Origin of the sequence: Rhodococcus sp. NPDC080181 (assembly GCF_040702225.1) — a bacterium.
Classification (GTDB): Bacteria; Actinomycetota; Actinomycetes; order Mycobacteriales; family Mycobacteriaceae; genus Rhodococcoides; species Rhodococcoides fascians.
This window is the reverse complement of the sequence record NZ_JBFBKN010000010.1, coordinates 115343-173013: the sequence shown is the minus strand read 5'-3', so window position 1 is coordinate 173013 and position 57671 is coordinate 115343. Positions and strand designations below refer to the sequence as shown.

Annotated in this window: 50 protein-coding genes, 1 pseudogene and 1 riboswitch (2 of these 52 running past the window's edge); of the genes and pseudogenes, 28 read left to right on the top strand and 23 right to left on the bottom strand. The window is 64.4% G+C overall.

The window, feature by feature from the left end; all coding sequences use genetic code 11:
* The 3 genes from pabB to AB0O58_RS14305 form a co-directional block, all read right to left on the bottom strand.
* Positions 1 to 240, bottom strand: partial view of an aminodeoxychorismate synthase component I gene (pabB, locus tag AB0O58_RS14315; protein WP_032400739.1) — the 5' portion only. The gene continues 1836 nt to the left of window position 1, outside the view; 240 of the gene's 2076 nt are visible here — the first part of the coding sequence; its start codon is at positions 238 to 240; its stop codon lies beyond the left edge, outside the window.
* A gap of 10 nt (positions 241 to 250) precedes the next feature.
* The gene (locus AB0O58_RS14310; protein WP_027497119.1) at positions 251 to 646 is read right to left on the bottom strand and encodes a chorismate mutase family protein; all 396 of its coding nucleotides are present in this window, start codon (positions 644 to 646) and stop codon (positions 251 to 253) included.
* A 275-nt stretch (positions 647 to 921) separates the two neighbouring features.
* On the bottom strand, positions 922 to 1260 hold the full coding sequence (locus AB0O58_RS14305) for an RNA polymerase-binding protein RbpA (protein ID WP_027497120.1): 339 nt from the start codon (positions 1258 to 1260) through the stop codon (positions 922 to 924).
* Between the two features lie 30 nt (positions 1261 to 1290).
* Here AB0O58_RS14305 and AB0O58_RS14300 point away from each other — a divergent pair, with 30 nt between their 5' ends.
* The 4 genes from AB0O58_RS14300 (at position 1291) to AB0O58_RS14285 (ending at position 4209) form a co-directional block, all read left to right on the top strand.
* Positions 1291 to 1431, top strand: coding sequence for a hypothetical protein (locus AB0O58_RS14300; RefSeq protein ID WP_155288453.1), 141 nt, complete (start codon positions 1291 to 1293; stop codon positions 1429 to 1431).
* 6 nt (positions 1432 to 1437) lie between these two features.
* Positions 1438 to 1770 carry a hypothetical protein gene (locus tag AB0O58_RS14295; protein WP_027497121.1) on the top strand — a complete coding sequence of 111 codons (333 nt, stop codon included), beginning with the start codon at positions 1438 to 1440 and terminating at the stop codon, positions 1768 to 1770.
* Positions 1771 to 1912: 142 nt separating this feature from the next.
* Complete coding sequence (locus AB0O58_RS14290) at positions 1913 to 2368, top strand: TerB family tellurite resistance protein (protein WP_027497122.1); 456 nt, start codon at positions 1913 to 1915, stop codon at positions 2366 to 2368.
* A gap of 203 nt (positions 2369 to 2571) precedes the next feature.
* Entirely contained in the window at positions 2572 to 4209 is a 1638-nt protein-coding gene (locus tag AB0O58_RS14285) for a cation:proton antiporter family protein (protein ID WP_032400738.1), read from the top strand.
* 51 nt (positions 4210 to 4260) lie between these two features.
* Here the strand turns inward: AB0O58_RS14285 and AB0O58_RS14280 are convergent, their stop codons facing one another.
* From AB0O58_RS14280 to AB0O58_RS14250, 7 genes and pseudogenes are all read right to left on the bottom strand, one after another.
* Positions 4261 to 5859, bottom strand: a complete 1599-nt coding sequence (locus AB0O58_RS14280; protein WP_032400737.1) for a TPM domain-containing protein — start codon at positions 5857 to 5859, stop codon at positions 4261 to 4263.
* A gap of 445 nt (positions 5860 to 6304) precedes the next feature.
* Positions 6305 to 6751, bottom strand: coding sequence for a VOC family protein (locus AB0O58_RS14275; protein WP_032370557.1), 447 nt, complete (start codon positions 6749 to 6751; stop codon positions 6305 to 6307).
* 139 nt (positions 6752 to 6890) lie between these two features.
* A complete protein-coding gene (locus tag AB0O58_RS14270; protein ID WP_206497554.1) occupies positions 6891 to 7730 on the bottom strand; it encodes an SDR family NAD(P)-dependent oxidoreductase in 840 nt (279 codons plus the stop codon).
* Positions 7727 to 8071, bottom strand: a complete 345-nt coding sequence (locus AB0O58_RS14265) for a nuclear transport factor 2 family protein (RefSeq protein ID WP_032370559.1) — start codon at positions 8069 to 8071, stop codon at positions 7727 to 7729. Before AB0O58_RS14265 ends, AB0O58_RS14270 begins: the two co-directional genes overlap by 4 nt.
* Positions 8072 to 8184: 113 nt before the next feature.
* Positions 8185 to 9402, bottom strand: a complete 1218-nt coding sequence (locus AB0O58_RS14260; protein ID WP_052061588.1) for a benzoate/H(+) symporter BenE family transporter — start codon at positions 9400 to 9402, stop codon at positions 8185 to 8187.
* Between the two features lie 15 nt (positions 9403 to 9417).
* Positions 9418 to 9505, bottom strand: a riboswitch (ZMP/ZTP riboswitch).
* A 223-nt stretch (positions 9506 to 9728) separates the two neighbouring features.
* Positions 9729 to 10826: pseudogene (locus AB0O58_RS14255) on the bottom strand (hypothetical protein).
* A gap of 145 nt (positions 10827 to 10971) precedes the next feature.
* Positions 10972 to 11916, bottom strand: coding sequence for a hypothetical protein (locus AB0O58_RS14250; protein ID WP_032400734.1), 945 nt, complete (start codon positions 11914 to 11916; stop codon positions 10972 to 10974).
* A gap of 373 nt (positions 11917 to 12289) precedes the next feature.
* Here AB0O58_RS14250 and AB0O58_RS14245 point away from each other — a divergent pair, with 373 nt between their 5' ends.
* Together AB0O58_RS14245 and AB0O58_RS14240 are read left to right on the top strand one after the other, a co-directional pair.
* Complete coding sequence (locus AB0O58_RS14245) at positions 12290 to 14485, top strand: EAL domain-containing protein (RefSeq protein WP_283550400.1); 2196 nt, start codon at positions 12290 to 12292, stop codon at positions 14483 to 14485.
* Positions 14486 to 14702: 217 nt separating this feature from the next.
* Entirely contained in the window at positions 14703 to 15110 is a 408-nt protein-coding gene (locus AB0O58_RS14240) for a hypothetical protein (protein WP_032400837.1), read from the top strand.
* Here AB0O58_RS14240 and AB0O58_RS14235 read toward each other — a convergent pair.
* Positions 15068 to 15592, bottom strand: coding sequence for a hypothetical protein (locus tag AB0O58_RS14235; RefSeq protein WP_155288724.1), 525 nt, complete (start codon positions 15590 to 15592; stop codon positions 15068 to 15070). The two genes, AB0O58_RS14240 and AB0O58_RS14235, sit on opposite strands and share 43 nt — an antisense overlap.
* A 94-nt stretch (positions 15593 to 15686) precedes the next feature.
* Here AB0O58_RS14235 and helR point away from each other — a divergent pair, with 94 nt between their 5' ends.
* Entirely contained in the window at positions 15687 to 17849 is a 2163-nt protein-coding gene (helR, locus tag AB0O58_RS14230) for an RNA polymerase recycling motor ATPase HelR (RefSeq protein ID WP_366238304.1), read from the top strand.
* Here the strand turns inward: helR and AB0O58_RS14225 are convergent.
* Positions 17805 to 18725: a LysR family transcriptional regulator gene (locus AB0O58_RS14225; protein WP_032400731.1), complete on the bottom strand. Its 921-nt coding sequence runs from the start codon at positions 18723 to 18725 to the stop codon at positions 17805 to 17807. The genes helR and AB0O58_RS14225 overlap by 45 nt on opposite strands.
* Before the next feature lie 73 nt (positions 18726 to 18798).
* Here AB0O58_RS14225 and dapA point away from each other — a divergent pair, with 73 nt between their 5' ends.
* The 5 genes from dapA to AB0O58_RS14200 all read left to right on the top strand — a co-directional run bounded on the left by dapA (position 18799) and on the right by AB0O58_RS14200 (position 25203).
* A complete protein-coding gene (gene dapA / locus AB0O58_RS14220; RefSeq protein WP_052061602.1) occupies positions 18799 to 19743 on the top strand; it encodes a 4-hydroxy-tetrahydrodipicolinate synthase in 945 nt (314 codons plus the stop codon).
* A gap of 71 nt (positions 19744 to 19814) precedes the next feature.
* Positions 19815 to 22196 carry an excinuclease ABC subunit UvrA gene (locus AB0O58_RS14215; RefSeq protein WP_032400730.1) on the top strand — a complete coding sequence of 794 codons (2382 nt, stop codon included), beginning with the start codon at positions 19815 to 19817 and terminating at the stop codon, positions 22194 to 22196.
* Between the two features lie 32 nt (positions 22197 to 22228).
* The gene (locus AB0O58_RS14210) at positions 22229 to 22789 is read left to right on the top strand and encodes an isochorismatase family protein (protein WP_027497135.1); all 561 of its coding nucleotides are present in this window, start codon (positions 22229 to 22231) and stop codon (positions 22787 to 22789) included.
* Positions 22790 to 22887: 98 nt separating this feature from the next.
* Complete coding sequence (locus AB0O58_RS14205; RefSeq protein ID WP_032366230.1) at positions 22888 to 23688, top strand: DUF2470 domain-containing protein; 801 nt, start codon at positions 22888 to 22890, stop codon at positions 23686 to 23688.
* Between the two features lie 111 nt (positions 23689 to 23799).
* Positions 23800 to 25203 (top strand): NAD(P)/FAD-dependent oxidoreductase, encoded by a 1404-nt coding sequence (locus AB0O58_RS14200; protein ID WP_032372402.1) that lies wholly within the window; start codon positions 23800 to 23802, stop codon positions 25201 to 25203.
* 91 nt (positions 25204 to 25294) lie between these two features.
* Here AB0O58_RS14200 and AB0O58_RS14195 read toward each other — a convergent pair whose 3' ends face one another.
* The 8 genes from AB0O58_RS14195 to AB0O58_RS14160 form a co-directional block, all read right to left on the bottom strand.
* The gene (locus tag AB0O58_RS14195) at positions 25295 to 25954 is read right to left on the bottom strand and encodes an urease accessory protein UreD (RefSeq protein WP_027497138.1); all 660 of its coding nucleotides are present in this window, start codon (positions 25952 to 25954) and stop codon (positions 25295 to 25297) included.
* 3 nt (positions 25955 to 25957) lie between these two features.
* Positions 25958 to 26662 (bottom strand): urease accessory protein UreG, encoded by a 705-nt coding sequence (gene ureG / locus AB0O58_RS14190; protein WP_032370566.1) that lies wholly within the window; start codon positions 26660 to 26662, stop codon positions 25958 to 25960.
* Positions 26663 to 26723: 61 nt separating this feature from the next.
* A complete protein-coding gene (locus AB0O58_RS14185; protein ID WP_048320346.1) occupies positions 26724 to 27413 on the bottom strand; it encodes an urease accessory UreF family protein in 690 nt (229 codons plus the stop codon).
* Positions 27413 to 29134 carry an urease subunit alpha gene (locus AB0O58_RS14180; RefSeq protein WP_027497140.1) on the bottom strand — a complete coding sequence of 574 codons (1722 nt, stop codon included), beginning with the start codon at positions 29132 to 29134 and terminating at the stop codon, positions 27413 to 27415. Before AB0O58_RS14180 ends, AB0O58_RS14185 begins: the two co-directional genes overlap by 1 nt.
* Positions 29134 to 29766: an urease subunit beta gene (locus AB0O58_RS14175; protein ID WP_045841750.1), complete on the bottom strand. Its 633-nt coding sequence runs from the start codon at positions 29764 to 29766 to the stop codon at positions 29134 to 29136. Before AB0O58_RS14175 ends, AB0O58_RS14180 begins: the two co-directional genes overlap by 1 nt.
* Before the next feature lie 50 nt (positions 29767 to 29816).
* Positions 29817 to 31088: an aldolase/citrate lyase family protein gene (locus AB0O58_RS14170; protein WP_283550398.1), complete on the bottom strand. Its 1272-nt coding sequence runs from the start codon at positions 31086 to 31088 to the stop codon at positions 29817 to 29819.
* Positions 31089 to 31093: 5 nt separating this feature from the next.
* Positions 31094 to 31555 carry a PaaI family thioesterase gene (locus AB0O58_RS14165; protein ID WP_027497142.1) on the bottom strand — a complete coding sequence of 154 codons (462 nt, stop codon included), beginning with the start codon at positions 31553 to 31555 and terminating at the stop codon, positions 31094 to 31096.
* Between the two features lie 222 nt (positions 31556 to 31777).
* Positions 31778 to 32500: a hypothetical protein gene (locus AB0O58_RS14160; protein ID WP_228139410.1), complete on the bottom strand. Its 723-nt coding sequence runs from the start codon at positions 32498 to 32500 to the stop codon at positions 31778 to 31780.
* Between the two features lie 222 nt (positions 32501 to 32722).
* Between AB0O58_RS14160 and AB0O58_RS14155 the strand changes: the two genes are divergently transcribed.
* From AB0O58_RS14155 to AB0O58_RS14145, 3 genes are read left to right on the top strand one after another with little or no spacing between them, the layout of a single operon-like run.
* Positions 32723 to 34198: an iron chelate uptake ABC transporter family permease subunit gene (locus AB0O58_RS14155; protein ID WP_366238303.1), complete on the top strand. Its 1476-nt coding sequence runs from the start codon at positions 32723 to 32725 to the stop codon at positions 34196 to 34198.
* Positions 34195 to 35298: an iron chelate uptake ABC transporter family permease subunit gene (locus AB0O58_RS14150; RefSeq protein WP_045841749.1), complete on the top strand. Its 1104-nt coding sequence runs from the start codon at positions 34195 to 34197 to the stop codon at positions 35296 to 35298. Before AB0O58_RS14155 ends, AB0O58_RS14150 begins: the two co-directional genes overlap by 4 nt.
* A complete protein-coding gene (locus AB0O58_RS14145) occupies positions 35295 to 36164 on the top strand; it encodes an ABC transporter ATP-binding protein (protein ID WP_032372399.1) in 870 nt (289 codons plus the stop codon). Before AB0O58_RS14150 ends, AB0O58_RS14145 begins: the two co-directional genes overlap by 4 nt.
* A 9-nt stretch (positions 36165 to 36173) precedes the next feature.
* Here the strand turns inward: AB0O58_RS14145 and AB0O58_RS14140 are convergent, their stop codons facing one another.
* A complete protein-coding gene (locus AB0O58_RS14140; RefSeq protein WP_032372757.1) occupies positions 36174 to 38696 on the bottom strand; it encodes a bifunctional lysylphosphatidylglycerol flippase/synthetase MprF in 2523 nt (840 codons plus the stop codon).
* A gap of 101 nt (positions 38697 to 38797) precedes the next feature.
* Complete coding sequence (locus AB0O58_RS14135) at positions 38798 to 40099, bottom strand: alpha/beta hydrolase-fold protein (protein ID WP_032370569.1); 1302 nt, start codon at positions 40097 to 40099, stop codon at positions 38798 to 38800.
* Between the two features lie 194 nt (positions 40100 to 40293).
* Between AB0O58_RS14135 and AB0O58_RS14130 the strand changes: the two genes are divergently transcribed.
* From AB0O58_RS14130 to gndA, 4 genes are all read left to right on the top strand, one after another.
* Complete coding sequence (locus AB0O58_RS14130; RefSeq protein ID WP_032366177.1) at positions 40294 to 40710, top strand: BlaI/MecI/CopY family transcriptional regulator; 417 nt, start codon at positions 40294 to 40296, stop codon at positions 40708 to 40710.
* A gap of 23 nt (positions 40711 to 40733) precedes the next feature.
* A complete protein-coding gene (locus AB0O58_RS14125; protein WP_032383817.1) occupies positions 40734 to 41690 on the top strand; it encodes a M56 family metallopeptidase in 957 nt (318 codons plus the stop codon).
* Positions 41691 to 42072: 382 nt separating this feature from the next.
* The gene (locus tag AB0O58_RS14120; protein ID WP_366238305.1) at positions 42073 to 43734 is read left to right on the top strand and encodes a DEAD/DEAH box helicase; all 1662 of its coding nucleotides are present in this window, start codon (positions 42073 to 42075) and stop codon (positions 43732 to 43734) included.
* Positions 43735 to 43898: 164 nt separating this feature from the next.
* On the top strand, positions 43899 to 45350 hold the full coding sequence (gndA, locus tag AB0O58_RS14115; RefSeq protein WP_032372397.1) for an NADP-dependent phosphogluconate dehydrogenase: 1452 nt from the start codon (positions 43899 to 43901) through the stop codon (positions 45348 to 45350).
* Between the two features lie 71 nt (positions 45351 to 45421).
* Here gndA and AB0O58_RS14110 read toward each other — a convergent pair whose 3' ends face one another.
* Positions 45422 to 45949, bottom strand: coding sequence for a DUF4262 domain-containing protein (locus AB0O58_RS14110; RefSeq protein WP_052061585.1), 528 nt, complete (start codon positions 45947 to 45949; stop codon positions 45422 to 45424).
* 87 nt (positions 45950 to 46036) lie between these two features.
* On the opposite strand from AB0O58_RS14110, the gene AB0O58_RS14105 reads away from it, so the two are divergent.
* From AB0O58_RS14105 to AB0O58_RS14065, 9 genes are all read left to right on the top strand, one after another.
* Positions 46037 to 47365: a DEAD/DEAH box helicase gene (locus AB0O58_RS14105; RefSeq protein WP_204856581.1), complete on the top strand. Its 1329-nt coding sequence runs from the start codon at positions 46037 to 46039 to the stop codon at positions 47363 to 47365.
* Entirely contained in the window at positions 47362 to 48261 is a 900-nt protein-coding gene (locus tag AB0O58_RS14100) for a DMT family transporter (protein WP_032384324.1), read from the top strand. The genes AB0O58_RS14105 and AB0O58_RS14100 overlap by 4 nt, the downstream gene beginning before the upstream one ends.
* An 11-nt stretch (positions 48262 to 48272) precedes the next feature.
* Positions 48273 to 49709: a GuaB1 family IMP dehydrogenase-related protein gene (locus tag AB0O58_RS14095; RefSeq protein ID WP_027497156.1), complete on the top strand. Its 1437-nt coding sequence runs from the start codon at positions 48273 to 48275 to the stop codon at positions 49707 to 49709.
* Between the two features lie 331 nt (positions 49710 to 50040).
* Positions 50041 to 51420, top strand: coding sequence for a hemolysin family protein (locus AB0O58_RS14090; protein WP_027497158.1), 1380 nt, complete (start codon positions 50041 to 50043; stop codon positions 51418 to 51420).
* Positions 51413 to 52534, top strand: a complete 1122-nt coding sequence (locus tag AB0O58_RS14085; protein WP_032370576.1) for a hemolysin family protein — start codon at positions 51413 to 51415, stop codon at positions 52532 to 52534. The genes AB0O58_RS14090 and AB0O58_RS14085 overlap by 8 nt, the downstream gene beginning before the upstream one ends.
* On the top strand, positions 52535 to 53449 hold the full coding sequence (locus tag AB0O58_RS14080) for a hypothetical protein (protein ID WP_032372393.1): 915 nt from the start codon (positions 52535 to 52537) through the stop codon (positions 53447 to 53449).
* A 64-nt stretch (positions 53450 to 53513) separates the two neighbouring features.
* Complete coding sequence (locus tag AB0O58_RS14075) at positions 53514 to 55688, top strand: malate synthase G (protein WP_032372755.1); 2175 nt, start codon at positions 53514 to 53516, stop codon at positions 55686 to 55688.
* Between the two features lie 67 nt (positions 55689 to 55755).
* Positions 55756 to 57420, top strand: coding sequence for a substrate-binding and VWA domain-containing protein (locus tag AB0O58_RS14070; RefSeq protein ID WP_366238302.1), 1665 nt, complete (start codon positions 55756 to 55758; stop codon positions 57418 to 57420).
* A 3-nt stretch (positions 57421 to 57423) separates the two neighbouring features.
* On the top strand, positions 57424 to 57671 hold the 5' end (the start) of the coding sequence (locus tag AB0O58_RS14065) for a metallophosphoesterase (protein ID WP_032408243.1). It continues 892 nt past the right edge of the window; only the first 248 of its 1140 coding nucleotides appear in the window; the start codon lies at positions 57424 to 57426; the stop codon falls past the right edge of the window.

The following is a 57671-nucleotide window of genomic DNA, read 5'->3' as shown; positions in this document are numbered from 1 at the left end:
CAGAATCGGGAGACCGGATTCGCTTATCACTCGACCACTGATACCGAAGTCCTGCTCGACGTCCGGGCGGCCGGGACCGGGCGAGATCACGACGTTGTCGAACGCGGCGAAGTCGAGGGAAGACCACGCGACGTCGTTCTTGACCACGGTCGGTGGTCGGCCGTTGACCTCGGCGAGGAGGCTGTACAGGTTGTAGGTGAACGAGTCGTAATTGTCCACCAGGAGGGTTCTGATCGTCATCGACGTACCTCTATCGTTCGCCCTCGAAGCCAGATTCTGGCCCCGGAGAATCGATGATGAGATCCTCGACGCGACACGCCTCGGCAATCATCGACTTGTACAACTCTTCGAGAAAGTCGGGCGACAATCCGTTCGCGGACGCGAACTCACGAGCCCGTTCGGTCACCACGCCCACCCGGCCCGGCTGCATCATGGGAATACCGAATTCGCGTTTGACGTGGGCCACCCGTACACACACATCGATTCGGTCGCGTACGGCTGCGCGCAAGACCTCGTCGATACCGTCCAATTCGCGGCGCAATTCCGCCAACTTCTGTTCGCCGACCGCAACGCGTCCGTCCGATTCCGAGTCGGACGCCGCCGTCCGCGGATCGTCGTGCAGACACTGATCGGAACCCTGGCTCACGAGTTGATGCCCCCTGTTTTCGACGACTACGGTGCTGATGATTATCGGTCGCAGCCGACATTTGTTACCGCGATCATCACAGACTCGGTAACCGACTACATGCGATGTTCGATGGTGTCATCCCGAGCCGTTTTCGCGCCACTCAAACTCGAAGAAAACGGACGCTGAACGACAATAATCACACAAGTCACCCGAAAAAAATCTCCGAGTTTCCAACCCATCGAAAAAATGCACCGCCGGATTGTTTCCAATCGGGCGGTGCATCGGTCAGGGGATCAGGCTCCGCGTCGCTTGACCTTCAGTAGATCGAGGCGCTCCTTCAGCAACTCTTCCAGTTCATCCACCGAACGGCGCTCGAGGAGCATGTCCCAGTGGGTACGGGGAGGCTTGACCTTCTTCGCCTCGGGCGCGGTGCCCTCGATCAGAGAACCCTCGAGTCCGTTACGGCACGCCCACGTACCGGGAATCTCGGCGTCGTCGGCGAACGGGACGTCGAATTCTTCACCGTTGTCGCAGCGATAGCGAGCCACGCGGCGGGGTGCCAAATCGTGATCACGATCGGTCTCGTAGCTGACGGCTCCCAGTCGACTACCTCGAAGTACACGATCTGCCATAGTGAAGTCCTCTCCATCGATAGTAGGTATGTGCGCCGATTCCACCGGCCGGTTTCGGCGCGGCCGAGCTTCGTCGTCCACCCACTGATCTACAACGTCGTCGAGCGTCCGTTCGTTCCCGGCTCGCCCGCGCAGATCAAGGCATCTTACCTCGCCGGCAAAGTAGGCTGAGCGACCATGTCCGTGAAAACCCGTCGCAACCAGACGTGCGAGTGGTGCGGACGTCCCATCGACGATGTCGGCACCGGCCGCAAACGACGGTACTGCCGACAATCGTGCAGACAACGCGCGTACGAGCAGCGCAGCGCCGTCAAGGGGACGTCCATTCCCGTCGACGCCGTCGTTCTGACCGCCGAAGAAGCATCGGCCGTTGCGGATCGCGCATTCGAACTGCGCTGCGCGGCCGAGGACGTCAGCACCGCAGTGGCAGAAGGTGCCGCCGCCGACGAACTGCAGCGCCTGTGCATCGAGCTCGTGGCGAAAGCACACGATGCCGAGCGGCTGCGCTGAGTATTTCCGAGGCTCCTCGCTGGTCGTCCTTCGTGCGGCGCGACGGTCGACGACATCGCTCCCGTCGTTGTTCACCGACTCCGTGGACAATGGGCGACGCACGCGCGTCTTGCGCGGACGCAAAGACACACAGAGGAGCTCCATGGCGTTCTGGGATCAACTCAAGTCCAAAGCACAGGAATTGAACGGGCAGCTGCAAACCAAGACCAGCCAGTTCAAGAACAAGGAGTTCGCCAACGGCAGCATGGCGATGTGCGCTCTCATCGCCGCCGCGGACGGCACGATCGATCCGGCCGAGCGGCAGAAGACGGCAGCGCTGATCGCCGGAAACGAAGCTCTCCGCGTCTTCGAGTCCGATGAGCTCCGCCAGAAGTTCGACTGGTACTGCGACAAGTTGCAGGGTGACTTCGACTTCGGAAAGGTCGAGGCCACCGCGACGATCGGCAAGTTGAAGTCCAAGCCGGACCAGGCCCGTGCCGTCATCCAGATCGGCATCATCATCGGCGGTGCCGACGGGCATTTCGACGACCACGAAAAGGCCGCCGTTCGCAACGCATGCTTCGCAGTGGGAATCGACCCGGCCGAGTTCGAGCTCTGACCCGCTCCGACGTGGGCATCGAGACCGGATAAGGTCTGCGGCGGCCGACGACGCTTCGACGTCGTCGGTCGCCGTTGTCGTCCCTGGATTCCATCTGTCCTGCAATTTCCTACTCCGCGGGTTACTTTGCTCGTTCCGGCTGGGTGCAAAGACGTCGTCGACGCGGCAGCGGACCGATCGATCCGTGACCGAGGAGACCGAGCATGACTGTTGCCGCGATTTATCTCGTCATCGCATTCGGGCTCGGCGGACTCGCGATGGCGGTGCGACTTCCTCCGTTGGTCGGCTTTCTGGCGGCTGGGTTCGTCATCAACGCTCTCGATGTCGGTGAGGTGCCGCAGCTGGACCTGCTCGCCGACTTGGGGGTGACGCTGCTGTTGTTCGCCATCGGCCTCAAGCTCGATCTCCGCATTCTGTTGCGCCGCGAGGTCTGGCTCACCACGTCGGTCCATCTCGCGATCAGCGTCGCGCTCGGAACCACGGTGTTGTGGTTGGCCGCCGTGGCCGGCCTGGCCATGCTGTCCGGGCAAAGCCTGACGACCATCGCACTCCTGGCCTTCGCCATGTCGTTCTCGAGCACCGTGTTCGTCGTCAAGGTACTCGAGGAGCGGGGGGAGTCGCATGCGCTCTACGGCCGCGTCGCCATCGGCGTCCTCGTCATGCAGGACATCGTTGCCGTCGTCTTCCTGACGGTTACGAGCGGCACTCTGCCCAGCCCATGGGCCTTCACCCTCGTCCTGCTGTGGCCGCTCACGCGAATTCTTCGGAGAATCTGGAGCGGGCTGGGGCACGGCGAGATGCAGTCGTTGTTCGGCATCGTGATGGCGCTGGTTCCGGGGTACGCACTGTTCTCCACGCTCGGCCTCAAGGGTGACCTCGGTGCCTTGATCATCGGTGTCCTGTTGGCTTCGCATTCCGCGTCGTCCGAACTCGCACGGTCTCTGTTCCACCTCAAGGAGCTTCTGTTGGTGGGCTTCTTCGTCTCGATAGGCCTGTCCGGACTACCCGATGTGCCCAGTCTCGTTGTCGCTCTGCTGATGATGCTCGTTCTGCCGCTCAAATCCGTGCTCTACGTAGCGCTGTTCGCCGCGATGAAACTTCGGTATCGAACGGCCCTGCTCGCAGGACTGAGTCTGATGAACTACTCGGAGTTCGGTCTGATCGTCGTCTCCGTCGGAGTGACGACCGGGCTGCTGGAACCCACGTGGCTGGTCGAGATGTCGATCGCGGTGGCTCTGAGTTTCGTGGTGTCCGCGCTGGTCAACGGCCGCGGCCACCTGATGGTCGAGAAGATGGCGAGCCGGCTGCCCGTCCAGGACGAGCGGAGCCTCCACCCCGAGGAACGCCCCGGTGATGCCGGCGACGCCGAGGTCGTCGTCATCGGCATGGGGCGTGTGGGGTTCGCGGCCTACCAGCGACTGAACGAGCACTACCGATTGGACGTCGTCGGAGTCGACTACGACGGCCCGCGCATCCGTCGACTGGCCGAGCAGGGACTGCGTGTCATCGAGGGCGATGCTACCGACCTCGACTTCTGGCACCGACTACGCAGATCGGATTCCGTCCGGATCGCGGTGCTCGCCATGCCGCGGCACGGTGCGAACGTCACTGCACTGGCGTGTCTGCGAGAGTCCGGCTTCGGCGGAACAGTGGCGGCGGTCGCACGGTACGACGACGAGGTGCAGTGGGCAAAAGACCAGGGCGTCGATATCGCCTTCAACGTCTACGCCGGCGCGGGATTGGAACTGGCCGACCAAGTGGGGCATTCGACCCCGGAATACATCGATGATCGCACCGACTCCGAGCCCGACGAGCCGCGTACACCGGACAACACCGGATAGGCCGGCGGTGCGAGTGATGGAGGCGCTCGCCGGAAACGAATGGGGGAGTCGTCAGGTACTGCCTGCCGCTCCGCCTCCTCCACCTGCACCTCCACCGGACGCAACGGATCCGCTACTGCTGGAGACGAACACACCGGAGAACGCAGACCAGGGGAGGACCACCGGGACACCCGCCGCATAGTCGGCATCCGCGGGTGATGTGAAGGCTCGTAGCGGCGTGTCACTCCCGGGGTCGGTTGCGGCCTCGAGTCGTTTCCGAAAGAACGGGGCCAAGCCGAACGCAACGATGTCCGGCAGAGCTAGGTTCAGATCGACCGACTCGTCGTTGTCCTTGGCGGCCTGCTTCAGTCCGTCGCGGTACGCCTCCCAGGGGCGAGAGGCGTCCAGGCCCGCGACCGAGAAGCGTGAGTAGGCGATCGCCGTCCACAGTCCTGCAACGAAGAGAAGTCCTGACAACACCACCGCGGGCCACATCGTCGGTGCACCCGACGTCGCCACGGCAATTCCTCCGATCGCGAGAGCGCCGCCGAGTAGGCCCAGACCGGCCAACGCTGTCCGGCGTCGACCTGAGCCGTCGGCGACGAATCCGCTGTCCCGCAGTGTTTTCTCCACGAGTTCTTTGGTTGTACCGGGGCCTCGAGCGATCTTCTTCAACTCGTCGCCGGGTACGACATCGTCCTCGGCTCGTTCGGCGAGCATCGACCAGACCGCCTGTTGAACCTCGCCGCGGGCACGGGTTCGGTCGACAAGCCTGATCTTGACTGTCCCTTTGTCGACCTTTCCCGGTTTCTTGTCCTGCTCGAAGGTGAGCGCATCGGCGGTGGCAAGCGCCAGTACGGTCCCCGGTACGCCGCTGGGCTGCGCGCTGCGGTGCACCAGGGCGGTCGCGTACGCTGCATCGGTGGCCTGGTCCGGTCGAACGGTCGTCGGATATTGTTGGGAGACAGTCGGTTTCGCTCGGGCCCGAAACACAGTTCCCACCAGAAGCAGCCCGAGAAGCGCGATCACCGAACCGGCCCACGGCAGCCAGGTCGAGCCCGGACCGTCGGCGAATCTGTCCAAGGCAGTCACCGGCGGACCGGTGCGAATGTCGGACGCCAGGCGATCTATGCCCGCGGTCAGGCTTCCTGCGACATCTCCATCTCGCAGCGGCGGAATCAGTGTGTCCTCGATGATGGCCTCTTGTTCGTCCCGCGGAACGTTACCGTCGTCGTACGTGGAGCCGACGAAGATGCCCGCGCGAGCCTCGTCGATCTTTCCAGGCTCCCGGTTGATCAGTATTGCGCCTGCAGTGTCCTGGTCGACGCCCGTCAGGGACACCCATCTCTGCTGCAGGTCTTCTACTTGATCCAACGTGTCGTCGGGGTCCGCGTCGAGCTCACGCACGTACGCGATCACGTCCGCACCGGTGTCGGACTTCAAGTTCTCCAACTGACGTTGGATGTCCGCGGTCTGCGCCGGATTCAGGGAAAAACCCGTTCGGTCGTAGACACGCTGACCCGAGGTCAAACCCTCGAAGCCGGCGTCTCCGCCGGACGGATCGTCGGAGCAGCCAACGAGGCCGAACGATGCAATGAGGGCCATCAGTACGGCTGCAGCAACTCGGCGGTGGAAGTTCCGGCGACGGGATGTCTCGAGAAAGGCGTCCATCGAACGAACTCTAACCAGAGTTCGTCTACGGTAGCCAGCACAATCGGCCGACGCGGCAGTGGATATCCAGAACGGGTTTCCTCCCCGTTGTTTCGTCACAGTGACGAAACAACGGGGAGGAAGGAGCAGAGAGGGAGAGGGTGCCGTCCGGTCCGCAGTGCGCCGATCCCATGACAGCGGGCAGTCAGCGGGCCGGCTGCGACAGCTGTTGACCGGAAAACCCGCCACATTTCCCCGCAGGCATTTCGATACCACCGGGACGCGTCGCGTCGACGCAGACTTCGGACAACGAAGAGCTTCAGCCGAATCGACTGCGTCGATGAAACTGGTTGGGATGCAGCGAACCACGAGTCCATCCCAGCGAACTGCAGGTCGACAGTTTGCCGATAATCAACATTATGTCAGGTACTGTCCTGAACGTTCGATCGACCTGGGTAATCGGTTGTCACTGCGGCGGCTCCATGAATTCGATCGTCTCTCCGTGTGGACCCACCGCGTACATCACGCGGGTGCCCACCTTTGCCCCGCCGGCAATAGGTTGAGGAGTTCCCTGCGCCGTCCACCCGAAGTTCGCGATTCGCGTCAGGACCGCGTCGATGTTGTCGACCTCGAAGGCAAGATGCGCGAAACCAGGATCGTGTGGTCGAGAGGATCCCTGCTCTCCCTGGACGTTGCGATATTCCAGCAGTTCGATCGTCTGACCCGCAACGGATACCACCGCCATCCGGACTGTAGCCCCGTGCGCTCCGGTGACCTCTCCCAGAAACTCTCCACCCATCTCACCGGTACGTTCGAGGACCGCGCCGAGACCATCGATCCAGAACCGAAGGGCGTCATCGAGGGAACCGACGGCGAAGCCGACGTGGTCGGAGCGAAGGATTCTGAACGACATGCCAGGAGCCTACGCCTGGCATGTTTCACGAATTGCGCTTCTGTTCGGCTCTCATCAGTCCGCCTCCGACGATCAACCGCTGGATCTCACCGGTCCCCTCGTGCAGCCGCGGCAGAATCAGCGAGCTCCACCAACTCGGTTACTCCGGAAAATCCGCGCTCCGAGACAGCCTTTCGTTCGACCGGATGTCGCCCAAGTTTTGTTCCAGCGCACCGATCACGGCGTCGTACCCGCTGTTGCCGAGGATCAGTCGGCGTGGCGGCGGGTCCTGAGCCATCGCTTGGATCACCGCACGGGCACCACGATACGGATCGCCCGGCTGCACCCCGTTCATGTCGACGAAATCGGCACGAACCTGTTCCAGCATGTCGTGGTAATCCGGAATCGCTTCCGCGACAGGCTCGTCGGCGAATCCAGCGTAGGCGTTGGTGCGGAAAGCCCCTGGTTCGACCGCCAACACGGAGATGCCGTGCTCGGCAACCTCCTGGCGCAGAGCGTCTGTGACGGCTTCGATCGCGTATTTCGTAGCGCTGTAGTAGCCGAATCCGACCGCCGCCAGAAGTCCGGCCACTGAGGATACGTTGACGATCCACCCACTTCTGCGGGTGCGCATTCCTGGTAGCACGGCTCGCGTAACGGACAGTACTGCAAAGAAATTCAGCTCGAACATTGCCCGGATCGAGGCTTCGTCCATTCCCTCGATCGATCCGTACCAGCCGCGACCGGCGTTGTTGACCAGCACGTCGATACCGCCGAAATGCTCTTCGGCCGTTCGTACCGCCTGCAGTACCTGTGCCGCGTCCGTGACATCCACAGGCACGACGAGAACGCGGTCACCGTACTGATCGGCCCACGACGCCAGTTCCCCTGGACGCCGCGCCGTGAGTACCACGCGCTCCCCCGCCTCCAGCGCCACCTCGGCGTACGCCATGCCGAAGCCGCCTGGGGTGCCACCGGTGATGAACCATCGCTTGCTCATGGCTCGATCACCAACCGGTTGATCAGCGCGCCGTCCAGAGTGAAACGGTAGTGCAGGTCGGCGACTCCCCCGGGAAAATTGCCTTCCAGGTGCTGCGTGACGTCGACGGTCGTGCCGGTCGCGGTCGCTCCCGTGAACTCCGATGTGTAGGTGTACTCACTCTCATTGACCGAGGCGGTCAGCCAGGCCTCGATCTCGTCTCGGCCCGAGTGGTCGTGGCCCTCGTCGGTCACGACGGCATCTGCGGTGAACACGGTGATCGCGCGAGCGCCCTGTCGGACATCGAGTGCGGTCATGAACTTCTTCACGTTGTCCGGGAGTCCATCCCATTCTGTGATCATGACACCACGGTGATGCCTCCCCTAGGGGGAAGGTCAATACCGAATCGGCACACCGGTATCTGTGCCCGGCACTCGCCCCGGCTCCCCGTCGACTCACGCTGTTACCGAGGACGTCAAGCGGCGGACCGTGGCTTGCCCAGCAGCAAGCGTGCAGCCAGCCCGGCCAGGAGCGCCCAGAAGGCAGCGCTGACACCGACGATGACTGTGCCGGACGCGGCGGTCACAAAAGTGATGACGACGGGGATTCGCTCTACCGGATCAGCGAACGCGGCGGTCAACGACGCGGCGAGTGTCCCGAGTAGGGCTAGTCCGGCGACCGCGGCAATGACACCGACGGGGGCAAGTGCAACGAGTGTGCCGAACGACGCCGACGCCACGCCGAGCAACATCAGGACGATTCCCGCAGTCAGACTTGCAATCCATCGGCGAGTGCGGTCCACACCCGCGTCCGGCCCGGCAGCCAGGGCGGCGCTGATTGCAGCCAGGTTGATCGCATGCCCGCCGGCGGTCGCGCCGAGCAGGGTGCCTGCGCCGGTCACGAGCATCGATCGCCGCCACGGAACCTGGTAGCCGAGACCGGCCATGACCGCTACACCCGGGACGTTCTGTGAAGCCATGGTCACGAGGTACAGCGGAAGTGCGATCCCGACGACACCCGCGACAGTGAACGTCGGCGAAGTCAAATGGACCCGAGGTACGAGGTCCGCCGGGCCCACCGTGGTTTCGCCGGCCGCCACCGTGATCCCGATGACGACTGCGGCGGCAAGCAAGGCGAGGGGCGCGGCCCAACGGGGCGAGAACCGAAGTGCAACAAGCCAAGTCAGGACAACCGGGGCGACAGCGATCGGGTTCACAGCCAACCCGGTGACCGGGCCGAGACAGAGCTGCAGGAGGACCCCGGCGAGCATGGCTTGGGCAAGCGAGGTGGGGATGCGGGTGACCAGCGCCGCGAGCTGGGGTACCAAACCGGTGAGGACGATCAGCACCCCCGTGACAAGGAACGCCCCCACCGCGGCGGGCCAACCGCCATCGACGGTGCCGGTGGTCGCGAGCAGGGCCGCGCCGGGGGTGGACCAGGCGGCGGTGATCGGCAGCCGAGTCTGCCAGGAAAGGACGATGCAGGCCAGACCCATGACGACGCTGACAGCGAGCAGGCCGCTGGCGGCCTGCTCGTGGTTCGCTCCTACCGCTGTCAGGCCGCTCAGGACTATCACGAACGAACTGGTGAACCCGACCAAGGCCGAGACCACGCCTGCCGTGATCGGTGGCGCCAGTCCACCCGTCTTACGTGCATCAGAATCGGCGGTATCACGCGGTGGGGTGTGGCTCATGGTTCTCCTCGGCTCGGTGGGAGCCCAGGCGCGCGGCAGACGTCAACAGACGAGGCCGCTTCCCGATGGTGATCCATCCACAGCGCCAGTCACGGCCCGACCACAGGGTAGACCGAAACTACGGACCATCGGTACCGGAACAACCGTGACCGCTTCATCCCATGGAGCAACCCGACGCGCACCACCCGAACCATCTTGGGTGCCATTGATGCTTTCACCCGGTATCGAAAAGACTGTGCGCGTTGCGAACCCGGGCAGTCCTCGATGGTCGGCCGACGAAATCCGTGCCGCCGCCGAAGAGGGCCACGGTTCTATCGGTCGCAGTGTCATTCCGGGTCGTTCGAGCGTGCCTGCGTCTCTTCGATCCGTTGCCTCTGCCGCACACCGTATGCGGCTTCGGTGACTACGCGATCGTCTTCGAGGCCCGAACCGAGCGCCCCACCGATGGTCGCAATGGACGCGAGTAGCCAAGCGAGACTGAGGTAATCGGAAAAGCCGACCGCGTGTCCGAGGGTGCTGGACAGCAGTCCCGGAGGAAGTGTGAGACACGCGGTCCCCAGCAGCATGCAGAACAGGGCTATGTGGAGGACGACAACGCCGATCACCAACATCACGGCTGTCGCTGCGTTGTACAGCACAGATCTGTCTCGCTCTTCGGCTGATTTCGGCCGCTCCCACAATTCGTGATCGAGAATCAGCCACAGAACCATCGCCGCAATGGAGAGAATCGTCGCCGCGCACATTCGCCATGGGCCCATTGTGTCGGCGAACAACCAAATCGTGCTGGTAGCCAGCGCGAACGCTCCGGTGGCAAACCCTCCGACCAGCACTTTCGACAGCCCTGTCACGAGCCGCCACGGCCGGTTCGCCCGCACCATCCCCGACAACAGCCGCAACCGTCGAAGTCCCGACGGTGCGAAGAAGCGTGTTCCGCCCTCGATGTTCTCGCTGGGAAACCGCGATTGTGCGCCGGGTGGGGCTAGTTCCGGTTCACCCACGGCACAGGCGATTGCCAGTTCGGTCACCGTGCGGACGCGGTCCTCGATACGCACACCACCCACCGCTGCAACGGAGATGAGTGCGAATAATCGTTCGGCGCTGACGTCGGCCACCACCGGCATGGTGTCTTCTCGCCGTGGCAGATCGGTGAGGTACACGACGATTTCTGCGTCTTCCAAAGACGGATCGACAGCGTCGATAACGTCCGCCAAGTCCGCTTGCTCTCCAGAGAGGTACGGCTTACTGCGTACTCGCGACGTCCATCTGCGCTCGCGGTGGTCTCTGCTTCAAAAGTGTTGCGGTAGGTGCGCAGCCACCCGGTGTGCGAGCGCAGTGGGTTTGCCGGGATCAGCGATCAATAACACCGAAGCCGGTTCGCCTGCGGAACCCGCTCGATCCACCTGGTTGTGGTCGATCCCCGACACCGCTCTATTAACCAGTCAGGTCCGATCCGGGAACCCTCTGGCTCGAGAATTCCTGAGGCTCGGCGAATTCGGCATCGGTTCACCAAACCGATGTCCGCACAGAGGTTTTCGCTGCTCACTCGGTCGCCGGCTCACGCGCGGATTGTCACGATGTCTCCACTCCGGACCATCTCATGATTCGCAGGGCGCGCAGGGTATTCCACCTGCTCGGACGCCCATCGCCATTCTCCATCGGAAAGTGGACCGCACCGGCGTGAGTTCTGTCCAGCAGCCAAGTGCCGTCGTCGCACTGTCTCGACCGGATGTGTTCGATTGCCTCCGTCAACCTCGGGTCGACGAAAGATCCAGCGGTTCGGAAGTAGTCGACTCCACGAAGCAGGTCATGATGCCACCAGGTCGGAAAGGAGAAAAGCAACCAGTTCGGTTCGACGAGCTCCCCCGTGCTCACCCTCCTGGCCAGCCGGCGTTCCAGAAGGTACTCCTCGCCTCGGTGGCGTGCGGCAATCGACGCGGGAGTGCCGCCCGTGGCTCGTTCGTGCTCGAGCAACCCTTCGAGCACACAGATCGTCGAGTGAAAAGACCCGCGAGTCGATCCGTACTCCGCCTCGCAGTTCCAGCCGCCGTCGGCGAGCTGATCTTTCACCAGTCCGGTGACGATCGCGTCGACGTCGACTCCGAAATATGCACCCACGGCGACGGTCCTCCCGTTGATGCAGGGCTCGACTTCACCGTCGAAGAACCGTTGGCCTGCGTGTTCCCACCGGCAATTCCGGCGCACCGCCTCGATGGCGGTCCGTACTTCACCGGCGTACGGGTCGACACCCATCTCGCGCAGCAACGTCAACGAATGAAGCGTCGAAGTCCACGGCTGCCCTCCTGAGAAATCGCCGTCGAAACCCGATGGGAAGCAAGCACCTCCGGCCCACAGGCCGTTCGGGTCGCGTGCAGCAAGCAAACGAGCGCCCCAGCCTTCGTACACAATTCGGTTGCGCTCACTCGCCACATCAGCAGGCGGCGCGTCGTGCAGATCGCGCAGGACCTGCCATCGAATCGCTGGATCGGAATCGAGCAGCCACTCGTCGATGACCATGAAGGCGAGGCTAGCAATGAAATCGATCTTTTCGGCGCTGTGCGCGGACGGGTCATCGGGCATTCTCTACGTTCCGAATTTCTGCAAAATTGCCGAGACAATTGGTGAAGACATCCGAGTCGCCTGCACGTGATTCTCGGGGAGGGTCCGAGTCGGAAAATGTATTGCTGGCCCAGTTGTTTTTCGGCCCCATCGAAGCTCGCGTTCTCCGTGGCGGAGAAGTCTCTGACCGCAACCGTTGTCGACTGTCCGAAGGCGGCGTGCTTCTGACAATTGGGTTACTGCCCGCTCGTGTTCGAACCCATCGAACTCGGTGGCCGAATAACATTGGCCCGAGCCGCTCGAACACCGAGCGACGCAGATCGGAGGGCCGATGTTCGATGCTGCCGACGATGTGATGTCGCTTCGGCAATTTCTGGAGCGATCGCCGGACTTCGTCGCACTCGCCGACCTGACGGGCACAGTTCTCCACATCAACCCAGCAGGCTTGGAACTCATCGGCGTGTCCGACTGGGCCGAGGCATCGACACTGCCAGCTTTGGATTTCCTCACTGCGGACGGCCGTGAGCGCGCCGAGGAGATCGGTACGGCGCTGCGTTCCGACGGGAGGTGGGACGGCTACTGCGAACTACGCCATCACGGGACCGGTGCAGGTATTCCGGTCGTGGTCTCGGCATACGTCGTTCACACCCCGGACGGCCGACCTGACGTCGTCGCCTCGATCATCCGGCATCGGCACACCGTCGAACAACGTAGTGCCCGGATGGCGGCCGATGCCGTAACCGCCAGCCGACACGCACAGGAGCAAAAAGCCCTGGCCGACCTCAGTCGGTTCGCAGTCGTCGCCGAGCTGTCGGAGCTGTTGACTGCAGCCACCGACACTGCCGCCACGTTGATGGGTGTGGGAAACTCCGCCATCGCGCACCTCGAGAATTCCACCGATCCTTACTTGACCATGGATGCCGCGAGCGGTTCGCTCGGTATTCGTCGGGACGTTCCTTCCGGCGACGGCTCCATGACCGGGTACGCACTCGCTCACGAACAGCCAGTGATTTGCAGCAACCGCGGCGACGAAAGCCGGTTTCGTACAGACACGATGGCGGAGCTCGGACTGCGCAGCGGTGTGGCAGTACCGATCATGACTGCGGTTGGAGACGCCTGGGGAGTCCTCTCGATCCACAGTGTGGAAGCACGGCTGTATCGCGAACAGGAAGTCTCGTTCCTCAGCTCCGTCGCGGGTATCGTCTCCGCGGCACTTCGACGAATGGAACTGGAAAGCCAACTCCGACGGCGCAGCACCCACGACGCACTCACCGGGTTGCCCAATCGCACTTTCGCCTACGACGTCCTCGACACCGCTCTGGCTCGGGCACGCTTTCAGTCCGATACTTTGGCCCTCCTTCTGCTGGATATCGACGACTTCAAAATCATCAACGACAGCCTGGGCCACGACGCCGGAGACAGGGCGCTGGTGAAATTCGTGGAGCGACTGGTGTCCGCAACGAGCGCGACCGACACCATTGCTCGTCTCGGCGGGGACGAATTCCTGATCATCTGCGAAGGGGTGCGCACTGTGGAACGAGCGGAGGAGATCGCGCGACACATCGCCCGCACCATCGCGAAACCATTCGCTGCCGAGGACGTCCCCATCCCCCTCAGTGCCAGCATCGGTGTCGCTGTCTCCGACTCGAATTCGACAAGGCATGAGCTGATTCACCGGGCAGATCTGGCAATGTACCGCGCCAAGGACAGCGGAACCGGTGGCCATGCAGTTTTCGACCCGGGAGACCTGTACGACGCCGACCGGATCAGATCGCTGTCGGTCGACCTGCGCGCGGCATTGAGCTCGAACGAACTCACCATGGCATACCAACCTCTGGTGGACATCTCGACGCGTGAGGTCGTTGCAGTCGAGGCGCTCGCCCGCTGGAATCATCACGATCTAGGGCCTGTCGAGCCGACCGAATTCGTCGCAGTCGCCGAGAGAGCAGGTCTCGCAACACCATTGGGCGCGTGGGCGCTCCGCGTCGCGTGCAGCGACGCAGTGCGGTGGCGCGCATTCTCCGACGTCGTGGTGCGCGTCAACGTCAGTGCGCTTCAACTGCGCGACCACGAGTTTCCGACGCAGGTCGCCACTGTTCTGGCTGACACCGGCCTACCACCGAACGCATTGGGTCTGGAAGTGACCGAAACAGTGTGGGTCGCAGACACCGAACGAGTGGCGAATACCGTTGCTGCGCTGCACGCAATGGGCGTGTCCTTGCTCCTCGACGATATGGGCAAAGGGCACAGTTCCATGTCGTATCTGGACCGGTACCCGATGTTCGAGAGCTTCAAGATCGACAAGTCATACGTGGCCCGGTTGCCCGCCGTCCGCGCCAGGGCAATAATCTCGGCGATCGTTGCACTCGCCCGCGCGTTCGACGTCACAGTCGTCGGCGAAGGCGTCGAAACCGAAGAACAACTCGAAGCACTCGCCGCAACAGGATGCGACGTAGCTCAGGGATTCCTGCTCGGACGTCCGCTGAGCGCCGCAGCAATCACCGATCTGCTGCTCTCTTCTGAGTGAACCCCCGTCACTTCGCTTCGTGATAGCGTGCCGAATCAGAGCTACTCGCATAGCCACCCCAGCTGCAGAAGGCACCCGCGCCGCCTCCGACAGCGCTTCAGGGGCAAGGTCCGCCCGGATCTGCGATGAAGAACGTTCAGTTACGTCACGCCGTGTTCATGATTTCCGACCGGTGCAACGGCGCGCGGGGCTGGTGCACAATGCGATTGGAACTCTCATGACCAGGAACCACGTCGAAAAGCACGCAGCTCGGGCTTACGCCGCGGCTAATGGAGTCACGTATCGGCAGGGCCTTGCGGCGGTGCGCGCGAACTGCACCATCGTGCTGCCCTACGCGCAGCGACTGTTGATCGAAGCGATCGAGGGCTGCGGAATCCGCCACTGGTCCAACGTCCACGATTGGGACGGCTGCGGCCGAGCGAGCATCACCGACCTCGGTGGTGAGCGATTCGTGCTCACGCCCGACGTTGTCGTACCGGTCATTCGTGAACACCTCGACGCGCACCCCAATCTCGAACCCCTGCACATCGACAGCTACTTCGCCGACGAAGCAGTACAACGAACCCTGTTCGGCGGCGTCATCTACCGACTCGAGCTCCACCGCGGTGGTGGGCTGACCGTCTGATCGTTTGTTACGCGTCGTGCACGCCGCTCCGTGAGTACGAGAAGTAGGCCGGGAATTCCGGCGACGGTCCATGGCGCTACCGCCCCGACAGTCGGAACCACCTGAAGCACTCCCAGTCCGCAGAAGTCCGATGAGTGTCCGCACACGATCGCGTCGTAGGGCGTTGCCACGAAGAAAATGGTCAGCGCCGTGGTGAGGAACGCCAGGACCCCGGTCGAGATGGCCGCCGCGAGCGCCTTCGGGGACGCACACAATCCGGTCCAACCCCACGCGAGAAGCGCTACGCAACATGTCACGCCGATCAGAGCGACAGCAGCGCCGACCTCACCGCCGTGACCGTCGACCCGTACGCCGGTCACAAAACCGAGCTGAACGGCTCCGCCGGCCAATACGCCCGTGCCGATCAAGGGAAGTAATCCACGCAGAACACGCAACGGGCGTCTGCGGCGTGATGCGGAGAAGAAGATTCGCTCTCTTTCCACTTTTAATGTATAGCTCACCCGGGGTCTTGCGGCAAGACCCCGTCGAGGGTTCAGAATGGCTCGCTGCACACCCGCACCATCGGATCGGAGTCCCGTGAAATCAGTGCCGCCCCATGTCTTCGACCTCCCCGACAGGCTCGCACCGAAGCGCCAACCCACGCTCATCGGTCATGACCGACAGCACTTTTCGGCGATCACCGCCAGCATCGAGAAGTCACGTTCCGACACGATCGCTCGATTGAACGCCATCCAGAAGTCATCCGGGCGGATGGGACAGGAGGTGATGGAACGTGATTTCGAGATTCACCGACTGAACGGGCGGCTGCGCCAATTGAATCGTTACGGTGCCGATCTGTGTTTGGGGAGGTTCGTCCCCATCGACTCGGACCAACCGGTGTACGTAGGGCGTACCGGCTTGCTCGGCAATGCGGGCGAACAATTGCTCGTCGACTGGCGCTCCCCCGCTGCCGAGCCGTTCTTCGGTGCAACCCATGCCAACCCGATGGGACTGAAGAGCCGTCGCCGCTATCGGTGGACGAACGGCAGCATCACCGACTACTGGGACGAGGTCTTCGATCCCACGTCTCTGGACGACAATGCCGCGCTGGACGATCAGTCCGCGTTCATCGCCAGTCTGGGTGCCGAGCGCTCACCTCGGATGCGTGACGTACTGGGCACGATCCAGGCGGATCAGGACGCGATCATTCGAGCCCACGCGCACGGGGCACTGGCGATCGACGGTGGCCCGGGAACCGGGAAGACTGTTGTTGCCCTTCACAGCACCGCGTACCTGCTGTACGCAGACTCACGAATAGGGCACAACCGCGGCGGAGTACTGTTCATCGGTCCGCATCAGCCCTACCTCGCGTACGTCTCGGGCGTACTCCCCAGTCTCGGCGAGGAGGGAGTACGGACATGCACCCTGCGAGACCTCGTCGCGGAAGGGACGCATGCGCTCGACGACACCGATCCTGTTGCGGCGCGGCTCAAGGAAGACCTCGACGTCGACGCGGTCATCGAGGCGGCTGTTGCCTTCTACGAACAACCACCGACCCACGACGTCACAGTCGAAACAGACTGGGGAACATTTGTATTGACGCCGAACGACTGGGTGGAGGCATTCGGTGCGCCAGATCCCGGTACGCCGCACAACGAGGCTCGCGAGCTGATCTGGGACCTACTGACGACCATCGTGACCGATCGCTGTGCCGCACAGGGATCCCGCGAAGAATTTCGGCAGTCGCTGCAGCTGAACGAGGATCTGCGTGACGTCCTGGAACGCTCGTGGACGATCGTCGATGCCGCAGACCTCGTGGCGGACCTGTGGACCGTTCCGGCATACCTGCGCACATGCGCACCCTGGCTCGACGCGGACGACATTCGAGCACTTCGACGCGCTGATGCGACACGCTGGACTGTGGCCGACCTACCTCTGCTCGACGCGGCACGGGCGCGACTCGGCGATCCGAAACATGCTCTACGACAACGACGTCGATCGCTATCTGCTGCGATCGAACGCTCGCGAATGGACAGTGTCGTCGACGAGTTGATCGCGGTCGACGACGACGAAATGATGGCCGCGCAATTCCGTCAGGAGATAATTCGGGATGCACTCGTCGATTCGTCCGGCTTCGAGGACCATCCGACGGATCCGCTGGCGGGTCCGTTCGCGCACATCGTGATCGACGAGGCTCAGGAGTTGACCGATGCGCAGTGGCAGATGGTGATTCGGCGATGTCCTGCTGGGAGTTTCACCATCGTCGGAGACCGGGCGCAGTCTCGTCGGGGCTTCACCGAGACGTGGCCGGATCGGCTCGAACGAGTAGGTATCGACGAGGTGACCGTCGCCGCTCTCGGCGTGAATTACCGGACGCCGCAGGAAATTATGGACGTGGCCGAGCCGGTGATCCGGGCGGCGCTGCCCGACGCGAACGTTCCCACGTCGATACGCAGAACCGGCGTGCCGGTCGAATACGGTGACGTCGCATCACTTTCGACGGTTCTCGCCGATTGGCTCGGTTCGACGACCGGCGGAACCGCATGCGTGATCGGTGATCCTACTTTTCGGCAGTCCGATCGAATCAGCTCGCTGACACCACAGCTCGCCAAAGGTCTGGAATTCGATCTGGTCGTTCTGATCGACCCGGATTCTTTCGGCTCCGGCATCGCAGGTGCTGTCGACACGTATGTGGCCATGACGCGAGCCACCGGTCTACTCGTCATCTTGACCTCGTCGCAGCGCGAGCGAATCGAGTAGATCCAGCACGGCGTGGATCGCCGGACTCGCATCGGCGCTGCGCCTCCACGCGGCATGCACTTCTCGCTTGGGGGCGCGCGCCAGCGGGACCGCCACGAGCGCCGGGCCGAGAGGCGGTCTTGCGAGACGGGGAATCAGTGCCAGCACATCGTCTGCCTCCACCAGGGAAAGCTGAGTGGAGAAGTCGTCGACGAGGTGCCGAACGTCGATCTCGCTCGACGTGTCCGCGAACAGTCGACGAAACCACTGGTGGCACAACGTGCCCGCCGGGCTCGTCACCCACGGGTACGTCGCGAGGCCTGCCGGTGTCAGGGGCGACTTCCCTGCGGCGAGGGGGTGGGTTCGATTCATGACGACATCGCCGTGGTCGGTGTGAATGGATCGCCGAACGATCGAGCGAGGAGCCACTGCGGGAACTCCGTCGGCGTCGTGCACCAGCGCCAGGTCGGCTGCCCCCGAATGCACACTGTGCAGCGCCTTATCCGGGTCCTCCTCCCCGATCTGCACGGTGAGGTCGGGATGGCGAGCGCTCAGGGTCGCGAGTGCAGGGGCGAGCAGACCGCGGATCGCAGTGGAGAATCCGACCACTCGTACCACCCCGCGCGCGGCACCCTCGTCTGCCGATCTCGCCGACTCCAGACACCGCTCGAGAGCGTGGAACACCTCGTCCGCAGATTCGACCATTGCCCGTCCGGCCGGCGTGAGGACAACACCTCTGCCCGCCTGCGCAAGTACCGGCGTTCCGACCTGGCGTTCGAGCCGTTTGATCTGCTGGGAGACGGCCGACGCGGTGTAACCGAGCTCGTCGGCCGCTTTCGTCAGCGTGCCCAGGGCGGCAACTGCACGCAGCGCGTGGAGTGCATTGATATCGATCATGAAGCAAAGGTACGCAATACTGCCGAAATTACATCGCTGGACCGAGACGATCATGTGGGCTCACACTCGGACGATGAACATGTCCACTCCTTCGGCCACGTCGACGTTCGGCACCAACCTGGTTGCCATGTGCACACCGATGAACGCCGATGGGCAGGTGAGCCGCACCGGCACGGACGCCTTGCTGACCCACTTGCTCGCGACCGGGTGCGACGGCGTCGTCGTCGCCGGCACCACCGGGGAGGCACCGACTCTCACGCCGCGTGAGCAGGCCGATCTGATCACGGCGACGCGCGAATTCTCGGGCCACGCCCTGCGTGTGATCGCGGGTGTCGGCACCAACGACACCTCCGCCGGGATCGAGTCGGCGCGACGTGCCGCCGATGCGGGGGCCGACGCATTGCTCGTCACCGCCCCCTACTATTCGCGCCCCACGCAGGCCGGCGTCGCCGATCACATCGTTGCCATCGCCGACGCCGGAGCGCTCCCGGTCATGGTGTACGACGTGCCGGCTCGGACCGGTGTGCCGATCGACGCGTCGACCCTGGTCGACCTCTCGCGGCATACCTCGATCACGGCGGTCAAGGACGCGAAAGGCGACCTATACGAGGCGATGAACGTCATGGCTGAAACCGACCTGGCCTATTACTGCGGTATCGACGAATTGACCCTGCCCTATCTGTGCTGCGGTGCAACGGGTTCGGTGAGTGTGGTCGGCAATGTCGTCGCCGACCGCTACGCCGACCTCTTCGACGCGGTCCGTGCCGGAGATCTGACTCGCGCGAACGCGGTACAGCGATCGCTGCTACCTCTCGTCGAGGCCGTCATGCGCACCACCCAGGGAGCGATCATGGCCAAGGCGGCCTTGGTCGCCATCGGTGTGCTGGCCGACGCCACGGTGCGGCGCCCGTTGCTCGAATCGTCCGCCGCAGATCTGCAGCGTCTGACCCACGCGTTGGCGGTGACAGGAATCGATCAGGAATCGAGAAGCATGCGCGTTCCGATACGACTACCGTGATCGCACACATACCTCGGTGCAATCGACCTTCTCGGTTTCGGTTGCCGTGACGATCAGGAGACACCGCGAGCATGGCGACGACCAAGGTCACGCAGAAATCGGCAGCGCACGCCGCCGACAGTCACGATCTGATTCGAGTACAGGGCGCGCGGCAGAACAATCTCGCCGACATCAGCGTCGAACTTCCCAAGCGACGCCTCACGGTGTTCACCGGTGTCTCCGGGTCCGGAAAGAGCTCCCTCGTCTTCAGCACCATCGCGGCCGAATCCCAGCGCATGATCAACGAGACCTACAGCGCCTTCGTTCAGGGCTTCATGCCGACTCTCGCGCGGCCCGACGTCGATGTGATGGACGGGCTCACCACGGCCATCATCGTCGATCAACAGCGAATGGGTGCCAATCCCCACTCCACCGTCGGAACCGCCACCGACGCCTATGCCATGCTTCGCATTCTCTTCAGCAGAGTGGGGAAACCGTATATCGGCTCTGCACAGGCTTTTTCGTTCAACGTGGCATCCGTCTCCGGTGCAGGTGCTTACAAGGTGGACAAGGGAGGTCGTCAGACCACCGAAAAGAAGTCCTTCTCCGTCACCGGTGGAATGTGCCCGCGCTGCGAGGGACGCGGCTCGATCAGCGACTTCGACTTGAATGCCCTGTACGACGCGAGCAAGTCCCTCAACGAGAGCGCCATCACGATTCCCGGCTACAGCATGGAAGGCTGGTACGGCAGGATCTTTCGCGGCTGCGGTTACTTCGACCCCGACAAACCCATCGCGAAATACACGAAGAAAGAGCTCGACGATCTGCTGTATCGAGAGCCCACGAAGATCAAGGTCGAGGGCATCAATCTGACCTATTCGGGCCTGATCCCTCAGATCCAGAAGTCGTTCCTCTCTAAGGACGTCGACGCGATGCAGCCGCATATCCGGGCGTTCGTGGAGCGTGCGATCACGTTCGCCACGTGTCCCGAATGCGACGGAACGCGGCTCAACGAGGGTGCACGATCGTCGAAGATCAAGGGCATCAACATCGCCGACGCCTGCTCGATGCAGATCAGCGATCTGGCCACGTGGGTCGCAGGTCTGAAGGAACCGTCGGTGGCACCGCTGCTGACGACGCTGAGCGAGACCCTGGATTCGTTCGTAGAGATCGGCCTCGGCTACCTGAGCCTGAATCGGCCGTCGGGCACCCTGTCGGGCGGAGAAGCGCAGCGCACGAGAATGATTCGACATCTCGGCTCGTCGTTGACCGACGTCACCTACGTGTTCGACGAGCCGACGACGGGTCTTCACCCCCACGACATCGAACGGATGAACAACCTTCTTCTGCAGTTGCGGGACAAGGGAAACACCGTTCTCGTCGTGGAGCACAAGCCGGAAACGATCGCCATCGCCGACCATGTCGTCGACCTGGGGCCCGGTGCCGGCAGTGCGGGTGGGCACGTCTGCTTCGAGGGCACCGTCGACCAACTGAGGCAGAGCGATACGGTCACCGGCCGCCATTTCGACGACCGCGCGAGTCTCAAGGATTCGGTTCGCGAGTTCTCGGAGGTGCTCGAGATTCGAGGGGCGGATTCGCACAATCTGCGAGACGTGGACGTCGACGTTCCACTCGGGGTGCTGGTCGTTGTCACCGGAGTGGCGGGCTCCGGTAAGAGCTCGCTGATTCACGGGTCGCTCTCGGGCACCGACGATGTGGTCTCGGTCGATCAAGGTGCCATCCGCGGATCGAGGCGGAGCAACCCCGCGACCTACACGGGTCTGCTCGAACCCATCCGCAAAGCCTTCGCGAAGGAGAATGCGGTCAAACCCGCTCTGTTCAGCTCCAATTCGGAGGGTGCCTGCCCGACGTGCAATGGGGCGGGAGTCATCTACAGCGACCTCGCCATGATGGCCGGCGTTGCTACGACGTGTGAGGTGTGCGAGGGCAAACGGTTTCAAGCTTCGGTACTCGAGTACCATTTCGGCGGCCGAAACATCGACGAGGTGCTGTCCATGTCGGTGGCCGAGGCCGAGGATTTCTTCTCCGACGGACCGGCGAAACTGCTTGCAGCACAAAAGATTCTGCAACGGCTGAATGACGTCGGACTCGGCTACCTGAAGATCGGCCAGCCGCTGACGACTCTCTCGGGCGGCGAACGGCAACGACTCAAGCTCGCGACACACATGGCCGAGAAGGGTGGGGTGTACGTACTCGACGAGCCGACCACCGGGCTACACCTCGCCGATGTGGACAAACTGCTCGGGTTGCTCGACCGCCTGGTCGATTCGGGTAAGTCGGTGATCGTCATCGAGCACCATCAGGCCGTCATGGCCCACGCCGACTGGATCATCGACCTCGGCCCAGGAGCCGGGCACGACGGCGGCCTCGTGGTCTTCGAGGGCACCCCCGCAGATCTGGTGGCGGACGGATCCACCCTGACCGCGAAGCACCTGGCCGCGTACGTCGGATAGCTGACCAGAACCGAATACTCGATGGAGACGACGTGACCACCCTGCCCGACCGCCCTGCAACTGCGCTGTTGATCGTCGACGTCCAGAACGACGTCATGGCCGCCGCCCACGATCGCACTCGCGTCGTCGACAACATGGTGCGACTGGTCTCACGAGCGCGAAAGACCGACACACCGGTGATCTGGGTGCAGCATTCCTCGGACCACGAGCTCGTGTCCGGCAGCCCGGGCTGGCAACTCGTGGAGGAACTTCCGATCGACGCCGGAGACGCATTGGTGCACAAGAAGCATGGAGACGCCTTCGAGGACACGTCCTTGGAGGAGGTGCTCGCCGGTGCCAGCGTCGGTCGTGTGGTGGTTGCCGGCGCGCAAACGGACTTCTGTGTGCGATCGACTCTGCACGGAGCTCTGATTCGTGGGTACGACGTGACCTTGGTCAGCGACGCCCACACGACGGAGAACCTGCCGGACCCCGCCCTGCCTACAGCGCAGCAGGTCATCGCGCACACGAACATGTACTGGGACAACCAGACCGCACCCGGTCGAACCGCATCGGCCGTCGCCACCGAGGACGTCGCGTTCGTCGGCCGCTAGCCTGACGCTCCTATTGTTGCTCTGTTCGACTCGTGCTGACGGCAACCCGGTCACGCACGCACACCATCTCGTTCCGGGACGAACGTAGACTGCCGCCCATGGCACTCGATCACGGCGATCCCGGCGACGCCCCGTCCGTTCCCCCTCCCCTGTCTCCGGTGGTCGCGGACCGTCGTCCGTCGGCGGCCGAGGAGGCGCGCACGATCGCTGCGTCCACCAATATCGCGACGCTGGCCAGCCTGACCGCCGACGGCGATCCATGGGCGTCGTTCGTGACATACGGCTTGCTCGACGGAGCACCCGTGCTGTGCGTGTCGCGGATGGCGGAGCATGGTCGAAATCTCGACGGTGATCCACGAGCGAGTCTGTCGATCGTTGCACCCCAGTCACAGACGGACCCGCTGGCCTCGGGCCGCATCACGCTGGCCGGGGTGGTCGAGCGACCGGCAGGAGCCGAGCTCACTGCCGCACGACAAGCGCATCTCGACGCGGTGCCGGCCGCCAAGTACTACGTGGATTACAGCGACTTCACGCTTTGGGTCATGCGAGTGCATCGGGTGCGATGGGTCGGCGGGTACGGCCGAATGGATTCGGCGACGGCCGACGCGTACTCCGAGGCGTCCCCGGATCCCGTGTCTCCGTCCTCGGCCTACGCCGTCGAGCACCTCAACGCGGACCATGCGACGTCACTGTTGGCGATGGCCCGTCAGCTGGGGGGCTACCCGGACGCGACCTCGGCGACGTGTACAGCCGCAGATCGATACGGCCTCGATCTGAACGTCCACACACCGCGCGGTGTGGCCTACACCAGAGTCGGTTACTCCGAGCCCATCGATTCCGCGGACGAGCTGCGCGCTGCAACGGTGGAACTGGCCAGGAGGTCGGCGACCGCCCCGTAGTCCTCGTGACAGTGAAAGCTGCACCTCGACCGATAGCTGGGCCCTTGGCGAGACGCTCCGCCCCGGGGCGACTACCGTTGTGGCTACATCGCAACGTCTAGGGAGCAGGTAATGAGCATCCAACCGGTCGAATCGAAGCGTCACCGTGTCGTCGTCATCGGTTCCGGGTTCGGAGGTCTGTTCGGCGTCAAGGCGCTCAAGAAGGCCGACGTCGACATCACCCTCGTCGCAAAGACGACCCACCACCTATTTCAGCCGCTGCTCTACCAGGTGGCCACAGGCATTCTGTCCGTCGGTGAGATCGCTCCCACTACCCGCGTCATCCTGCGCAAGCAGAAGAACGCCGAGGTGTTGCTGGGCGACGTGCTGAACATCGACCTCGAGGCCAAGACGGTCACGTCCAAGTTGCTCGAGCGCGTCACGGTTACCCCGTTCGACAGCCTGATCGTGGCCGCCGGTGCCCAGCAGTCGTACTTCGGTAACGATCATTTCGCCGAGTTCGCGCCCGGCATGAAGACAATCGACGATGCACTCGAACTGCGCGGACGCATCCTCGGAGCCTTCGAGCAGGCGGAACTCTCCGACGACCAAGAGGAGAAGGACCGCCTGATGACGTTCGTCGTCGTCGGAGCAGGTCCGACGGGTGTCGAACTCGCAGGACAGATCGCAGAACTCGCCGACCGCACCCTCGACGGAGCGTTCCGCAACATCGACCCCCGCGACGCGCGCGTCATCCTGCTCGACGCCGCGCCGGCCGTCCTTCCCCCGATGGGCGAGAAACTCGGCCGCAAGGCAGCCGAACGGCTCGAGAAGCTCGGTGTCGAGATCCAGCTCAACGCGATGGTCACCGACGTCGACAACGACGGCCTGACCGTCAAGGAAAAAGACGGAACGACGCGTCGTATCGAGGCTCAGTGCAAGGTCTGGTCCGCGGGCGTGCAGGGCAGCCCGCTCGGCAAGCAGCTGGCCGACCAGTCGGGTTCGGAGACGGACCGCGCCGGCCGAGTTCTGGTGGAACCGGATCTGACTGTCAAGGGTCATCCGAACGTCTTCGTCATCGGCGACTTGATGTCGGTCAAGGACGTTCCCGGCATGGCACAGGGTGCGATCCAGGGTGCCACCTACGCAGCCAAGCTGATCAAGGCATCGGTCAAGGGGCAGGACGACCCCACCCAGCGAGCACCCTTCAAGTACTTCGACAAGGGCTCCATGGCCACGGTGTCGCGATTCAATGCGGTGGCCAAGGTCGGCAAGCTGGAGTTCGGTGGCTTCATCGCATGGCTCATGTGGCTCGCCCTCCACCTGTACTACCTGGTGGGGTACCGCAGCCGTATCACCACGGTCATTTCCTGGTTCGTCACGTTCCTCGGTAGAGGCCGTGCTCAGATGGCATCGACGGAGCAGCAGGTGTTCGCGCGGCTTGCCATCGAACAACTGAACTCTCTCGAGAAAGCGGGCGACGTGAACCAGCGGACGGCCGAGGTCGAAGAGGAACGCGAAAAAGCAGCGGGTTGATCCACGCAGCACCCGCAAGGTAAGCGAAGCAGAAATGGCTCCGTCCGACGCACATCGTCGGACGGAGCCCTTTCTTTCTGCCCTGCCCGATCTATCGGGTCGGCTGAAGGCGATGACCGACGGAGGTACTCAGCGAGCCACCCCCGGCCAAGGCCAAGCGCACGGTGCCGCCCGCCAGATCGACCTCGGAATCCCGACTGTCCGGATAGCGAAGCGTGCTGGACATCGACATCGGTGCCGACAACCCGTCGTGCGCCACCGTCCCCTCCCCCAGTTCCACCCGGTGGCGCAACAGCGGCCGGCCTCCCACATCGCAGTGCATCGAACTCGCCCACTGTCCCGCCACCTCGTCGAGCCTGCCGATCTGTACGCGCTCACGCAGCCACAGATCCGAGTCTTGTTCCAGTTCGATGACATTGAGCACCGTATGAGAGGCATCGGAGACGACGACCATCGGCTCGGGGTCGAAAACGAGTGACGCCCCCGCCCCCAACTCGACGTGCCAGTGCGCCGACGAATGACGTTGTGCTGCACCGGGCATCGCCAAGGACGCCGCCACACTGCGCACATCCAGACGAGCGCCGGCAGCCACCGAGATCCTGACGCTGATGGTGTCTCCGCCGAGAGGCGTGGCCGCGGTGCCGATCAGGTGGACGGTGTCGGGCCCCGTTTGCCTACCTGCGAGTCCGCCGACCGATGTGATGCGGGGACTGCGTCGACGACTCGCGTCGATGCGGAGCTCGGTGTGCATCGTTCAGTGCGCGTGGTCGTGTGCGTCGGCGTCGGCGATAACCTTCAATTGCTCACGCACCCAGCCGAGCACCGTCGTTGCTGCGGGATCGTCCGTGAGAGAGATCAGGGCCGTGGGGCGACCCTCGCGCACCTGCGCGGCGTCGCGCTCCATGACACCCAGATCCGCACCGACGTACGGCGCGAGATCGGTCTTGTTGACGACGAGCAGGTCGGAGAACGTCACGCCGGGACCACCCTTACGAGGCACCTTGTCTCCTCCCGCGACGTCGACGACAAAAATCTGGACGTCGATCAAACCGGACGAAAACGTGGCGGTGAGATTGTCGCCGCCGGACTCCACCAGAATCAGGTCGAGAGGGGGGTTGTTCTCGATCAGGTCGTCGATCGCGTCGAGATTGGCGGTGATGTCGTCGCGTATCGCGGTATGCGGACAGCCGCCGGTCTGCACGGCCGTGATGCGCTCGTCCGGCAACACTGCGTGCCGCCGCAGGAAGTCGGCATCCTCAGTGGTGTAGATGTCGTTGGTGAGCACGGCCAGAGACAGCTCGTCGCGGAGCTGGCGGCACAAGGCGGCCACCAAGGCGGTCTTGCCCGACCCGACGGGTCCGCCGATTCCCACACGCAAAGCATCGCCTGCGACCCGTGTGCGCTTGGGTCGGTCCAACCCGTGGTCGTGGGGCTCACCGTCGATCAGGTGCGGGGGCATGACATCTCCTTCGGTCGAGAAAACGGTACTGCGGTCGAGAACCGTGTCAGCGGTCGTGAATTCAGGATACGAACAATGGGCGATCGCGGACGGCGTGGGCTTCCGCGAACATGTCCAGCAGCGGATCGGACAGCTCCATCAGAACCGGAAGCGATGCGCACGCGGCGTCGGCCACCTCGTCGCAGAAGTCCCCCAACCGAATGGTGCACGAGGCAACCTCGGCGGGGTCGAGCGCAAGCAGACGTTGCGCCGCGATCGCCGAGCCGGTCATGGTGATGTACACCTGCACAGCCGCGGTGTCGGCGACGGACAGGTCGGCTGCGAGTCCCACGTGCCCGGCCGCGACGGCCAGATGCGGCCGCCGGCCAATGGACAGCCAATCGTGATGCGGCCATGCTGATTTGGCCAATCTGAGCAACCCCCGACCCTGAGCCCGCGACGCAGCTCGCACTGCCGGCGACGGCGTCCGGGCATCGCACTCGGCATCGGCCGCATCCGTGTCCAACGAGCCGAGAACAACCGCACCCGCGATGGACGCCGCCGTGGCTCCCGACGTCCGAATTCGCCGACGCAGAAATGCCTCGAGGGTATCGATGTCGCGCACGAAACCTGATGCGATCGCTTCTTCGACTCCCCCGGAATGGACGTGCCCACCGGTGGGAAGCCGCGAATCTGCAAGCGAGAGAAGGGTTGTGACCTGTCGACGTGCAGCGTACGACGACGCAGTCGACGAGAGGGATCCTAGGGCCATCAGAAGAGGAAATACCGTTGCGCCATCGGCAATTCGGACGCCGGTTGTTCCTTCCACACCTCGCCGTCGATACGCACGGTGAAGGTGTCCGGATCGACTTCGATCTCCGGAAGCGAATCGTTGAGCGGCATATCGGCTTTCCTGATCCCGCGCACGTTCGCAACCGGAACGAGACGGCGATCGCACGCAAGGCGATCGGCCAGACCGTCCTCGATCGCTTGTGGCGCAACGAAATGCAGCGACGTCGCAGCGGCTGCCTTGGGTGACGCTCCGAACATCGGCCGCGGCAGCTCGGGTTGCGGCGTAGGAATGGATGCATTGGCGTCGCCCATCGCGGCCCACGCGATCATGCCGCCCTTGATGACCATGTGCGGACGCACACCGAAGAAGGCAGGATCCCACAACACCAGATCGGCGAGCTTGCCCGTTTCGATCGACCCGATCTCCGCATCGAGACCGTGGGCCACGGCCGGACAGATCGTGTACTTCGCGACGTATCGCCTGACCCGATTGTTGTCGGCACCGTTGTCCCCGGGCAGGTATCCGCGCCGCGCCTTCATGACATGAGCCGTCTGCCAGGTTCGCAGTACCACCTCACCGATACGTCCCATGGCCTGAGCGTCGCTGCCGATCATCGAGATCGCTCCCATGTCGTGCAGCAAGTCCTCGGCCGCGATGGTCGACGGCCGAATGCGGCTCTCGGCGAACGCCAGATCCTCCGGAATGCTCGGACTGAGGTGATGGCACACCATCAACATGTCGAGATGCTCGTCCAACGTGTTCACGGTGTGCGGACGCGTCGGATTGGTCGAGCTGGGCAGCACGTGTGCTTGCGCGGCAACGGTGATGATGTCGGGAGCGTGCCCGCCGCCTGCACCTTCGGTGTGATAAGCGTGTATTCCACGGCCGTTGATCGCAGCGAGGGTGGTCTCGACGAATCCAGCCTCGTTGAGGGTGTCGGAGTGAAGAGCCGCTTGAACCCCCGCCTCGTCGCACACTCGCAGGCACGCGTCGATCGCGGCGGGAGTCGACCCCCAATCCTCGTGCAACTTGAATCCCGAAGCGCCGCCGCGCAACTGCTCCCACATCGAATCGGGATTGACCGTATTGCCTTTGCCGAGCAGCACGATGTTCATCGGCCAGTCGTCGAGAGATTCGAGCATTCTGGACAGATGCCAGGCACCCGGGGTGACGGTGGTTGCCTTGCTTCCTTCGGCAGGCCCGGTACCACCTGCGATCACCGTGGTGATGCCGCCGCCGAGGGCTTCTTCCTTGATCTGCGGGCAGATGAGGTGCACATGGCAATCGATGCCGCCGGCCGTGACGATCTTTCCGTTGCCCGCGATGATCTCGGTCGATGGTCCGATCACGAGATCCGGATGAACGCCGGTCATGGTGTCGGGATTGCCGGCCTTTCCGAGCGCAACGATCCGACCGTCGCGAATACCGAGGTCTGCCTTGATGATTCCCCAGTAATCGACGACGACGACGCCGGTTATGACGGTATCCGGGGCACCGTCTGCCCGGGTGGCACGAGACTGGCCCATCGACTCACGGATCACTTTGCCGCCGCCGAACACCGCTTCCTCGCCGGCCTTGCCCGGACCACCACTTCGATCCTCGGTGATCTCGATCAGAAGGTCGGTGTCGGCCAACCGAATCCGATCACCCGTCGTGGGGCCGAACAACTGGGCGTATCGACTGCGACTCATACGCGCCATCAGCTGTCCAACTTTCCTGGAGGTGTCATGCTCAAGCCGTATACCTCGCGGGTCCCACCGAGGGGCACGAGTTGCACCGTCTGCTCGATGCCCGGCTCGAAGCGCACGGCAGTGCCGGCCGGAATGTCGAGCCGACACCCGTAGGCGCGATCGCGATCGAACTGCAGGGCGGCGTTCGCTTGAGGAAGATGCACGTGACTTCCCACCTGCACCGGTCGATCGCCGCCGTTCACCACCGTCAAGGTGATCGATTCGACACCGTCGTTGATCTCGATATCTCCTGCGACGGTGAAGATCTCACCCGGAACCAGATGGCCGTCTCCGCGCTCGGGCGAGATCGGCTCGTGCACCGTGATCAGCTTCGTTCCGTCGGGAAACGTCGCTTCCACCATCACCTCGGGAAGCAGTTCGGGCACACCACTCAGTACGTCGTCGGCCGTGAGCACTTCCCGGCCCGACGCCATCAGCTCGGCCACGGACTTTCCGTCACGAGCACCCTCGAGAAGGTGATCGGTGATGACCGCGATCGCCTCGGGGTGATTGAGTTTCAGGCCGCGAGCACGGCGCCGCCGCGCGAGTTCGGCGGCGTAGCTGACGAGCAGTCGATCCTGCTCGTGCGGAGACAACCGCATGTAGGTTCTCCGTCCGATCGGTGATGATGCTCGGCAATTCTGACACGCAGTCAGCCCAAGGGCACGGTGACCGACCGATCGAGCAGACCCCGCAGGACATTTCGGTCGACAGAAGGGGCCACGTCCTGCAGTTCGGTGACCCCGAACGCGCCCGCGTCCAGGCCGCGTACCAATACGCCCGCGAGAGCCTGCGCCGTCGCCGGCTCGTCCATCACATCTCCGCCGCGACGATCGAGGTAGTTGCCCATTCGAGCTGCGGCGACGGGCATCGCGTGACGAAAGAATTCGAACGTGGCCAACCATCGCGTCACCAGATGACCGGGGTGCATGTCCCACCCCTGGTAGAAGCCCCGCTCGAGGGATCTGGTCACCAGATCGAAGTGACGCCGCGCCGACGCTGCCACTTGTTCGGAGCTACCGGTCGGAACCACCTGGGTCGACCCGTCGCACACCCACACGCCTGTCTGCGCTGCCGCAACCAACATGACGTTCTTGGCGTGGTCTGCCACCGGATGAGCCAGAGATTGCTGCGCCGACGTGATTCCACACGCCGCGCTGTAGTCGTAGGTGCCGTAGTGGAGCGACGTGCAGCGACCATCCGCGCGGGCTATCGCACGCGCCAACGTCGTCGTACCGTCGGCACCGATCACGGCCTGCGGGCTTTCGATCTGCAACTCGAAACGGAGTGCCCGATCGGGAAGACCGTGAGCCCGCTCGAGTTCTTCGCACAACGCGACCACGGCCGAAACCTGCTCGACCGCGCGGAGTTTGGGCACTGTGAACACGAACCCGTCGGGCACTCCCCCGGCCCCGTCCAGGACGAGTTCCAGGGTTCGAATGCCACGCCGACGCTCATGAGCGGCAAGGCCTTTCGCACGGATGCCCAGCCACGACGGGCCCGCCGCGTCGTGTGCCAGCGCAGCCAACGCTGCACCTGCTGCCGCGGCGTGACGATCCTCGACGGCGTCGGAGCGCCACCCGTAGCCGTCCTCGAAATCGAACCTGAGGTCCTGGATCGGTGCTGCGTTCAGCCGGTCCCGTACCACCGGTAGAGCATCGGTGGTGCCGAGGCCGGCGAAGGCCTCGGGGTGCGCATCGAGCAGGCCGAGGGCTGCGGTTCCCCATGCGGCCGGGATGTTCTCGGACGCCTCGGAGGCCGGGATGTAGACAGTGTGGGAGGGCTGCCCTCCTATTCGGTCTCCCGGATAGTGCTGCGCCAGATCGGCATCGATGGGCTCGAAGAGTGCTTCGAGGCGGTCGAACGCGTCGTCGGTCAGCGCTCCGCCGGCGGAAGGGGGAACGACATTGTCGTGTCCGGTCATGGGCTTCACTGTCCCAGACGTGCTGTGTTTTCGATATTCGCCAGCCGCACTTTGCCCTGTGCCACCAGGCGGCCGCCCTCGTCGGAGATGTCGACCTGCCAGAGTTGCTGGGTGCGGCCTCGATGGATCGGATGTCCGTGCGCGGCAAGAGAGCCCGAGCGCGTTGCTCGCAGGAAGTCCGTGCTGTTGTTCACCCCGACGACATGACCGCGCGAACCGAACCAGGCCGATCCACCGATGCTGGCAACCGATTCCACCACGGCGCACAGAACACCACCGTGCATGATCCCGGCCGGCTGGTGCAGTTGCGGGGTGACATCCCACTCTGCGCGAACGACGTCGCCGGTCACTTCTCGGTAGGTCAGTCCGACCACGCCGTCGAATCCGCGTCCGCAGAGTTCGGTCAGCTGTTCCGGGGTGAGGGTCTCGAAGGGGCTCGCTTCGGTGGTGCCGTTCGAATCGGTCATTGCTCCGCTTCCGGTCGCGTACTGAGAATGTTCGCCGACTGCAGTCGACCCATGACCAGAAATACACGACACTCCGCCCGAGAAAATCGGTGGGCCTCTCGTTCGAGTCGAACGAGAGGCCCACCGTGGCAAGGACCGGGAGACACTGCAGCCCTCAGGTCTCCGGCGCGGTCCGTTGGTATGAAATTAGCATAGGCATACCTCAGTTCGGACGCAAGGCCTTCACGAGGCGCGTAGCCGCTGCCGGCCCGGGACTCCGACTCGCGATCGCACGGGCGCGCCGGCAGCGACCATCGCGTCGAGCAGTAACTGGCCTCGCCGCGTTCCGGCGGATGGGCCGGTCCCGGCCAAAATCGGGACGTACGTCGACGCACCGAGGATCGCGTCACCCACCAGCGCCCAGAAGACGCGAGCATCCAGCGGAGCCCGCTCACTGATCGCACGATAGACAGACCCGAGAGACGTCAGGCACCGATGCGCGGTCCAGACGAGAAGAGCCTGTTCACAGGGCAACGTCACGGTTCCGGGCTCGCCGGCTGCCGGATCCTCCGGCAGCACTCGCAAGATGGGCGACGCAACACCCGCCCAATCGATTCCCCCGTCGCTGTCCATATGGATCCACAAGTTCTCGATGCCCGGATCCCAGGCACGCGCTTCGAGCACGAGCAGTGCTGCAACCCGCCCGACCACCGCATGAATCAGCGCAGTCGCCACCTGCACCGCCGCAGCGTGCGGCACTTCGAGATCCTCGAGCGAACGGCGGTACATCTGCTCGACGCGACCGTCGTCGAGACCGACCGACAGCTGCCACCAACGCCGCTTACCCTCGTCGGCCATGGCGGCCACCGCGTACATCCGCGGATAGTCGGGATTGAGCGCGCGCAGAGTGGAACACGACTCGGCCAACAGAGCGTGCCCACCGGATCGGTCCGAGAATCGGTGCACATCGGCCCAGCCCGTGAATGCCGCAGTTGCAACTGACACCTGAACGCTCCTTCTGTTCGTGACCGGTGAACTCGCCCCACCGTCGACCAATGGATGTAGGTTAGCCTAACCAGATCCGGCTGCCGAGTCAGGCACCGCTACCCTTACCTCGTGTCGCACGGAGAGGAAGGGTTCCGTAACCTAAACCGTGTCCCTTCGATCCAGCGAGGAGTCACGACCCCAGTGACCACAGCTCCGCTACTCGGCCCCCACGGCTCGCGTCGCTCGCCCGACGAGCGATACGGGACCGAGGACGTGCCCACCGGGCCAGCACCGTGGAGTACACGCATAGCAGCCGCGGGGATCGACGCGCTGATCGTGCTCGTGCCGTTGTTCATCGGGTGGTCGATCGTCGACGCCCTTCGTGACGACAACGGCGGTGGTCAGGCCGACCGTGTCGTGTTCGGAGCAATTTCTGTTTCGGTGGCCGTCGCCTTGTTCGTCTGGAACCGCGGCTACCGCGATGGCAACGAGGGGCAGAGCACAGGTAGACGGTGGATGAGTCTGACGCTCCGCGACACCGACACCACCGGCCCGGTCGGTGTCCGTCGAGCTCTCCGTCGCCAGTTCGGTCTCGGCCGGTCCAGTTCGGAGGTCGTGCGCGAGAAGACCGCTGCAGCGGATGATTTCGAGCCCATTCCCAAGGATGGTTCGGTTGCCGCCATTCGCCGACGCAGATTGCTCGGCCTGGCAGTGCTGGTCGTCGCTCTGGCCGCCGGCATCTTTGCGAGCATCGCCATCGGTGCCCGACCACTGACGTTCGCCGAGATCGCCCATGCATTGATCGATTCGAACGGCACGGACACCGACATCATCGTGCGGACCTTGCGTGTCCCCCGAACGGTGCTGGCGTTGGTGGTCGGCATCGCGCTCGGTATCGCAGGTGCCCTCATCCAGGGACATACGCGCAACCCGCTGGCCGATGCCAGCTTGCTCGGCCTCAATTCCGGGGCTGCGTTCTTCGTCGTCATGGCCATCTACCTGTTCCGGTTCACCTCTCCGAGCCAGTACCTGTGGTTCGCGTTCGCGGGTTCGGCAGTGGCGAGCGTCGTGGTGTTCGGTCTGTCGTCCATCGGGTCGGGCAGATCGAGTCCGATCAACCTCGCCCTGGCGGGCGCGGGTGTCGCGTTCTTCCTCTCCGCGATGACGAATGCCGTCGTGTTGCTCGACCAGACGAGCCTCGACGGCTACCGCTTCTGGGTGGTCGGATCGGTCGCCGGTCGGGGGCTCGACGTGCTGTGGCAGGTTCTCCCCTTCCTGATTCTCGGTGTGCTGATCGCACTCGCCAGCACCCCGGGCCTGAACGTCATGAGCCTGGGCGAGGACGTTGCGCGGTCCCTCGGAACCAACATCGCGGTCACCCGAACCGTCGGAATCCTGGCCATCACTTTGCTGACCGGAGCGGCAACGGCCGCGTGCGGGCCCATTGCCTTCGTCGGCCTCGTCGTTCCGCATATCGCCCGAGCGGTGACCGGACCCGACTACCGCTGGCTCGTGCCCTACGCGGGCCTCATGGGCGGCGTGATGCTGATGATCGCCGACGTCATCGGACGCGTCGTGGTGCGCCCGGGCGAGTTGCAGGTGGGCATCGTCCTCGCACTCTTCGGCGCGCCGTTCTTCATCGCACTGGTACGCCGTAGAAAGTTGGCGAGCCTGTGACCGCCGAGATCCGGTCCCCCGAACCCTCCACGGCCGGTCCCGGCACCGTGCCCGCGCGGCCCGCCGTTCGCCTGGGGCGGGTGTCCCTCGTCCGCCGTCCACTGATGGTCGTCACCACCGTCCTCGTGGCTGCCGCCTTGATTCTCGTCATGTGTGTCAACATCGGCCGCGGCGACTTTCCGCTGTCGATCCCCCAGGTGCTCGATGTCCTGCTCGGCGGCGGAACGCGGATCGAACGGTTCATCGTCATGGACCTACGCCTGCCCCGGTCGTTGACGGGCTTGCTCGTCGGAGCGGCCTTGGGAATTTCCGGTGCGATCACGCAATCCATCTCTCGGAACGCACTCGCCAGTCCCGATATTCTCGGCATCACCGCCGGTGCCAGTGCTGCAGCCGTCGCGCTGATCGTCCTGGGTGGCGGCGGTACCTTCAGCGGTCTGCTCGCCACCCTCGGTCTGCCACTGGCAGCGCTGATCGGCGGAGTGCTCACCGCAATAGCGATCTACTCACTCGCCTGGCGGAAAGGCGTCGACGGCTTTCGCTTCATTCTGGTGGGAATCGCCGTCAACGCCATGCTCACGGCCGTCATCGGGTGGTTGCTGATCAGCGCCGACATCAACGACGTGTCGCGCGCGCAGGTCTGGCTCAACGGTTCTCTCAACGGAGCCAACTGGTCGACGGTGTGGCCGGTCGCAGTCGCCGTCGTCATCGTCGGGGGCGCAACCATCGTGTCGACCTTCACGCTGGGAGCACTGCGTCTGGGTGACGACAATGCACGATCGCTCGGAGTGCGGTTGCAGCACAGCCAAGCCGTGATGTTGCTCGCCGCCGTCGCACTCGCTGCCGTTGCCACAGCTGCGGCCGGACCGATCGCGTTCGTCGCACTGGCAGCCCCGCAGATCGCGGTACGGCTCCTTCGAACCCCGGGACCGCCGATCATTGCCTCGGCATTACTGGGCGGACTGCTGGTAGTGGCGAGCGATCTCATCGCGCGGACGATCCTGCCGGTGGAACTGCCGGTCGGCATCGTCACCTCGGCACTCGGTGGACCGTTCCTTCTGTACCTTCTCGTGCGCAGTAATCGAAAGGCTTCCGTATGACAATCAGCCACGCCTCGCGTTTGGTCGCAGACGATCTCAGCCTCGGTTACGGCGACCGGACCATCATCGAGCACCTCGACCTCGCGATTCACACCGGAGTGATCACCACCGTCATCGGCCCGAACGGCTGCGGCAAGTCGACCCTGCTGCGATCGCTCGGACGCCTGCTCAAGCCCAAGGCCGGAAGCGTGATGCTCGACGGCCGGGCGATCTCCTCGATGAAGACCAAAGAGGTTGCCCGAACCCTGGGCATGCTGCCGCAGGCACCCACTGCTCCGGAAGGACTGACCGTCGCCGATCTGGTCTCGCGCGGTCGTCACCCCCATCAGTCGTGGATAAGGCAGTGGAGCTCGGACGACGAGGCAGAAGTGGCCAACGCACTCGAACTCACCGGCGTCGGCGACCTCGCCGACCGTCCCGTCGACGAGCTGTCCGGTGGTCAACGGCAACGCGCCTGGATTTCGATGGCACTGGCGCAAGGCACCGACATCCTGCTGTTGGACGAGCCGACCACCTACCTCGACCTCGCCCACTCCATCGAGGTACTCGACCTCGTCGATCGCCTGCACGAGGAGCTCGGCCGCACCATCGTCATGGTGTTGCACGATCTCAACCTCGCACTGCGATACAGCGACCAGTTGATCGTCATGAAGCAAGGAACCATCGTTACGTCCGGTCGCCCCCAGGACGTCATCTCGGAGGAACTACTGCTCGACGTGTTCGGACTCGAGGCAGCCGTGATCGACGATCCCATGTCGGATCGCCCGCTCATCGTTCCGATCGGAACTCGCCACGTGTACGGGTCGGTCGGTGGTCCGGTGAAATCGGACAGGCGTTCCGGGACACTGGACTCGCGGGCCGTCTAGCGCAGAGCGTCACCGCTCGATCATCGTTCGGACGAGCTTGAAGCCCTGACCGATGGACACGTCGGGCAGGTAGGCCCGGCCGATTGCGTTGCCGATACTGGGCAGGGCGGCCGGATCGGCGAACGTCATGTACATCGGCTCGTAGCGCGGCTGGAATTTGGATTTGAATGCCAGCAGAGACCGGAACCCGTAGACAGGTTCGAGGGTTCGCCCGAGTACATCGAGCAACCGTTCGAGCAAGCCGGACAGCGTCGACTGCTCGGCGCTGGACACGTGCTCGGGCTGCTTCTCGTCGACTTTGGCCAGAGGTGCACCGGACAGGCTCAGGAACCTGGCCCCCTCCTGCTCGAGGAGCAGGGCGGCAGAGGCGATGAGAAACTCCATTGTCGGCCGAAAACCTTCCGACCGTCTCCGCATGAAATCGAGCGTCCACCCGACGATGACGCCGTCCTCGTAGACGGGCATCCACGACGTGACCCCGTGCACGGTTCGATGTTCGTCGACGGCAATCAGGCATCGCACGTTCTCGTCGTCGACCTCCTCGAGTCCGCCGAGGGTGAAGCCCATTTCCGGCATCCCCTTGTCTGCCACCCACTCCTCGGAGATCGCGGTGATCTGATCGGTGATGGCCAGTGGAGCGGTGGGAAACCGAATCCACTCCGCGACGACGCCTGCCTTCTTCGCTCGATTGAGCGCAGTACGAACATCCTGGAACCGCTTGCCGGTGAACGCTATTCCGTCCAGATCGAGCACGGTCTCCTCACCGACCTGGATACCGCCCCATCCCAGAGAATCGGTGATACGCCGGACGGCCGGGGTGACGGAGTAGAAACACGGAATCCACCCGTTCTTCGACGCGAACTCGGCAAACTCGACGACGTTGTCTCGCAACGATGCTCGCGGCCCGACAGGGTCACCGGTGGTCAAAGCCACGCCGGAAATGACGCGATACGCCACGTAGCTGCGGCCGTCGGCGCTGAACCAGTACTTGTTCCCGCGCCAGGTCGTCATCCACGACAGCGCCGAGCCGCTGCTCGACATCAGCACGCTGCGAGCCCGTTCGGTGGCATCGGTCTCCGGGCCGTACACCGGTGTGAGGAAGGTGCTGATCGTGAGCGCACACACCACGACCCAGAACACGACGCCGGTCCACTCGAACAGCAAGGTGGTCGGGGTGCTCTGGGGTAGAAGGGCGGGCTCGAGCCACTGCAGATAGACCGGCGGAACCAGCCTCTGCGGGAAATCGACCAGCAATCCGCCGAAGGACGGCGAGTCGGCGAAACCGCCGCGACCGAGATAGCCACCGATCGAGTAGATCAGGCCGAGTCCTACTACGGCGGCCACGACGGACGCGGCCCAGCGTCGGTACGTGCCAGCCGGTGCCGACACGTCGAAGAACTTCCGAGTGACGATCAGGACCAGCAGGACGATCAGGGGCAGAAGGAAGGGCACGGCAGTGCGGTAGGCCGTGGGAGATTCCAGCCCGTAAAACAACGATTCGTCGTCACCGGCTTCGAGGAATCGGATGGCGTAGTTCGCCACCGACAGCGCGAGCAGAACCACCTGCGAGATCACTGCCATCGCCCACGCGAACCGTCGACCGCGGCGCAAACCGTCACTGACCACCAACAGGAACAGCGACGGCATGATGCTCAGGATCGTCGGTCCGACTCCGCCCAGCCTGAGGTCGAGCAGCCCGCGGCGGCATTCCACCGGATCGGTCGTGGCATCGGCGCAGATCTCACGAACCTCGGCAGCTGTGTACGGCACGCCGCGCACCACGTCGCGAAGCACCGCGAACGGCCCCACGGCATTGGGGCTCAAGGCCGCCAGCACCGGACCGAGGGCACTGGCGGCGACGATCAGCGCGACCAGCACACGTCCTTCACGCTGCGTTCCCGCCAATCTCGGACCGCGCGCCGAGCGGCCGACGATCCACGGGCCCACGATCAGACCGATCACCGCTGCCGCCAACCGAACGACGTCCTGCAGGTGACCGCCGAACAAGGCCAGGGTCACCAGAAGGGTCAGCAGTCCGACGCGAATCCGCCTGCGCCACAGCGTGTCCATCCGCGACGTGGCAACCAGCACAACTCCGCAGACCCATGTCGTCGGGCCCACGGCCGTACCTACGTGCAGGCGGAAACCCCAATCCTCGTCGACGGTCTTCGCCAGCACGGCCAGGCCCAGCCCGAACAACGACCCCGCAACCTGCGTCACGAATGCGGCTACCGCGAACCGACGGGAACCGATACGACGTTCGATCGGGGCAGCAGCGAGGAGCACCGCAACGGTCGCCACCACGCAGCCCGCAATATTCGGCGCTGCCAGACCAGATGTCAGCGGCGTCCAGAGATGCCAGTGCTCGAACGGGACGATGCCGACCGCGAAGTACCTGTCGACCTGACCATGGCCGTCCGACACGACGGCATACATCCCCGAAAGCCAGACCACGGCGAGCAGGGTGAAGCTGACCGGGGCACCCACGGCACCGAACAGGATCAGCGACCACAATCGCCGCGACTGCCGCATCGTCGCCGAGGCGGCGGATCTCACGACGGCCACCTTCTCGGACATCCACGTCGGTGCCGCAGCATCGATCGCTTCCGTCGGACCCCCCGACTCGTCGGTGTTCACGCCGTCAGTCCTGTTCTCGTAGCCAGCCACGGCAGTTCTCGACGTAAGCCTTCGGACCACACCGCGAAGCTGTGTCCCCCTGGTACCTCCACGTACTGCACATCCATTCCAGCGGCCTTCGCCGCGTCGTACATCTCCTGCTGGCCCGGTTGGTAATCCTTGTCCTCGGACCCCACGACGAAAATACCGGCAGAGTCCGGGTATCGACGCGATTTCAGCAGGTCGAGAGGGTTGATCGCGGTGAACGCTGCGGCGTTGCCGCCGAACGCCTGCTGCACGGTTCGATCTCGATCGCCGAGGGTCGGCTCGCGCTGACCCGACAGGTCGAGAAACGTGGGATAGACCTCGGGATGATTGGTGGCCATCTGTATCGAGCACGTTCCGCCGTAGGACAATCCGCCGATCGCCCAATGAGCACGGTTTCGATCCACCTGCAGGGAGTTGTCGATCCAATCGGGAACGTCACGTGCGAGGTAGGTGGCCGCGTTGCCGAGTGTCGAATCCACGCACAGCGGATTGGCGATCGACGAGCCGGTGCCGTCGGCCACGACCACCACCGGTGCCAAACCGGCATGATCACGCGCGAAGTTGTCCATGGTCTCGGCGAGCTTGCCCCCGTTGAACCAGTCTTCGGGTGCGCCGGGCTGGCCGGCGAGCAGTACGAGGACAGGAAGAAGCGGACGGGGATCGGCGAAATAGGCCGGCGGTAGGTAGATCTGGGCGTCTCGCGCCGTGAAGTTCGACGCGGTGGCAGGAATGGTGGCGGAGGTGACGCGGCCGGCGGAAGGCAGGTCGGCAGGTGCGGACCAGGCAGATTCCAGGGGTGTGCCGGTGACGGTGTCGGAGACCGGAGGCGGCACGTCCGAGAACGCTATGCGCTCGGCCGACTCGACACCGAGCGCATTTCCCACGGTCGGATACGCATCGAATTCGAGGTTGACGTGCAGAGCAGACGTTGCCACCACGAGTACCGCCGCCAGCACCGACACCACTGTGCCGACCACGCCGCGGGCAGCGATCGACCGTGGTACGAGTGCGAACAGGGCAGCCACACCCACCCCGATCCACACGTAGATCGACATGTCGATCGGATCGGGGAACGGACGCCATACTTTTTCGACCACTACGTAACCGATGGCCGTGACGACGATCGCCGCGGTGGCAGCGATCGGCAGCGCACGCCTGGCGTACCGACGCGACCTCGAGACCAGCAACCACAGTCCGCCGGCGGCGCCGAGCACGGACACGATCACCGGCAGTGGCCCATCGAGCAACGACAGTGAATCGAACCACTTCACGCGAGGTCTCCACTCATCTTTCCGACTCGGCCCAGCGGCACCAACTCACGACAGAGTATGCCCACGGACCCGCTCACAGTCACGACCCGCCGACGCCACTCGACCGCGGCTATGACCGAGACCACAGCACTCGGACGGTAGTTACTACTACGAGTAGTACGCATCCGCGTCGGACTGGCCGTAGACTCGGAGGAATGGCTGGCCTTGGTGAATTGGAACGCGCAGTAATGGACCATCTGTGGGAATCGACGGAGCCGCAGACCGTTCGTCAGGTCCACGAGGCCCTTGCGACTCATCGTGAACTCGCGTACACGACCGTGATGACGGTCCTGCAGCGTCTGGCGAAGAAAAGTTTGGTCGTCCAGCAGCGCGACGACCGAGCTCACCGCTACGCCCCGGTCCATGGTCGCGACGAGTTGGTCGCGAGCCTGATGGTCGACGCGTTGTCCCAGGCCCCCGCCTCCGGCGGTCGTGCAGCTGCCCTCGTGCACTTCGTCGGGCAGGTCGGAGCAGATGAGGCCGCCGCCCTCCGTGAAGCACTCGCGGCGCTGGAAGTGGCACAATCGACGACAGAGTCACCTTCTGCTGCAGAAGGCCGTCCGACGGACTGAGGCTCCTCGTAGTAAGTGAGGACATGAACTCCACCACTGCGCTGGTATTCGCGATACTCGCGCTGATCCTGGCTGGACCTGTGCCGGCGATGCTCGCCCGCGCGAGCTGGCCGTACCGGTCGCCTCGCGCTGCTCTGGTGCTGTGGCAGGCCATCGCCCTCGCGGCCGTGTTGTCGGCCTTCAGTTCCGGCCTCGCAATCGGCGGATTGCTGCTCGTGCCGGGCCCCGACGGCCGTCCGACCACGGCTCCGACCGACGAGATCGACGCCTTGGGCCTGCCTCTGTGGACCTTGTACGTGGTGGTGCTCGCGATCACTCTGGGCATCGGAGCGAAACTGATGTTCTCGGTGGCTCAGGTGGCGGTGCGTACCCGCCGTCGCCGCTCCCGTCATCGCATGTTGGTCGATCTGCTCGACAGGACCGACAAGAGCGACAATCCGTTCAGGGGCCTGCGTGATGCAGACATCCGGGTTCTGGACGCGGCGGAACCGATTGCGTATTGCCTGCCCGGACTACGGCAGCGGGTGGTGCTGAGCCGCGGAACGCTTGCCAGCCTCTCCGAAGCGGAGGTGACCGCGATCCTCAGTCACGAGCGATCACACCTACGATCCCGTCATGACCTCGTGCTGGAAGCGTTCACCGCGGTCAACGAGGCGTTCCCCAGAATCGTTCGTAGCAAGTCCGCCCTGAGCAGCGTTCAGTTGTTGGTCGAGCTGCTGGCCGATGACACGGCGGTCAAGGTCACCGGACCCACCCCTCTCGCGCGCGCACTCGTGACGTGTGCCGGATCCACCGCACCGCGGGGTGCCATGGCAGCCGGAGGACCGCACACACTCATTCGCGTCCAGCGGTTGAGCGGGCCGGGCAGCGACGTCCGGATCGCCGCTGTGGCATATCTGGCCGCCGTCGTCATACTCGTGCTGCCGACCATCTACGTCGCGATGCCGTGGCTCGAAGAGCTGAGCAAACTCCTCGGCTGATCGAGCGCCGCCACGTCAGGGGGTCACGCAGGTCACACCCACCCGGGTGAACAAATGGCGGTACGTCCCGTACAGTAGAACTCGGTCGCCATCGCGACCAAGCAATCGAAATGGCACAAACAGCCCCACTTTATGCAGGTTCGACCTGCGTACCGATGGCCAGGTGACAGTGCCCTGGCTCGTATCAATGTGTTCTGGCTGTTTTTCGTGTTTCCCTTCTCGTCGGGTCTCTCAGCTTCGGGCTTATTGGCGTGCCCGCAATCCGGAGAGGCTTTACTGCGTGACCAACGCTGTTTCCAATACCACCGTTTCCCCCGAGTCCGACTCGACGGCCGTACCGACGCCCGCAGCGGCACCGGCATTCACATTCGCCGAGCTCGGTCTGCCCGAGGCAGTCGTCGCGGCTCTCGCTCGTAACTCGATCACCGTGCCGTCCCCCATCCAGGAAAAGGCGCTCCCCGACGCCATCGCCGGCAAGAACGTCCTCGGTCGCGCGCAGACAGGTTCGGGCAAGACCCTCGCCTTCGGCCTGCCGATCCTGCAGCGCCTGTCGCTGCACACCGATCGACCGGCCGCCAAGCGCCCGCGTTCGCTCGTACTGGTTCCCACCCGCGAACTCGCGTTCCAGGTAGTCGAGTCGCTCGCTCCCTACGCCAACGCACAGGGCCTCCGGGTCATGCCTGCCGTCGGCGGCACCCCGTTCAACAAGCAGGTCGAGCAGCTTCGCCGCGGAGTCGACGTACTGGTCGCCACTCCGGGACGACTGGCAGATCACCTGCGTCAGGGCACCTGCATCCTCGACTCCATCGAGATCACCGCGCTCGACGAGGCCGATCAGATGGCCGACATGGGCTTCCTGCCCGAGGTGCGCGCCGTACTCGCCGATACACCCGCAGACGGACAGCGGATGCTGTTCTCGGCCACCCTCGACCGCGAGGTCCAGTCACTGGTTCGCCAGTTCCTGCCCGACCACGTCGAGCACTCCACCCAGGACGGCAAGGCCAGCGTCCGAACCATGGACCACTACGTCCTCATGGTCGACCGCGGCCAGAAGGATCTGGTGCTCTCGGAGATCGGTGCCCGTGAAGGCGGCCGCACCATCATGTTCGCGCGCACCAAGCTGGGCTGCGACGGCATCACCGATCGCCTGCGCGCCCTCGGCATCGCTGCAGAGTCGCTGCACGGCGGCAAGGCACAGAACCAGCGCACCCGAGTGCTCGAGCGATTCAAGAACGGTCGCACCCCTGTGCTCGTGGCCACCGACGTCGCGGCCCGCGGAATTCACGTCGACGGAATCGACCTGGTCGTACACGTCGATCCGCCCGCTGACCACAAGGACTACCTGCACCGCGCCGGCCGCACGGCACGCGCCGGAGAAAAGGGCACCGTCGTCGCGATCGTGCTCCCCAATCAGCGTCGTCAGGTTCTGCGTTTGACCGGGATGGCCGGCGTCAAGGCCACCGCGGTCAACGTCTCCCCCGGTTCGGCCGAACTCAACAGCATCACCGGAGCCAAGAAGCCGACCGGTGAGCCGTTGCGTGCCGAAGCCACCCCGCGTGATCGCAACAGCCGCCCGCGCACCGGTGGCTACCAGGGATCCAACCCCCGCAGCGGTGGCTACCAGGGTTCCAACCCGCGCAGCGAAGGCGGCTACCAGGGTGACCGTCCCCGCACGGGATACCAGGGATCGAGCCCTCGCACCGGCGGCTACCAGGGATCCAACCCGCGCAGCGAAGGCGGCTACCAGGGTGACCGTCCCCGCACCGGCTACCAGGGATCGAGCCCTCGCACCGGCGGCTACCAGGGATCCAACCCGCGCAGCGAAGGCGGCTACCAAGGTGACCGCCCGCGTCGCTCCGACTCGAGCTCGTACCGCGGCTCAGAGGGTCGCGGTTACGAAGGTCGCGGCTCGGACAACCGTGGCTCGGACAACCGTCGTCCCGCATCCGCCCCGCGCCAGGACGAGAACCGGTCGGGTGGGTTCCGTAGCCGCACCGAGCGTCGTTCGTACGACGGTTTCGACGGGCCTGCACGCAGCCACTGATCGATCGTTCGAGGCGAAGTCCTGATTCGACGGGCTTCGTCGCTCGAACCCCGAGGTGCCGCATTCTTCGCGAATGCGGCACCTTTTTCGTCGTGTCGGCCGGCGTCGCACCCGACCCAGGGGGTTGGCTCGCGCGAAATCGCGCGGCAAGGAAAGCTGTCTGTATGACCTCAGCAGCAAAAGAGACAGAACTGGCTCAGATCGGAGTCACCGGACTCGCCGTCATGGGCTCCAACATCGCGCGTAACTTCGCCCACCACGGGCACACTGTCGCGTTGCACAACCGCAGTATCGCGAAAACCGACGCGTTGATCGCCGAGCACGGTACCGAGGGCAACTTCATCCGTACCGAGACCATCGAGGAGTTCGTGGCCGCGCTGGCGAAGCCGCGGCGCGTGCTCATCATGGTGAAGGCAGGCGACCCGACAGATGCGGTGATCGAGGAACTCGCCGGTGTGATGGAGGAAGGCGACATCATCATCGACGGCGGCAACGCGCTCTACACCGATACGATCCGCCGCGAGGCGGCCATGAAGGACCGCGGTCTGCTCTTCGTCGGTGCCGGTATTTCCGGCGGCGAAGAGGGCGCGCTCAACGGCCCGTCGATCATGCCGGGTGGCCCGGCCGAGTCCTACAAGGCATTGGGACCGTTGCTCGAGTCCATCGCTGCGCAGGTGGACGGCACGCCGTGCTGCACCCACATCGGGCCCGACGGCTCCGGCCACTTCGTCAAGATGGTGCACAACGGCATCGAATACGCCGATATGCAGCTCATCGGCGAGGCGTACAACCTCTTTCGCGACGCGCTCGGGTACTCGCCTGCGCAGGTTGCAGACGTCTTCACCGAGTGGAACAAGGGCGATCTGGAGAGCTACCTCGTCGAGATCACTGCGGAGGTCCTTCGCCAGGTCGACGCGAAGACCGGGCAGCCACTGGTCGATGTGATCGTCGATGCTGCCGAACAGAAGGGCACCGGTCGATGGACCGTCAAGGCGGCACTCGATCTCGGAGTGCCCGTGACCGGCATCGCCGAGGCAGTGTTCGCACGGGCTCTGTCGGGATCGCGAGCCCAGCGCAAGGCGGCTGTCGGCCTCGCCTCGGGATCACTGGCCGACAAGCCGACCGATGCCGAGCAGTTCACCCACGACATCAGCCGGGCGCTGTACGCGTCGAAGATCGTCGCCTACGCACAGGGCTTCGATCAGATCGCGGCGGGTAGCGCCGAATACGATTGGAATCTGCATCCGGGCGATCTCGCCACGATCTGGCGTGGTGGCTGCATCATTCGGGCGCGATTCCTGAACCGCATCAAGGACGCGTACGACGTCAACGCCGAACTACCGAGCCTCATCCTGGCGCCGTACTTCCGTGACGCCATCGAGAACGCGATCGACAGTTGGCGGCGCGTCGTCATCACGGCTGCGTCGCTCGGCATCCCGGTGCCTGCGTTCGCATCCTCGCTCTCGTACTACGACGCGCTGCGTGCCGAGCGTCTGCCTGCGGCCCTGACACAGGGACAGCGCGACTTCTTCGGTGCGCACACCTACGAGCGCACCGATTCCGAGGGCAAGTTCCACACTCTGTGGAGTGGAGATCGCTCCGAGATCGAAGCCTGACATCGGTCCCTCGCCGGTGGCACCGCGCGTACTTTCGCGCGGTGCCACCGGTGTGATCGGTCTTCGCTCGCTCAGAAGGGCACCGGCCCGAGTATCGGTTGCACCACCGTCGACGGAAATCCCTCCCACGGCAGTGCACCTTCGAGGTCCCTCCAGACGGCTTGTACGGCGCTGAAGCGTCCCGTGCCGTACACGTCGGAGGCGACGTACAGGATGTCCGCACAATCCGGTACGTCGATGGCCAGAAGATCGAATCCTGCTGCTGCACAACCGATTCCGGATTCGATCTCCAACATCCCCGACGCCACCGAAGTCCCCAGCGCGTTCAGGATCATCGAGGATTCACGTGGCCCGCGTCCCGTCACGACGATTTCGGGACTGCCCAGGTCGGTGAGACCGACCGTGTAGCAGAACGCGGGATGAATGCCGTCTCGATCGACCTCCGATTCCACGTACTGCAGCGCCCACCCGAATGTCTCGATCGTTGCCCTCACGTCATCGATGTAATTGTCGACACCGAACCCTCGGCACATCTTGCACATGACTCCCCCACCTTCGCCGTGCAACCGCCCCTGCGGAGATTGCGTCTCGAACGCCATTCGAACTCACGTTCTAGGACAAGTATTGCGTGCGGTACCGACAAGAACGGTCGAACGCGTCGTCGATCCGGCGGTAAGGTCAGCTCCATGCCGGGTCAATCCACTCGATCGTTCGCAGACCTCGGTCTCCCCGTCGTTCTGGTGCACTCCCTCAGAAATGCAGGTGCTCGCGACCCGTTTCCCATTCAGGTCGCGGCGATCCCCGATGCCCTTGCCGGACGGGACGTCCTCGGGCGCGCACCCACGGGCTCGGGTAAGACCCTGGCGTTCTCCCTGCCGATTCTCGTCCACCTCGCCGGCAAGCGAAGCGCACCGGCGGCACCGCGCGGGTTGATTCTCGCCCCCACTCGGGAACTGGCACTGCAGATTCGTGAAGTACTCGACATCCACGGTGCCACCTTCGGACTTCGTACCGTCGGCGTCGTCGGAGGTGTTCCGCTCGAACGCAACGTCCGAGATATTCAGCGCGGAGTCGACATCGTGGTCGCGACTCCCGGCCGGCTCATCGATCTCCTCCAGCGACGCTCGATCACACTCGAGCATGTCGAGGTCACCGTCATCGACGAAGCAGATCGCATGGTGGACATGGGTTTCCTGCCTCAGGTCGATTCACTGCTCGCTGCCACCCCGGAACACGGTCAGAGGATGCTGTTCTCCGCGACGCTGGACGGGGAGGTCGACGGACTGGTCGAGAAGTTTCTGAAAGACCCCGCTGTGCACTCCACTGCGGCAGCCGTCAGCGAACCCGACATGACCCATTTCGTCTTCCGAATCGACGCGGCCCGAAAGACCGAAGTCGCTGCCGCACTTGCCAACCGCGACGGAAAGACACTTCTGTTCCTACGGACCACCCATGCCGTCGATCGACTCACCGACGAGTGCCTCGCGCTGGGTGTGCCGGTATCGTCGTTGCACGGCAACAAGACTCAGGCGCACCGCACCCGATCGCTCGCGGCCTTCGGCGAGGGCACGTCCGTGGCTCTCATCGCAACCGACGTGGCAGCCCGCGGTGTTCACGTCGACGACGTGACGCTCGTCGTTCACGTCGATCCCCCCGTCGATTTCAAGGATTACCTGCACCGCGCCGGACGCACTGCACGTGCCGGTGCCCGTGGAACCGTCGTGACGCTGGCAACGGACGACCAGTTGGATCGCGTCCGATCGATGGCCGACGAGGCCGGCGTTGCCGCCACGATCATCGATACCGATCTGGACCAGTCCGCGTGGCGTCGACCGACGGGCGCACGCACCCCGATCGGTCGACCGCTACCGGCCTCGGTACCGACGACGAGCGGTGCTGCGGCCGACCCCCGAACTGCGCGCGGTGCGGGCCGGACGGGTACGCCGGGCAGGCGTGGGCGGAGCGATGGCACCGGGAGCCGGCGGGGTGGCGGTAGCAGAGGACGACGCGGGTGACCGCGTCCTGGCCGGCGGTCGTACTCGCGCTGATTTCGGCGTTCCTGTTCGCCTGCGCGTCGGTCGCGCAACAGAGCGCGGCCGCGTCCGTCCCCGAAGGTGAATCCCTCGTTTCGGCACTGGTGCGCAGCCCGCGGTGGTGGGTAGGGGTCCTCGGAGACGGCGGTGGCTATGCGGTTCAGATCGCCGCGCTGTGGGTCGGCTCGGTACTGATCGTCCAACCTCTGCTGGTGACAGCACTGCTGTTCGCTCTCCCGATGTCGGCAAAGCTGGTCGGGAGAACACTGCCCGCCACCACCTGGGCGCTCGCCGTGGCGATGGCCGCGGCACTCGCCGTCTTCATCGTGGTGGGCGACCCGAGCGAGGGCAATACCGACGCCCCTTTCGTGCAATGGCTCGTTCCACTGATCGTGGTGGCCGTCGTGGTCGGCTGCGCCGCCGCGGGCGGATTGCTGCTCACCTCGCCGGGAGTTCGGGCACTACTGCTCGGTGCAGCGGGAGGATTGCTGTTCGGCCTGGCGGCTGCGCTGACCAAGAACGTCACCGACCTCGTCGACGGTAACCCGGTCGAGGCGCTGACGGCCTGGCAGACCTACACGCTGATCGGATCCGGCGTCGTCGGCTTCTACCTGCAGCAGCGTGCATTCCAGGTGGGTCCGCTGTCGGCGTCGATGCCGGCCGTGACGATCTGTGAACCACTCGGCGCGGCGTTCGTCGGAGTCACTGTCCTGAACGAGCGAATCAGAACCGAGGGCGCAGCCCTGACGGTCATCGTCGTGGCCGTGGCCGTCATGGTCGTCACGACGGTCCTGCTGTCGCGTACGCAGGCTGCGAACGCGTCCGAACCGACCGCTCGGGACGGGGCGTCGAACCCAGGAAGTCCATCCGACCGGTAGTCTCGATCAACGTGCAGTTCCTCGATGGTCACCAGCCGCCCTACGATCTCACCTACGACGACGTCTTCCTCGTCCCGAACCGGACCGATGTCACTTCTCGTTTCGACGTGGACCTCAGCACGGTCGACGGGTCGGGAACGACCATTCCGATCGTGGTGTCGAACATGACCGCAGTATCTGGTCGGCGGATGGCCGAGACCGTCGCACGACGCGGTGCCATTGCCGTCATTCCGCAGGACCTGCCCACCGAGGCCGTCGCCGAAACCGTCGCATTCGTCAAGAGCAGAGATCTCGTTGCCGACACACCGGTCGTTCTCGGCCCCAACGCCTCGGTCTCCGATGCGCTCGCCCTGGTGCACAAGCGCGCTCATGGATCCGTCGTGATCGTCGAGCACGGCAAGCCCGTCGGTGTCGTCACCGAGAGCGCCTGCGCGGACGTCGATCGCTTCGCTCGGCTCAGCTCGGTGGCCGCGACCGACTTCGTGCGGGTGGCCCGCAACGCCTCACCCAAAGAGGTCTTCGAGCTGATGGAGGCCGCCCACGCCCAGCTCGCGATCGTCGTCGAGGACGACGGTTCGTTGGCCGGTGTGGTGACGAACACCGGTGCCGTCCGCACCGGCATCTACGCCCCTGCCGTCGACGCGTCGGGACGGCTGCGGATCGCTGCCGCGGTCGGCATCAACGGCGACGTGGCGAAGAAGGCGACGGCACTGGTCGAGGCCGGTGCGGACGTCCTGGTGATGGATACCGCCCACGGGCACCAACAGAAGATGCTCGAAGCGTTGGCCGAAGTGCGTTCGCTCGATCTCGGCGTACCGCTCGCCGCCGGCAACGTCGTCTCCGCTCAGGGCACCCGTGACCTGGTGGCGGCGGGTGCGGACATCGTCAAGGTCGGTGTCGGCCCCGGGGCCATGTGCACCACTCGCATGATGACCGGCGTGGGTCGGCCGCAGTTCTCCGCCGTGGCCGACTGTTCGGCTGCCGCAGCCGAACTCGGTGCGTCGGTCTGGGCCGACGGCGGTGTTCGCCATCCTCGCGACGTCGCGCTCGCGCTCGCGGCCGGTGCCGCCAACGTCATGATCGGATCCTGGTTCGCGGGCACCTACGAATCTCCCGGAGACCTTCGCGTCGACGCGGCGGGCAACCGGTACAAGGAAAGCTTCGGCATGGCGTCCAAGCGTGCCGTCGCGGCGCGCACTGCCACCGACGGGGCCTTCGACCGCGCCCGCAAGGCGTTGTTCGAGGAAGGGATCTCCAGTTCCCGGATGCGACTGGATCCGGATCGTCCCGGCGTCGAAGACCTCATCGATCACATCTGCGCAGGTGTGCGCAGCACATGCACTTATGCCGGGGCACGTTCCCTGCCCGAATTGGCCGAACGAGCCGTCCTCGGGGTCCAGTCGGCCGCAGGATTTGCCGAAGGGCGCCCCCTGCCGTCCGGGTGGTAACGCACCGAGACGGTTAGACTCACCCACTACGAGTTCGACGACGTTCGCTGTCGTTGCCCGCGCCGAGACGACAACGTCGACTCGGCGCGGATCGACGACGCGTCGGCCACCACCGGTGTGCCGCAACGCGAACCAGACAGAAGGGAATCAGGTGCCCGAGGCACCCACTATTTCGGTTGCCGGTTCGGCAACTGCGGAGCAGCACGACGACGGTTCCACATCGGAGGGATCCTCTATCGAGCCGGGAGAGAAACCCGGCGACACCGATTTCGACAGGTCCCCGCAGACGAGCGGAGCGGTACTGCTCTCTCAACTTCGGCGGCGTTGACCTGTGGCCACTCTCGTCACCATCGTCAGCCTGATCGGCTTCGTGGCGCTGACGGCAGGTACTGCCCTCTTCGTCGCGGCAGAGTTCTCCCTCACTGCTCTCGAACGCAGTGCGGTCGAGTCTCAGGCCGAGAACGGCGACCTACGCTCGCGTCAAGTTCTGCATGCTCACAAGACGCTGTCTTTTCAGTTGTCGGGCGCGCAGTTGGGCATCACGATCACCACCCTCATCACCGGTTATCTCGCGGAGCCGGTGCTGGCAGGATTTATCAGGCCGGTGACCACCGCGCTGGGTGCCTCGGACTCTCTCGCGTCGGGCATCTCCCTCGCGGTGGCTCTGATCTTGGCCACGTCGTTCTCGATGATCTTCGGTGAACTGGTCCCCAAGAACATCGCCATTGCGAAACCGATGTCGACCGCGCGGGTCACAGCCGGAGCGATGGCCGGGTTCTCCCTGATCTTCAAATGGGCGATCAACGGACTCAACGGCTCGGCCAACTGGCTCGTGCGACGGCTCGGCATCGAACCGGCCGAGGAACTGCGTTCGGCGAGGTCACCGCAGGAGCTCGGTTCACTGGTCCGGACGTCGGCCCAGCAGGGCTCGATCGACGAGAACACCGCACGTCTGGTCGACCGGTCGTTGCAGTTCGGCGACCGCACCGCCGAGGAACTGATGACTCCGCGGGTCAAGATCGAGACTCTCGCCACCGACGCGACCGTCGCCGACCTGATCGAAACCGCTGCGCGAACGGGCTTTTCTCGGTTCCCGGTGGTCGACGGCGACCTGGACGACACCGTCGGCGTCGTACACATCAAGCATGCGTTCACGGTGGCCGGAGCGGACCGCCGGTCCACCACTGTCGAGTCCCTGGCGCGCGACGTTCCGGTCGTTCCGTCGAGCCTGGACGGCGACGCTGTGATGGAACGCGTACGAGCCGACGGAATGCAGGTAGCCCTCGTGGTGGACGAGTACGGCGGCACCGCAGGCATGGTGACGATGGAAGATCTGATCGAGGAGATCGTCGGCGACGTGCGCGACGAACACGACGAGCCGGAACTGGACGTCGCTCGTTCGGGCGACGGCTGGGACTGCGCGGGGCTGCTTCGCATCGACGAGGTTGCGTCGGCGACGGGCTATTCGGCCCCGGAAGGCGAATACGAAACCATCGGGGGCCTGGTACTGATGCAACTCGGCCGGATTCCATCAGAGGGAGACGCGGTGCTTCTACCGTCCCCGGCGACGGAGGACGTCCCCGACGGCGACGGCGGGTGGATGGCGCGCGTGATCCGCATGGACGGCCGCCGTATCGATCGTGTGCTGATCCTGCCGGTCGACGCCGAAGCAGTGGCGCGTCTGCGATCGGACGGTGAGGTCGATGGGTGACTTTCTCGGGGTAGGTCTGGCAGTTCTGCTGCTGGCCGGAAACGCCTTCTTCGTCGGTGCCGAGTTCGCACTGATCTCAGCTCGCCGTGATCGTCTCGAAGCATTGCTGGCGCAGGGCAAGAAGCGCGCGCAGAGCGTCATCGAGGCCGGTCAAAATCTGTCGCAGATGCTCGCCGCGGCACAACTCGGCATCACGATCTGCTCGATTCTGCTCGGCCGCGTCGCCGAGCCCGCGGTCGCGCACTTGATCGAGGTGCCCCTGGAGCTGGTCGGCATCCCCGGCTCGTTCCTGCACCCGATCGCCTTCGCCATCGCGCTGACGCTCGTCGTGGTTCTGCACATTCTCGTCGGCGAGATGGTCCCGAAGAACATCGCCATCGCCGGCCCGGAGAGCACCGCCATGGTGCTCGTGCCCATCCACCTGATGTTCATCAAGGTGGCGTTGCCCCTGATCTCGTTCTACAACCTGTGCGCCAACCTGACGCTGCGCATGCTTCGCATCGAGCCCAAGGACGAACTGAGTTCGTCCGTCTCGGCGGTGGAGCTGTCGCAGATGATCGGCGAATCGCGCTCGGAGGGACTGATCGACGCCGAGGAACACCGCAGATTGCGCCAGGCTCTCGAGACCTCGGGCCGAACCGTGGCCGAGGTTCTGATTCCCTCGCATCAGGTTCGGAGTATCGAGCTGTCCGGGCCGGACCACACTCTCGGTCCGACCCTCGGTTCGGTGGAACGCGCAGTCATCGAAACCGGGTTCTCTCGGTACCCGGTGCGTGATGCGAGCGGTTCCCTGGTGGGCTATCTGCACCTGAAGGACGTGCTCGACGACATGGCCGACGACTCCGCCGGCCCGGAGACCGTCATTCCCCGCAGCGATGTCAGGGCCCTGCCCGTGGTGTCCATAGACACCGTGCTCGACGACGCGCTGACGAAGCTGCGGCGCGCCAGCAGCCACCTCGGTGCCGTGCACGATGCGACCGGTGCCACGGTCGGCATCGTCGCGCTGGAGGATCTGGTGGAGGAGTTCGTGGGCACGGTTCGAGACGGGACTCACCGTGTCGCCGGTCCCCGACCGGGTCAGTCCGCACCTACCGGTACCCCGCGGAACGTCTGAATGGGCGAATCGGCAACGCTGACCGAGGCGGAGTGGACTGCCCGGCGAGACGCGCACTCGGCGCGGGTGGAGAGTCTCGTCGGCAGCTATCTGGTCGATCGCGGACACGGCAATGTGCATCCGGTGGTGGATTTCTTGTTCACCTACTACAGCCACCGCCCGGGTCAGTTGCGCCGATGGAATCCCGGCCACGGCACGGTTCTGACGGGCGATCGGGCGCGTGACTTCGCCGAGTTCGCCTCGTACGAGCAGGTCGAGACTGCGGACGGTCCAGGATTCCGGGTGCGGTCGGATCTGCTCGAGCGACGCCGGCCCAGCATCGAGTTCGTTCTGGGTCTGCTGTCGGCGACGCGGGAGCGACCGCCCCTGCTCGGCTGCTTCGGTCTGCACGAATGGGCGATGGTCTACCGCGGCGGCGACTCGGCAGTCCGGCACAGCCAGGTCCCGTTGCGACTCGGTCACGAGGGAACCGACGCCGTGGTGGACTCGATGACGTTGCGGTGCACTCACTACGACGCCTACCGCTTCTTCACCGAGGACGCGGTACCGCGTAACGCCCTCGCGTTGTCCCCCGAGTCGCGCCTGGGGTCCGAGCAGCCCGGTTGCATCCACGCGTCGATGGATCTGTACAAGTGGTGCTACAAATTGGGTCCGTTGATCGACTCGGAGTTCGTGACCGACTGTTTCGAGTTGGCGTTGGAGGCGCGAACGATCGATATGCGCGCAAGTCCGTACGATCTGAGCGAGTACCATCTCGATCCCATCCGAATCGAAACTGCGGTTGGACGGGCAGAGTACGTTCGCGCGCAGGGAGAGCTGTCGGAAAAGGCCGCTCCCCTACGCTCGGCACTGGTGGATCGGTGTCGAAATCTGCTCACCGGCGGCGGGTTCGGCGTCGGACCTACCGCCGAGTAACATCGACAGCGTTGTCGTGGGGACACCGTCACCGGTGTCCGTGACCGGAAAGAGTGAGGAATTCATGACCGATCGTGTGCAGGCTGGTGGACTTCAGGTCGCCAAGGTCCTATTCGATTTCGTCGAGAAGGAGGCTCTGCCGGGTACCGACGTAGATTCGGAGGCCTTCTGGGCCGGTGCCGCGTCGGTGATCGCCGATCTCGCTCCCAAGAACAAAGCGTTGCTTGCCGTCCGTGACGAGATCCAGGGCAAGGTCGACGCGTGGCACGGCGAACATGCCGGTGCCGATTACGACCGCGCAGCGTACAAGACCTTCCTGACAGAGATCGGCTACCTGCTCGACGAGCCTGCCGACTTCCAGATCACCACCTCCGGCGTGGACACCGAGATCACCACCACGGCCGGGCCGCAGCTGGTGGTTCCTGTGCTCAATGCACGCTTTGCGATCAATGCCTCCAACGCACGATGGGGCTCGCTCTACGACGCCCTCTACGGAACGGACGCCATTCCCGAGACCGACGGAGCCGAGAAGGGCACGAGCTACAACAAGGTCCGCGGAGACAAGGTCATCGCGTTCGCGCGTGACTTCCTGGACGAGGCATTGCCGCTGAGCTCCGGCTCGCACGTCGGGACCACCGGATACGTCGTCGACGCCGCGTCGCTGACGGTGACGTTGGCCGACGGCAGCACCGTCGGCCTGAAGGATCCGTCCCAGCTGTTGGGCTACCAGGGCACACCCGATGCGCCGACGGCAATCTTGTTCGTGCACAACGGTTTGCACTTCGAGATCCAGATCGACCCCGAGAGCCCGATCGGCAAGACCGACGGAGCGGGCGTCAAGGACGTGCTCCTCGAGTCGGCTGTCACCACGATCATGGACTTCGAGGATTCGGTCGCCGCAGTCGATGCCGACGACAAGGTTCTGGGCTACCGCAACTGGCTCGGTCTGATGAAGGGCGATCTCACCGAGGAGGTCTCCAAGGGCGGTAAGACGTTCACTCGCGCGATGAACAGGGACCGCACCTACACCTCGGTCGACGGTTCCGAGCTGACGCTGCACGGTCGTTCGCTGCTGTTCGTCCGCAACGTCGGCCACCTGATGACCTCCGACGCGATCCTCGACGCCGAGGGCAACGAGGTTCCCGAGGGCATTCTCGATGCACTGTTCACCTCGCTCGCCGGTCTGCACTCGTTGACTCCGGACAACGTGCTCTCGAACTCGCGTACGGGCTCGCTCTACATCGTCAAGCCGAAGATGCACGGACCGGACGAGGTCGCCTTCACCGCCGAACTGTTCGGCCGCGTCGAGCAGGTCCTCGGCCTGCCCACCAACACGCTCAAGGTCGGCATCATGGACGAGGAGCGCCGCACGACGGTCAACCTCAAGGCCTGCATCCAGGCCGCGTCCGAGCGGGTCGTGTTCATCAACACCGGCTTCCTCGACCGCACCGGCGACGAGATTCACACCTCGATGGAGGCAGGGCCCGTCGTTCGCAAGGGAGCGATGAAGGGCGAGAAGTGGATTGCCGCCTACGAGGACTTCAATGTCGACACCGGGCTGGCGGCCGGCTTGCAGGGCAAGGCGCAGATCGGCAAGGGCATGTGGGCCATGCCCGATCTGATGCACGACATGCTCGAGCAGAAGATCGGCCACCCCAAGGCCGGCGCGAACACTGCGTGGGTTCCCTCCCCCACCGCAGCGACCCTGCACGCCTTGCACTATCACAAGGTCGACGTGTTCGCCCGTCAGCACGAGATCGCGAAAGCCAAGCGCGCCACCGTCGACGAGATCCTCGAGATCCCTCTCGCGCCGTCCACCGACTGGACCGACGAGGAGAAGCAGAACGAACTCGACAACAATTCGCAGTCCATCCTCGGTTATGTCGTGCGCTGGATCGACCACGGTGTCGGATGCTCCAAGGTGCCCGACATCAACGACATCGCTCTCATGGAAGACCGTGCGACGCTGCGCATTTCGAGCCAGTTCATCGCGAACTGGTTGCGGCACGGCATTGTCACCGAGGAGCAGGTGCGCGAATCGCTGAAGCGAATGGCACCGGTGGTCGACCGGCAGAACGCGTCCGATCCGACGTACAAGCCGTTGGCACCCGATTTCGACACCAACATCGCCTTCCAGGCTGCGAGTGATCTGATCTTCCAGGGCACGAGCCAGCCCAACGGGTACACCGAGCCGATCCTGCATCGTCGCCGACGGGAGTACAAGGCCGTCAACGCCTGACGGACTTGTCGACCACGTGGGTGAACACCGGAACTCAGGGCGCGGACGTTCCATAGCCGCCGGGCCCGTGATCGTCGTACTGACGATCGCGGTCCTGGTGGCAGCCGTGTTCGGATGGTTTGCGCTGCGTGATCGAATTTCGGATCAGGGGATCGAGGCAGCCGACACCTGCGTGGAGGGACCGGCCGTCCTCACCGTGGCGGCCGACCCCGACATCTCCGCCGCGATCGAACAGCTGGCAACACGATTCGACGCGACCGCCCCGGTAATTCGCGATCACTGTGTAACAGTAGAGGTTCGAGCCATCGCGTCCGATGCGGTGCGGGCGGCACTGAACTCCGGCGCCGACAACTGGGATGTCGGTGCGCTCGGCGCTCGTCCAGGTCTGTGGATACCCCAGTCCTCGGCAGACGTCGAGGCCGTCGTAGACCGTGGAGCCATCGACGGTACGCCGCGGCCCGTCGCATCGAGTCCGATCGTCCTCGCTGCACCGGGCGCGGTGGCCGACGCCGTCGTCGCTGCAGGCTCTAGCTGGGCAGATCTGATACGACTGCAACGCGACCCGCAGGCTCTCGGACTCCCCGAGTGGGGTGGGCTTCGACTCGCCGTGCCGTCCGGCTCCGACACCGGCGCGAGCACTCTTGCGGTCACGGCCATCGCGGCAGGCGTACGCGGTGACCCGACCACCACACTCACCGTCGAGGAGGCCTCCTCGACGCAACTGGTGTCGGCGATGTCGGAGTTGGCGGTGACCGATACCGGCGCTGCCGCAACCTTGGCCTCCACCACGTACGACGCCCTCGCGGCGCTCGAGAATGCTGCAGGCCCCGACGCCGCCGTCCACGCGGTCCCGGTCACCGAACAGCAACTCGCGTCGACCGATTCCTCGACGCTGACCGCCGTTCGCCCACAGGGTGCAACGCCTGTCGCCGATCATCCGGCGGTCGTGCTCTCCGGTGACGAGACCTCCACCCGAGCAGCCGCGGCATTCGTGGATTTCGTTCGTCAGCCCGACGGTACGCAGACACTCCTGGACGCGGGATTCAGCGTGGACGAGCCCCAGGACGCGGGCATCGTCGCCCCACCATCGGGGCCGGTTGCCGACGCTCTGCTCGCTGTGCTTCGCAATCCGGTTGTGCCCCGCCGTGCCACTGTTCTACTCGACGTGTCCGAGTCGATGCGCACCACCGAAGGCGGTGCGACGCGGCTGCAGAACACCGTTCGCGCACTGAGCGAGCAGTTCCGACGAGTCCCCGACGCCACCGAACTCGGTCTGTGGAGTTTCAGCGAAGACCTGAACAACTCGCTGCCCTTCCGGGTGGATGTCCCGACCGGACCGATGACAGTTCCCGTCGGTACCACTCCGAGGCGCTCCGCCCTCGATGCGACCGCTGCGGCGTTGACGCCGGCAACCGGCTCGTTCACGTACGCGTCCGTCCTCGTCGCGTATCTCGACGCCGTGGCCGGTTACGTCCCCGGCCGCGTCAATTCGGTCGTGCTGATCACGGACGGCCCGGACGACTCACCCTTGTCGGCGGACGAGCTACTCACCGAACTGACATCGGCGTCCGATCCGGCGCGGCCGGTTGCGGTGAACATCGTGCGCATCGGCGACGACAGCCCTGCCCCCGTGTTCACCGACATCGCAGCTCGCACCGGCGGCACCGTGGACACGGTGCCGACATCGGACTCCCCAGACCTCCTCGATCGACTCGGAAAGTTGCTGTACTAGAACATGTCTCGTGTACTTTTTGTCGGCGTCTTCCTACTCCTCGTCACCCTCTTCCTGCACTGGCGGTTTCTCTCCGTAACGAGGGCACCGGCACGTGTCGGACGCCCGGCAGATCTGTTGCTGATACTTCTGTGGTTGTGCGCGGTGGTCGGCTTCGGCAGCGGCGTCGAGTTCGATCCGTCCTGGGCCCGCGGCCCGGCTTTCGTCGGTCTGACCTGGTTGGCGGTGGTGTTGTATCTGTTCCTCGGCAC

Coding starts and splice junctions, on each gene's coding strand:
- AB0O58_RS14305 (WP_027497120.1), bottom strand. CDS start 1,260: ATGGCAGATCGTGTACTTCGAGGTAGTCGACTGGGAGCCGTCAGCTAC.
- AB0O58_RS14295 (WP_027497121.1), top strand. CDS start 1,438: ATGTCCGTGAAAACCCGTCGCAACCAGACGTGCGAGTGGTGCGGACGT.
- AB0O58_RS14290 (WP_027497122.1), top strand. CDS start 1,913: ATGGCGTTCTGGGATCAACTCAAGTCCAAAGCACAGGAATTGAACGGG.
- AB0O58_RS14285 (WP_032400738.1), top strand. CDS start 2,572: ATGACTGTTGCCGCGATTTATCTCGTCATCGCATTCGGGCTCGGCGGA.
- AB0O58_RS14280 (WP_032400737.1), bottom strand. CDS start 5,859: ATGGACGCCTTTCTCGAGACATCCCGTCGCCGGAACTTCCACCGCCGA.
- AB0O58_RS14275 (WP_032370557.1), bottom strand. CDS start 6,751: ATGTCGTTCAGAATCCTTCGCTCCGACCACGTCGGCTTCGCCGTCGGT.
- AB0O58_RS14270 (WP_206497554.1), bottom strand. CDS start 7,730: ATGAGCAAGCGATGGTTCATCACCGGTGGCACCCCAGGCGGCTTCGGC.
- AB0O58_RS14265 (WP_032370559.1), bottom strand. CDS start 8,071: ATGATCACAGAATGGGATGGACTCCCGGACAACGTGAAGAAGTTCATG.
- AB0O58_RS14260 (WP_052061588.1), bottom strand. CDS start 9,402: ATGAGCCACACCCCACCGCGTGATACCGCCGATTCTGATGCACGTAAG.
- AB0O58_RS14250 (WP_032400734.1), bottom strand. CDS start 11,916: ATGGTCATCGACGAGTGGCTGCTCGATTCCGATCCAGCGATTCGATGG.
- AB0O58_RS14245 (WP_283550400.1), top strand. CDS start 12,290: ATGTTCGATGCTGCCGACGATGTGATGTCGCTTCGGCAATTTCTGGAG.
- AB0O58_RS14240 (WP_032400837.1), top strand. CDS start 14,703: ATGACCAGGAACCACGTCGAAAAGCACGCAGCTCGGGCTTACGCCGCG.
- AB0O58_RS14225 (WP_032400731.1), bottom strand. CDS start 18,725: ATGATCGATATCAATGCACTCCACGCGCTGCGTGCAGTTGCCGCCCTG.
- dapA (WP_052061602.1), top strand. CDS start 18,799: ATGAACATGTCCACTCCTTCGGCCACGTCGACGTTCGGCACCAACCTG.
- AB0O58_RS14215 (WP_032400730.1), top strand. CDS start 19,815: ATGGCGACGACCAAGGTCACGCAGAAATCGGCAGCGCACGCCGCCGAC.
- AB0O58_RS14205 (WP_032366230.1), top strand. CDS start 22,888: ATGGCACTCGATCACGGCGATCCCGGCGACGCCCCGTCCGTTCCCCCT.
- AB0O58_RS14200 (WP_032372402.1), top strand. CDS start 23,800: ATGAGCATCCAACCGGTCGAATCGAAGCGTCACCGTGTCGTCGTCATC.
- AB0O58_RS14195 (WP_027497138.1), bottom strand. CDS start 25,954: ATGCACACCGAGCTCCGCATCGACGCGAGTCGTCGACGCAGTCCCCGC.
- ureG (WP_032370566.1), bottom strand. CDS start 26,662: ATGCCCCCGCACCTGATCGACGGTGAGCCCCACGACCACGGGTTGGAC.
- AB0O58_RS14185 (WP_048320346.1), bottom strand. CDS start 27,413: ATGGCCCTAGGATCCCTCTCGTCGACTGCGTCGTCGTACGCTGCACGT.
- AB0O58_RS14180 (WP_027497140.1), bottom strand. CDS start 29,134: ATGGCGCGTATGAGTCGCAGTCGATACGCCCAGTTGTTCGGCCCCACG.
- AB0O58_RS14175 (WP_045841750.1), bottom strand. CDS start 29,766: ATGCGGTTGTCTCCGCACGAGCAGGATCGACTGCTCGTCAGCTACGCC.
- AB0O58_RS14170 (WP_283550398.1), bottom strand. CDS start 31,088: ATGACCGGACACGACAATGTCGTTCCCCCTTCCGCCGGCGGAGCGCTG.
- AB0O58_RS14165 (WP_027497142.1), bottom strand. CDS start 31,555: ATGACCGATTCGAACGGCACCACCGAAGCGAGCCCCTTCGAGACCCTC.
- AB0O58_RS14145 (WP_032372399.1), top strand. CDS start 35,295: ATGACAATCAGCCACGCCTCGCGTTTGGTCGCAGACGATCTCAGCCTC.
- AB0O58_RS14140 (WP_032372757.1), bottom strand. CDS start 38,696: ATGCGGCAGTCGCGGCGATTGTGGTCGCTGATCCTGTTCGGTGCCGTG.
- AB0O58_RS14130 (WP_032366177.1), top strand. CDS start 40,294: ATGGCTGGCCTTGGTGAATTGGAACGCGCAGTAATGGACCATCTGTGG.
- AB0O58_RS14125 (WP_032383817.1), top strand. CDS start 40,734: ATGAACTCCACCACTGCGCTGGTATTCGCGATACTCGCGCTGATCCTG.
- gndA (WP_032372397.1), top strand. CDS start 43,899: ATGACCTCAGCAGCAAAAGAGACAGAACTGGCTCAGATCGGAGTCACC.
- AB0O58_RS14110 (WP_052061585.1), bottom strand. CDS start 45,949: ATGGCGTTCGAGACGCAATCTCCGCAGGGGCGGTTGCACGGCGAAGGT.
- AB0O58_RS14105 (WP_204856581.1), top strand. CDS start 46,037: ATGCCGGGTCAATCCACTCGATCGTTCGCAGACCTCGGTCTCCCCGTC.
- AB0O58_RS14085 (WP_032370576.1), top strand. CDS start 51,413: ATGGGTGACTTTCTCGGGGTAGGTCTGGCAGTTCTGCTGCTGGCCGGA.
- AB0O58_RS14080 (WP_032372393.1), top strand. CDS start 52,535: ATGGGCGAATCGGCAACGCTGACCGAGGCGGAGTGGACTGCCCGGCGA.
- AB0O58_RS14075 (WP_032372755.1), top strand. CDS start 53,514: ATGACCGATCGTGTGCAGGCTGGTGGACTTCAGGTCGCCAAGGTCCTA.